Genomic DNA, 57,671 nt, shown 5'->3' with positions numbered 1-57,671 from the left:
TGCAATTCGGCGGCCAGCGCCTGCGCGACTTCCATGCCCTTGTCGCCGAGACTGGCCAGCGTGCCGGCCGCGCCGCCGAACTGCAGCGCCAGCACGCGCGGACGCAAGGCCTGCAGTCGTTCCTGATGGCGCAGCACCGCATCGAGCCAGCCTGCCGCCTTCAGGCCGAAGGTGACCGGCAAGGCATGCTGCATCCAGGTGCGGCCGATCATCACCGTGTCGGCATGGCGCTCCACGAGATCTGCAAGCGCATCTCCCAGCGCATCGAGGTCGGCATCGATCAGGTCCAGCGCGCGGCGCAGCTGCAGCACCATGCCGGTATCGATCGCATCCTGGCTGGTCGCGCCCCAGTGCACGTACTTGGACGCTTCCTTGTCTTGCCTGGCGACCGCGGCGGTCAACTGCTTGACCAGCGGAATGGCAAGATTGCCGGCGCCGGCCGCCGCTTCCGACAGCGCCTGCAGGTCGAGATGATCGCCGCTGCAGGCTTGCCGGATGGGCTCGACTGCTTCAGCCGGAATGATGCCGGCACGGGCTTCTGCCCGCGCCAGCGCCGCCTCGAAATCCAGCATGCCCTGCACGCAAGCCTGTGCGCTGAACACCTGCCGCATGGCGGCGGTGGAGAACATGGACCCGGTGAGGCTGGCGAGGGGTGAAAACGTCATGATGGCGAGCGGCGTGGTGTCGATAACGGCAGCATACGCTTGATCATGCTTACACGCGCTCGATCACCATCGCGATGCCCTGCCCCACGCCGATGCACATGGTGCACAGCGCATAACGGCCGCCGGTGCGGTGCAGCTGGTACATCGCGGTCGTCACCAGGCGCGCGCCGCTCATGCCGAGCGGATGGCCCAGCGCGATCGCGCCGCCGTTCGGGTTGACGCGCGGATCGTTGTCGGCTACGCCGAGCTGGCGCAAGACTGCAAGGCCCTGCGAAGCGAAGGCTTCATTGAGTTCGATCACATCCATCTGGTCTATCGTCATGCCGAGCTGCTTGAGCAGTTTCTGCGAAGCCGGCGCCGGGCCGATACCCATGATGCGCGGCGGCACGCCGGCGGTCGCCATGCCGACGATGCGGGCGCGAGGCGTCAGGCCGAAGCGGCCGGCGGTCGCCTCGTTGGCCAGCAGCAGCGCGCAGGCGCCGTCGTTGACCCCGGACGCATTGCCGGCGGTGACGCTGCCGTCGGGACGCACCACGCCCTTGAGCTTGGCCAGCGCTTCCATGCTGGTCGCGCGCGGATGCTCGTCATGTTCGACGACGATCGGGTCGCCCTTCTTCTGGGCGATGGTGACCGGCGTGATTTCCTGCGCGAGGGTACCGTTCTTCTGCGCGGCGGCAGCCTTGTTCTGGCTGGCCACGGCGAAGGCATCCTGGTCTTCGCGGCTGATCTTGTAATCGACCGCGACGTTCTCGGCGGTCTCGGGCATGGAGTCGACGCCGTACATTTCCTTCATCAGCTTGTTGACGAAGCGCCAGCCGATGGTGGTGTCGTAGATGGCGGCATTGCGCGAGAAGGCGCTGTCGCCCTTTCCCATGACGAAGGGCGCGCGCGTCATCGATTCCACGCCGCCTGCGATCATGAGGTTGGTCTCGCCCGCCTTGATCGAGCGCGCCGCGGTGCCGAGCGCATCCATGCCGGAGCCGCACAGGCGGTTGATGGTGGCGCCGGGCACGTCCTGCGGCAGGCCTGCCAGCAGCAGCGACATGCGGGCGACGTTGCGGTTGTCTTCGCCGGCCTGGTTGGCGCAGCCGTAGATCACGTCGTCCACGGCGGTCCAGTCGACCTGCTTGTTGCGCTCGATCAGCGCGCGCAGCGGCACCGCGCCGAGGTCGTCGGCGCGCACGTCCTTGAGCGCGCCGGCATAGCGTCCGATCGGGGTGCGGATTGCGTCACAGATAAAGGCCTGAGTCATGGGTGTCTCCGTCATGGAATGGGGTTGAGAGCAATCAATGTGTCATCACAGCGGCACATGCCTGAGCGGCACGCCGGTGATGCGCTGCAGCTCTTCGAAGCTGATATCGGAAATCATCTCGCGCACCGCCAGCCCTTCCGGCGTGACGTCGATGACCGCGAGGTCAGTATAAATGCGGTTGACGCAGCCGATGCCGGTGAGCGGATAGCTGCATTCGGCGACGATCTTGCTTTCGCCGGTCTTGGTCTGGTGTTCCATCATCACGAATACCTGCTTGGCGCCGACCGCCAGGTCCATCGCGCCGCCGACAGCGGGAATCGCGTCGGGAGCGCCAGTATGCCAGTTGGCAAGGTCGCCCGTTGCCGACACCTGGAAAGCGCCGAGCACGCAGATGTCGAGATGGCCGCCGCGCATCATTGCGAATGAATCGGCATGATGGAAATAGGAACCGCCGGTGAGCAGCGTCACCGGCTGCTTGCCGGCATTGATCAGGTCTTCATCCTCTTCGCCCGGCGCGGGTGCCGGCCCCATGCCGAGCACGCCGTTTTCGCTGTGCAGGAAAATCTCGCGCTCCTTCGGCAGGTGGTTGGCCACCATGGTGGGCAGTCCGATGCCGAGATTCACGTATGCCCCTTCCGGGATATCCTTGGCCACGCGCGCGGCGATCTGGTCTCGCGTCATTCGCTTCATGCCTGTTTTCCTTCCAATACCACGCGTTGAACGAAAATGCCCGGCGTCACGATCGCTTCCGGATCGAGTTCGCCGAGTTCGACCACTTCCACCACTTGGGCGATGGTGCACTTGGCGGCCATTGCCATCACCGGGCCGAAGTTGCGCGCGGTCTTGCGGTACACCAGGTTACCCCAGCGGTCGCCGCGCAGCGCCTTGATGAGCGCGAAATCGGCATGGATCGGCGTTTCGAACACGTAGTTGCGGCCGTCGATGACGCGGGTTTCCTTGCCTTCGGCCAGCAGCGTACCGTAGCCGGTCGGCGAAAAGAAACCGCCGATGCCGGCGCCGGCGGCGCGGATGCGTTCGGCGAGATTGCCCTGCGGCGTGAGTTCGAGTTCGATCTCGCCCGCGCGGTAGAGCGCATCGAAATGATGCGAATCGACCTGGCGCGGGAAGGAGCAGATGATCTTGCGCACCCGCTTGGCCTTGAGCAGCGCGGCCAGGCCGGTGTCGCCGTTGCCGGCATTGTTGTTGACGATGGTGAGTTCGCGTGCGCCTTGTTCAAGCAGCGCATCGATCAGCGCCGCCGGCATGCCGGCGTTGCCAAAGCCGCCGATCATGACAGTGGCACCGTCATGGATGTCTCTGACTGCGGCCTGCAGGGATTCGGAAATTTTATTGATCACGTTGGAGTCCTGAAAAGCGGTTGCCGGTGCTGGGCTGCCGGCAACGTTGCCCGATTGACTTTGTTCGATTAACGAACTAATGTCTGTTTATAGAACACTTTTGCAGTGTAGCTATCCCGTTTCCGGGGCGTCAAGACAGAGAAAACGAATGTGTTCGGTGGCCGAACACAACTGGTGACGCGATGCGGCAAGTTCTGGTTGCCCGGAATTTCGCCTGCTCTGGCACGATGCACAGCAATATTTAGGGAAAGAATCAGATGGAAACCGAAGTAAATACGAAGAAGACCGGCAAGGCAGCCTTGGCGGGTTCCAGCGGTCCGGCGGAAGAAAAACGGGCCTTGACCATTGCCGAAGAGATCGATGCGCTGACCGATCCCAGTTTCATGACCTCGCTTGCGCGCGGACTGGCGGTGATCCGCGCCTTCAGCGACCAGCGGCGCAGCCTGACGATCGCGCAGATCAGCCATCGCACCGGCATTCCTCGGGCGGCGGTACGGCGCTGCCTGTTCACGCTCAAGCAACTGGGCTATGTCGATTCCGAAGCCAACAACTTTTCCCTCAAGCCGAAAATTCTGACCCTCGGTTATTCGTATCTGTCATCGACGCCGCTGACGGTGTCCGCGCAGCCCACGCTCAATGCCATCAGCCGCGCGCTCGGCGAATCCTGCTCGCTCGCCGTGCTGGATGAAGGGGAAGTTCTCTATGTGTCGCGCTCGGCCGCCTCGCGCGTCATGTCGGTGGCGCTCAATACCGGCAGCCGCCTGCCCGCCTACTGCACCTCGCTCGGCAGAATCCTGCTGGCCCATCTGGACGAGGAAGCGCTGGCTTCCTACTTTTCGCAAATTGAACTGAAGGCCTTCACCGACAAGACCGTCGTTTCGGAAGCGCGCCTGCGCGAGATCCTGTCCAGGGTGCAGGTTGCCGGCTATGCGCTGGTGGAGGAAGAACTGGAAATCGGCCTGCGTTCGATTGCGGTGCCGGTGCGCGGCGCCTCGGGCAACGTGATCGCGGCACTCAACATCGGCGCGCAGGCCACTCGGGTCAGTGCAAGAAAAATGACCGAGGAATTCCTGCCGGCGCTTCTGAAAGGAGCGCAGGAATTGTCGGTGCTTTTGCCCTGACTCATGCAGAAAGGAAATTTCGCGCACACTGACGGAATCAAACCACGGCAAGCTTGTCGATCATCATGTCGACAAACCAACTTCACCATGCAAAGGCGCATGTACCCTCGATGACCAAGCAGTCCCTTGCCAACTTCGATTTTCTTGCAGGTAAAGGCATGATGCGCGCACTCATGCGCGAACAGGACTGGAGCAGTTCGCCGCTCGGACCGCCGCAAGAATGGTCGTCCGCGCTGCGAACGGTCGTGGGGCTGATGCTCGATTCGCAGTTTCCGATGTTCGTGGCCTGGGGACCCGAACTCGGTTTCCTTTACAACGACGCCTACATCGAGGTGCTAGGCGCCAAGCATCCGCAAGCGCTCGGCAGGCGCTTCCACGACATCTGGCAGGAGATCTGGCCGGTCATCAGTCCGCTGATCGACCGCGCACTGGCCGGCGAAGCCACTTTCCATGAAAACCTGCCGCTGCTCATGCAGCGCAAGGGGCACGACGAACAAACCTGGTTCACCTTTTCCTATTCGCCGGCGCGCGATGAAACCGGTCGGGTCGCCGGCATGTTCTGCGCCTGTACAGAAACCACCGGCCAGATCCTCGCCGAGCGCCGCCAGGCATTCGAGCTGCATCTCGCCGACCTGCTGCGCGGCATGGATGATCCGCTGCAAATCATCGAGGCCGGAGCCGAAGCGCTGGGCCGCCATCTCGGCGTGGCGCGCGTCGGCTACGGCGAGATCGACGCTTCGGGCAAGGAAGTCTCGGTGGCGCGCGACTGGACCAACGGCAGCGTGGCCAGCCTGGCGGGCGAAACCCGTCCGCTCGACAGCTTTGGACCCGACATCATCGCCGAACTCAAAGCCGGACGCATACTGCGCCTCGACGACATGAAGAACGATCCGCGTTCGGCGCCTTACGCGGAAGGCTATGCCAGCATCGGCGTGATGTCGCTGCTGGTGATTCCGCTGATCAAGGCGGGGCGATTGAAGGCGATTCTCTACCTCCACGAAGCGGCGCCCCGCCAATGGACCCGGGAAGACGAAACGCTTTCCGAACAGGTGGCCGAGCGCACCTGGGCCACCATCGAACGGGCGCGCGCGGAGGAACAGCGGCGACGTGCGGAGGAAGCGCTCTCCGCGCAGCTTGCCGCCGAAAGCGACCGCCTGCGCACGCTGTTCGAACAGGCGCCCGGCTTCATGGCCGTGCTGCGTGGCCCGCAGCATGTGTTCGAACTGGCCAATGCCGCCTACCTGCGCTTTACCGGCCGCCAGGACATCATCGGCAAGCCGGTGCGCGAAGCCCTGCCCGAGCTCGAGACGCAACCCTTCTTTGCGCAGCTCGACCGCGTCTATGCCACCGGAGAACCCTTCTTCGCACAGCAGGCGCCGGTCACCCTGGCGCAAACGGCGGGTTCGGCCGCCGCCGTGCGCTATATAGACTTCATCTACCAGCCGGTCAAGGACGCCGCCGGGGCGGTATCGGGCATTTTCGTCGAAGGCTACGACGTGACCGAACGCAAGCTCGCCGACGAAGCCCTGCGCGCCGCAGACCGCCGCAAGGATGAGTTCCTTGCCATGCTCGCGCATGAATTGCGCAACCCGCTGGCGCCGATCAGCAATGCTGCGCAGATTCTGCGGATCATCAGCACCGAACAGCCCAAGGTCAGGCACGCCAGCGACATCATTGCGCGCCAGGTGGAGCACATGACGGGGCTGGTTGACGACTTGCTGGATGTGTCAAGGGTCACGCGCGGGCTGATCACGCTCGACAGGGAGATGGCGGACCTGCACGACATCATCGCCGGCGCGGTCGAACAGGTGCGCACCCTGATCGACGCGCGCAGCCACCGGCTCAGGCTGGAAGTCCCGGACCATCCGCTGCCCGTTCTCGGCGACCATACCCGCCTGGTGCAGGTGCTCGCCAACCTGCTCAACAATGCCGCCAAATATACGCCCGACGGCGGCGTCATCGCCTTGCGCGTGGAGCAGGAACAGGAACCGGGCAGCGGCATGTACAGGATCTCGGTGCGCGACAACGGCGTAGGCATCGAACCGAAACTGATCGGCCACATCTTCGACCTGTTCACCCAGGCCGAACGCTCGCCCGACCGTTCCCAGGGAGGCCTGGGGCTGGGCCTGGCGCTGGTGCGCAGCCTGATCGATCTGCATGGAGGCAGCGTAGACGCCCGCAGCGACGGGCCCGGCAAGGGCAGCGAATTCATCATCCGCCTGCCTCGCCCGGAGGATGCGAGCATCGCGCAGCAGCCGCAGGAAGAGTCCGAAGCGGCCAAAGCAGCGCAGCAAGGCCTGCGTGTCATGGTGGTGGACGACAATGTCGATGCAGCCGAAAGCCTGGCATTGCTGCTGGAAACCGAAGGCCACCAGGTGATGGTCGGCCATGCGGCAGAAGATGCGCTGGCAGTGATGCGGCAGGATGCGCCGCAGGTCTTCCTGCTGGATATCGGCCTGCCCGACATGGATGGTTATGAACTTGCGCGGCGGCTGCGCATGCAGCCGGGATCGGCGAAGCTGCTGCTGGTTGCGCTCACCGGCTACGGCCAGGCGAAGGACCACGAGAAATCAAGGGACGCCGGCTTCGATCATCATCTGGTCAAGCCTGCGGACATCAGGCAGGTGCTGGCGATTCTGGCAGGCTACGCCGCGCAGCAACGTTGAATCCGCTGCGGGCAATGGCAAGTGTCAATGGCAATGCGCTGCCGCTCATCGATGTCGATGATTTCGAAGCGAGGAAAAGAGGGAAGAAAAAAGGGAGGGAAAAAGAAAGCGGCGAAGATGCAATAATCTTCGCCGCGGAAATCGTGCCGTTCTTCAGGCTGCTATCAGCCGTTGACGGCGTCCTTGAATGCCTTGCCAGCGGAGAACTTGACCGTCTTGGCGGAAGCAATCTTGATTTCCTCGCCGGTACGCGGGTTGCGTCCGGTGCGCTCGGCGCGGGTGCCGCTGCCGAAGCTGCCGAAACCGACCAGCTGCACGGTCTTGCCTTCGGCAACCGCTTTCACGATATTGTTGATGACCGAGTCCAGGGCGCGTTGAGCGGCTGTTTTCGACAGGTCGCACTCTGCCGCGATTGCGTCTACCAGTTCAGTTTTGTTCATCATGTTCCTTTCAGAAAAGGCCCTGATTCTAACAAAAGAAATGGCGTCTGGCTGCGGGTTTGCGCCGAAATTTACGCTTGGAAGCAAATAAAGCGGGCGATGTAGCGGCTTTGTCCGCGAGCTTTCCGGATACCGTCATTTTTCAAGCACGCTTTTCTTACGCCAGAATGACGGCGGCATGACGATGCAATGACATCGAATCGTCTCATGCACCCGCACTAACTCCGACATTCAAAGCGGCCACCAGGCCGCTCGCGACGCTGCCGCTGACCGTGGCCGTCTGGAGGCGGCCGTCTCCGCTGAACAGCCCGTCGTCGGCGATGTCACGCACCGTGCCGTTCTGTCCGCGCGGATAGGCGTCGGTTGCATACACCCTGCGCACCACGTCATCGGGAAAGGCCAGCTGGCTGGTTGCGGCAGCGCGGCCACCCTTGGCATCGCGCAGATACACCTGGAAATGGATATGCGTGATGCGGCCCGGATACCAGCCGGGAAAGATGGTGGTGAAGCTGACCTGCCCCTGCTCGTCGCTCATCTGTATCCCGCGCAGGAAAGTGCCGCCGCGATGGTCTCCGTTGCTGCCGTTGCTGTAGCCGGAATAGCCTCCATCGCGGTCGCAATGCCAGACATAGACGGCGGCGTTGCGAATCGGCGCGCAGCCCGCGTCGATGTTCTGCAGCCGGATATTCAGCGTCAGCGGTACGCCGGGCCGGGATTCGCGGATATCGCGGCGGACCGCCGCCCTGGTGCCGAGAAAGGCCAGCAGCGGAAACGGCCCTGCCGTCGCAGCGGGCATGAGGGCGCAGGCGGCAGGCGCCTGCGCGGCCGCATTGCCGCTTCCCAAGCCGGTGCCGAGCACCGCGCCCAGCCCGAGCGCATTCAGACGGAAGATGGCACGCCGGCGTCCGGCATGCACATAGGTTTTTCCGGCAGACATCATTCGACTCCTTTCCATCATTCAGCGACCGAAACGGCTTGCCATGCCGTCCGATCCGTCATGTCCATCGGCCGCGTGCATCGGACAACCGGCATCCAGCAGCATGCGCGGCACATTGCCAGCGTGTTTGATGCGCCGCATCGAATGCGCGGATTGCTTCGAATACGCAATCATCGGCGTCGAACGCGGCGCCTGAATTGCAATCACAAACTGTACAGGTACTTCACCGCGCCGGCGCTTCCTGCCCGCCGCGGAACCAACCACTGTCATCCATGATGCTGCGACTTTCCCTGGTATCGAATGAATTGCCGCCCTACCGCATACCCTTCTTCGAGGCGCTCGACGGGATGCCGGGCGTGACCCTGCAGGCGCTGTTCTGCACCCGGCGCGAACCGAACCGGCATTGGGAAATCCCCGCACTGCATTTCGGCCATCAGTTCCTGAGGGAACGCATCATCACCATCAAGGGCCGCTACATCCACAACAATCCGGGCGTGGTCGCGGCGCTGCATGGATTTTCACCCGACGTGATCATCACCGGCGGCTTCAATCCCACGCATTTGTATGCGTTCGCCTTCGCTGTGGCGCGCCGCATTCCGCATGTTGCGATGACCGACGGCACGGTCCGGTCGGAAAAGGGCCTGGGACGCTGGCACAAGGCGGTACGCCGCCTGGTCTATGCGCGTTCGTCGGCATTCGTCGCCGCCAGCAACGGCGGCATGCAGCTGCATCAGGGTTATGGCGTGGCCGGCGATGCCTGCTTCCGGTCCTGCCTGTGCGTGGACAACGACAAATTCGCCCCCTCGTTCGAAGTCAGGCGCGAAGTGGACTTTCTGTTCTGCGGCCGCATCGAAGCGGTCAAGAATCCGCTGTTCGCCTTTGAAGTGGCGCTGGCGACGGCACGCAGGCTCGGCCGCAGCACCAGCATCATGTTCGTCGGTGCGGGGCCGCAGGAAGCCGAACTGCGCGAGCTCGCGGCACGCCATGCCGGCCTGGTCGAGACCCGCTTCCACGGCTTCACGTCGCATCAGGAACTGCCGCGCATCTACCAGGCGGCCAAGCTGTTTCTCTTCCCGACCAGCTGGGATCCCTGGGGCGTGGTGGCCAACGAAGCCTGCGCCGCAGGCTTGCCGGTATTGGTCACGCCGGAAGCCGGCGTGGCGGGCGAGCTCGTCGTGCATGGACACAACGGCTATATCGAAGCGCTCGATGTCGAAGCCTGGAGCGCGAATGCGGCGCGCCTGCTGACGCAGGCGGAAGAATGGAATGCGCTCTCGCGCAACAGCACGGCGATGGCAAGCGAATACACCTATGCCCATGCGGCCGGCGGCGTGGTCGATGCCTGCCGTCACGCGGTCGCGCGGCAGCATCCGGCCGCTGCCGGCAACCGCCCGCGCGCATAACTGCGGCACTTACTGGCGGTAGATCCGATCATTCTCGATGCGCACCCGGCTGCCGACATACAGGTCGCCGACGCTGTCCTGCAGGACGGTGCGGTAGCTGCCGTTATCCAGGCGCACGCCGACCTGATAGGCGTTGTGCGCCTGGGTGTTGCGCTCCATCTGGTTGCCCACCATGGCGCCGCCGATCACGCCGGCCACCGTCGCCGCTTTCCTGCCGCTGCCGCCGCCGACCTGATTGCCCAGCAGACCGCCGACCACGCCGCCGACCACGGTGCCGACGCCGATGCCGTTGTTCTGCGCATTGCCCTGCACTGCCTGGATCGAGTCGATCACGCCGAACTGATAGCCGTAGCCCGGCTGGGTGGTAGTCTGCGCGGGATAGGTGGTCTGCGCAGGATAAGGATAAGGCCCAGGTGCCGGCGAGGCCGGATACGGATAGGACGACGATGAAGCCGGATACGGATAGTTGGGGCTTGCGCAGCCGGCGAGGACGGCGCCGGCAAGCAGGGCGGCAAAGATCTTGGATGCGTTGTTTTTCATGGGAAGCTCGCTATCGAAAAGATGACGGGAACAAAGTGGAATGCACTCATTAAACGCCACCCGAAGCACCGAAGCCAGTGTCGTTGCGTAAGGGTTGCAACAACTTGTATCGGCGCCGGCTCGCTTGCCGCAGCACGTCCTATTTCGTGTCGAAAGTCGTCACGCCATCCCAGTCCTGCCCCGGCGGATTGCTGCGGTAATAGGCCACCCGCTCCAGATAGAGCCGGTACAGGCCATCCTCCGGATGCTTCGCATGCAGCGTCTGCAATGCGGTCTCGGCATCATTCCAGAACTGCCGTCGCACCAGCTCCAGCGCCGCGTGCCACTGGATCAGTTCATCCTTCGCCTCGTCGCCGAGTTCTTCCTGCAGGCAAAGCGGCTCGAAGATCGGAACCGGTTCATTCTTGCCCTTGACCCTTACCCTGTCCAGTTCCCGGTAGGCAAATTCCGCTGCGGCAGCGCGCGTGGCAGGGCCGACCGCAATTCCTGCGCCATACACCTTGGTGATGCCTTCCAGCCGCGACGACAGGTTCACCGCATCGCCCATCACGGTATAGGCGCGGCGGATCTTCGAGCCCATGTCGCCGACCCGCATCTCGCCGGTGTTCAGGCCGATGCCGATCCTGAGCGGCGGCCAGCTGCGTGCAACGAAATCCTCGTTCAGCCTGCGCGCGGTCTGCTGCATTTTCAGGGCGGTGGCGACGGCACGCGAGGCGTGATCGGGCAGGTGCACCGGCGCGCCCCAGAAGGCCATCACCGCATCGCCGATATATTTGTCGAGTGTGCCGCGGTTGCCGCGGATGTCTTCCGACATGGCGGTGAGGTAGAGGTTGATGTATTCGCGCAGTGCATTCGGATCGAGTCCCTCGGAGATCGTGGTGAAGCCGCGCACGTCGCAGAACAGCACGGTCAGCTCCCGGCTCTCGCCCTCCATGCTGTAGCTGCGCGGATCGGCCGCCATTTCCGCGACCAGTTCAGGCGCCACGTATTCGCCGAACAGGTTCACCATGGCCCTGCCCCTGCGGTATTCGAACAGGTAGCCCCAGGCGAGATTGAAGACCGACAGCGCGATGATCAGCAGCATGGCGGCCGCCAGCGGCACGACCCAGCTGAAGACATGGTACATCGCGAGATTCCAGCCGATGATAGCGGCGGCGGCAAGCAGCGAGAGCAGGATGGACCAGACCGGTGTCAGCACCGGCAGCAGCAGGCCGAGAACGAGGCCGATGGCGGCGATCTGGAACAGTTCGATGGCGATGCTGAAATCCGGCTGCTGCTTGAAGTCGCCGTCGAGAATGGAGGCGATGACGTTGGCATGCAGCTCCACGCCCGGGTAATCGATGTTGACCGGCGTCGCCCGCAGATCCTTCAGCCCGGCCGAGGTGGTGCCGACGAGAACGATGGCATCGGCAAGCTGCTCCGTCGGCACGCTTCCGTTGAGCACGTCGACGGCGGACACGTAGCGAAAGTGCCCGCCCTGCGGTCCGCCGGGCCCGCGGAAGTTGACCAGCGCAGTCAGGTTGCGCTCCAGCGGCACCATGGTGGACTGCGGCTTGCTGTTCATGCGGATGGCTTTCAGCGCGCCGTAATCGCGGCTGAGCCCGGCCGAGAAAAGCGTTTCGTCGCTGGAAAAGAATACCGGCCGCACCACGCTTGCGCCGAGTCCGACACGGGCGGTGGCCAGCGCCAGCGACTCGTAATAATTGTCGCCGACGCGGGCCAGCAGCGGCAGGCGGCGGATTGCGCCGTCGGCATCCGGCGTGGGGTTCATGAAGCCGCCGGCCTTGGCCGCGCCTTGCAAGGCATCCAGATTGCCGCTGTAGGCGCGATAGACCGGCGACTCGATCTCCCTGCCCTTCAGATGGCTGACCGTGAACGCAGGCGGCGGCAGCCGGCCCTTGCTGACGGCACTGGTTTCATTGGAAAGGTAGTAGCCGAGAATGGTCGGCCGGTCGCGCAGCGAATCGGCCATGCGTCCGTCATAGTCGAAGCGCGGCTTGAGCGCGCGGATGCGCTCCCGGAAGCCGTCGACATCGCGCAATTCCCTCTTCGCCAGGGCTTCCAATGTTGTATAGCCCGAGCTGGTATCGGCCTCGGAAAAGATCACGTCGAAGGCGACGGTGCGCGCATGGTACTGCTCGCTGAGACGGTCGATCAGCCTGGCCACCGTATCGCGGCTCCATGGCCAGCGCCCGACGCCGGTGATGCTGCGCTCGTCGATGTCGACGATGACGATGCGCGGATCGAGCTCCGGCTTTTCCAGGCGCATGCGCATGTCATAGGCGAACACATCGATGCGCTCGAGCAGCGCCGCCGGCAGGTAATGCAGCACCGCCGCTGCGGCGGCCAGCGTGAAGATCATGCCGATCAGCCAGCGCAGGCCGTATTTGTGCAGGAGGCGCCGCATGTGTTCTCCTATTGTGTCATGCGGCTATGGCGTGTAGCCCGGTATCGCGTTCTCGTCCACATGGTCGATCTGCGCCGGGTCCATGAAGCGCCTGGCGTATTCGAGATAGACCTTCTGCCGGATGAAGACATCGAACAGGTCGGGATCGATATGGTTGCGCTCGCGGAAGCCGCCGAGGATGCGCAGCGACTCCGACAGGCTCTTGCCCTTCTTATAGGGGCGGTCCTTGGCGGTCAGCGCCTCGAAGATGTCGGCAATCGCCATCATGCGCGCCTGCACCGGCATCTGGTCGCCGCGCAGACCGCGCGGATAACCCTGCCCGTCCATGCGTTCATGATGTCCGCCGGCATATTCGGGCACGTTCTGCAGGTGCTTGGGCCACGGCAGCGACTCCAGCATGCGGATCGTGACCGAGATATGGTTGTTGATGATGTCGCGCTCCTGCGGATTGAGCGTGCCGGCGCGGATGTTGAGATTGCCCATCTCTTCGTCGTCCAGCAGGTCGCGCTCCATGCCGTCGGGGCCGATCCAGCGGTATTTCCGGGCAATGTCGATCACCCGCTTCTGGTCGTCGGCCGACATGCTTTCGCTGCCGACGTTGGCATGGCGCAGGAAGGCGCGGTCGTCATCCATGCGCGCAAGCTCGGCGGACAGGCGGCGGTTGATTTCCTCATGGTGGCGCGTGTCGCTGCCGCAGGCGAGCTTCTCCTTCAGCGCGCGGATCTCCGCGTCGCGCTTGAGCACTTCGAAGCGGGTGTCGACCAGGTGGACACGGTCGAAGATGGTTTCGAGCTTGGTCGCCTTTTCCACCACATGCACCGGCGTGGTGATCTTGCCGCAGTCATGCAGCAGGCCGGCGATCCAGAGCTGGCGCCGGTCGCGATCGGTCATTTCGAAGTCGGCGAACGGCCCGGTCTTCGTGTCATGCACCGCCTGGGCGAGCATCATGGTCAGTTCGGGCACCTGTTCGCAGTGGCGGCCGGTATGCGGCGACTTTTCATCGATGCCGATGTTGATGAGCTTGATGAAGGATTCGAACAGGTCTTCCAGCCGTGCGATCAGCTGCGAGTTGGTGATGGCGATCGCCGCCTGCGAAGCCAGCGCCTCGATGAAGCGCTGGTCGGTATCGGTGAACGGCTTCGGATTGCCCGTCTTGAGGTCCTTGGCATTGACCAGCTGGAGCACGCCGATCAGCTCATCCTCGTGGTTGCGCATCGGCACCGTCAGGAAGGATTGCGAGTGATAGCTGTACTGCTCGTCGAACTGGCGCATGCCGGAGAAGTTGAAGCCGTCGGCCTGGTAGACATCGGCGATATTGACCGAGGTGCCGGTATTGGCGGCATAGGCGGCCACCGAGCCGAGGTTCCTGCTGCCGTCGGCAAGGTAGAGCGGCAGGTCGGGAATATTGATCTTGTGCCCGCTGACGCCGCCCTGGTACATGCCGAGCGAATCGTTGATCGAGATGTGGAAGCTCAGGCTTCGGCCGTCCGGGCTGGTGCGGTAGAGCGTGCCGCCGTCGGAATGCGTCATGCTCTTGGCAGCTTTCAGGATGCGGTCCTGCAGCGACGCGATATCGCGGTTGGTGCTCAGCTCCAGGCTGAGTTCGGTCAGCTTTTCAAGCCTCTTGGCAATTTCCGTGTAGCTCTGATCGGTCATGGTCTGCGTGCCGCCGCTGCGTATTTTTGTCATGTGGCCTGTTGTGCCCGGTGCACCGGCGGCCGCGCCGTCATTCCTATAGATCCGAAACCGTCAGAATTCGAAAATATCTCCGCACTTGAGCGCCCGGAATGCACGCCCGCGTCCGCCGGTTTCCAGCTGCTGCATGATCAGTTCTTCCTGGCCCGGCTTCAGATGATAGATCAGGAACTCGATCGCATCCGGCACCGCGCCGATGTCCGCGATCAGCGAGCTCGGGCAGAAATGCATCGAGCGCGCGGCCAGCTCCATGTCCGCATCGGAAAACGAACAATCGACGATGATCTTGGACAGGCGCTTCTCTTCGCGCATCGCCTGCCACAGCTCCGGCGTGGAAGCCATGTCGCCGGTGAACAGAAAGCCCGATCGCTCGTTCTGCACCAGGTAAGCGGCCGAGCCGACCGTGTGATTGACCGCATGCGAAGTCAGGCTGCAGCCCTTGAACTGCACGGTGGCGCCGTGATTGACGACGTTCCACTGCATCGATGGACTGGCCTCGTCGGGGATCATCGCAAAATCGGGCCACAGCACCCAGTTGAACAGATGGCGCTGCAGCGCGGCGACGATTCTTTCGGTGGCATGCACGGTGACCGGCGTGGTCCGGCGGCCCTGTACCGCGTCCACCAGGAGCGCGAGGCCGGCAACGTGATCGAGATGGCTGTGCGTGATGAAGACATGATCGATCAGGGCCAGCTGTTCGACGTCGAGGCTGGTCAGGCCGGTGCCCGCGTCCAGCAGAATGGTGTCATCGACGAGCAGGCTGGTGGTCAGTCGTTCGCGACCGCCGATGCCGCCCGCGCATCCAAGTACTTGAAGCTTCATCACGCAATGCCCGGCATGCCCGGGCGAAATGGTATTGTGCGGCACATCCGCAGTACAGGCCGGCGCACCGGCACCCGGCGTCATGACGCCATCATCCGGAACTACCGCCCCCCTTTGCTTTTTTGAACGATTGTAGACCGAAACCGCTTGATTGCGGCTTTTTCGTCACCATATCGCCGGGCTCCGAAAAACTGCCCGAGCCGGTGATACATTTAAGCAACGTCATCCATTATGATGGCGGCTTGCATGATTGCCCGGCCCGCCCAGCGCATGTTGCAAAGCATGCAACGCAGCAGGGAGGCAAGACATGAGCCTTGTCAATTCTGAAACACAATGGAAGAGCAGGACCACATGAGCGCGGTTCTCGGTACACCTACAACCAGCGAAAACGTCGGCACCGGCGCGACGGACGATGCAAATGCCCGGCTCGGCCTTTTCAGGAAGCTGCAGTCCGTCACCAACAAGATCCACGCGACCAGCAATCTCGACGAGATCATGCTCGATCTGTCGCAGGATATCTGCGACCTGTTCGACAGCGACCGGCTCACGCTGTATGTGCTGAGCGAGGACAAGACCTGCATCGTGTCCAGGGTGAAGACCGGTCTCAATTCCTTCAGGGATTTCCAGCTGCCGGTCTCTTCGCAAAGCATCGCCGGTTATGCGGCCATGTCGCGGCGCGTGATCAACCTGCGCGACGTCTACGACGACAGCGAACTCAAGGCGCTCTCCCCCGACCTCCAGTTCCAGCGCGGGGTCGATCAGCAGACCGGCTACCGCACCCGGCAGATGCTGGTGGCGCCGCTGGTCGACCAGCAGAGCAACGCCCTGCTCGGCGCCATCCAGCTGATCAACAACCGCAGCGGCGGCGCGTTTTCGCAGGTGGCCGAGGAAGGCCTCAAGGAATTGTGCAAGACGCTGGCCATCGCCTATGCCCAGCGCCTCAGGCCGGCCCCGGTGATCCGTTCCAAGTATGGCGCGCTGGTGGCCGAAGCGGTGCTCGCCGCCGGCGAGCTCGAACTGGCGACGCGTTCGGCACGACGCAAGAACGACGATATCGAAGAAGTCCTGATCAGGGATTTCCAGGTCAGGCCGGCTGCGATCGGCCAGGCCCTGTCGAAATTCTTCGGCGTGCCCTATGAAGGTTTTCGCGGCGACCGGGTCAAGCCGGTCGACCTGCTGAAGCATCTGAAGCGGGAATTCGTCGAGCAGAACCAGTGGATACCGATCGAGGACGGCGCGGAAGGCATGGTCATCCTGGCCACCGATCCCGAGCATGCGCGCAATGCGCGCATCGTCAACAATGTCTTTCCCAAGGCCCGCCTCTCCTACCGCGTCACCACCCATCGGGAATTCAGGCAGACCATCGATCTTTTCTTCGGCAGCGAGGGGGATATTGCGTCGGTAGGCGATTTGCTGTCCGGCCTCGACGGCGGCGATGACGACGATGCCCAGGAACTGTCGGAAGCCGAGCTGTCGGCGGCGGCCGAGAATGAACTGGTCAAGCTGGTCAACAAGGTGATTGTCGATGCCTACCGCCAGGGCGCTTCCGACATCCACATTGAGCCGCGCCCCGGCAAGGAAAAGACGGTAATCCGTTTCCGCAAGGACGGCACGCTCGAACCCTACATCGAAATTCCCGGCAGCTATCGCAATGCGCTGGCCGCGCGCATCAAGATCATGTGCGACCTCGACATCTCCGAGCGCCGCAAGCCGCAAGACGGCAAGATCAAGTTCAAGAAATTCAGCCCGCTCGACATCGAGCTGCGCGTCGCTACCATTCCCTCGGCCGGCGGCGTCGAAGACATCGTCATGCGCATACTGGCGGCCGGCGAACCGATCCCGCTCGACAAGCTCGGCGTGCTGCCGCACAACCTCGAACGCCTGCGCGGCGCGGTCAGCAAGCCCTACGGCCTGTTCTTCGTCTGCGGCCCGACCGGCTCGGGCAAGACCACCACGCTGCATTCCGTGCTGCATCACCTCAATACGCCGGAGACCAAGATCTGGACTGCGGAAGATCCGGTCGAGATTACGCAGAAGGGCTTGCGCCAGGTGCAGGTCAACCGCAAGAGCGGCCTGGACTTCGCCACCGCCATGCGTGCCTTCCTGCGCGCCGATCCCGACGTCATCATGGTCGGCGAGATGCGCGACAAGGAAACCGTGGCGATGGGCATCGAGGCTTCGCTCACCGGCCACCTGGTCTTCTCCACGCTGCACACCAACAGCGCGCCGGAATCCATCGTGCGCCTGCTCGACATGGGCATGGATCCCTTCAACTTCGCCGACGCGCTGCTCGGCGTGCTGGCGCAGCGCCTCGCCAAGCGCCTGTGCTCGCACTGCAAAGAGGCCTATGAACCCAGCGAAGAGGAACTACAGCTGTTGCTCGCGGAATATTGCGAAGAGCTGCGCCATACCGAAGCGTTCAAGGACCCGCAGGCGGGCCGGCAATCGGTGCTGCAGCAGTGGAAGAAACACCATGCCGGCGCCGACGGCAAGTTCCGCCTCTTTCGCGCGGTCGGCTGCGACCAGTGCAGCGGCGGCTACAAGGGCCGCGTCGGCCTGCATGAGCTGATGCTCGGCACCGACAAGCTTAAGCGCCTGATCCAGGAGCACAGCCGGGTCGCGCTCATGCTTGCGGCGGCATTGGAAGACGGCATGCTGACGCTCAAGATGGACGGTATCGAAAAGATCCTGTCGGGCATAACCGACATCAAGCAGGTGCGGGCGGTGTGCATCAAGTAAAGCGGATTGCAGCTCCAGGCTGCAGGTCCTGCAAACTTCCTTCCTGAAAATTAATGCCGCGGCCGGACTGCGGCATTGTCGTCCACGCTCCAGTCAGACTCAACGCACTTCGCAATCCACGTCGTTGCCGTTGCCCGAAGCGGCATTGCCGCTGCCCTGCGGCGCGATGCTCGAATTGAATACCGGCGGCGGCGTGAACTGCATGCCGGGGTTGTTCGGCAGGATGACCGGCGGCACTGTCACGCTCGCCGAATAGCCGAACTGCCCGCTCAGGAAATCCTGGGAGCCGCCCTGATTGCTCAGGTTGATCATGCCATCCAGCACCTGCACGTACAGGCCGGGCGCGCGTCCGGGATTGAGGCCCGGTGATGGCTGCGGAGCGCCTGCCTGCGCGAGCTGCAGCAGCTCGCCGCGCGGCGGCAGCATCTCCAGCGGCGAAGCGCTCCACGGCGCGTCGCTCACCGTGAGCCCATTGGCATACGGCCGGCCGACGGCCGCCACGCTGGCGAATGCGTATGCGGCATGCTTCGAGCGATCGGACTGCCCTGTCTGCACCGGCTGTCCGGACTGCGGCGGAACGTATTCGGCAATGAAGATGGTGCCGCGGATGCCGATGGTGGCGGTTGGCGTATTCATGCCGAAGCGCTCCCTGCTGCGCTTGCCGAGCGCACCCGTCACTGCGCGCAGGCCGCCCTTGACGAGATTGAACGCCGCGCTGTCCTTCTCCGGCTTGTCTTCCTCGAAGTTGAAGCTGTCGATCTTCAGTTGCGTGCCGGGTTTCAGCGTAATTTCGCTGTTGTCGGTGAACCGGATGCGCGCATAGGTGTCCTTTTCGGCGATAAGCGTGTCGCCCTCCTCCACCGTCGACTTCACCGACAGCACCTTGACGGTGCCGTCCGCCTTCCTGGCAATCAGCGGTCCGCTCAGGTTGGCCACGGTGCCGGCGACCTGTGCTGCAAACGCCAGGGCGGTTCCGGAAAGCGCGCCGAGAAAGACCAGCGCTCTGGCTGCCTTGGCCGCCTTGGCTGCATCAGTTGCAGTAGAGCTTCTTTGCTGGTTCATTTTTCAGTACTCCGTTGTCTTCCGGGCCGGAAGTTGTCTTCCTGCTGCTCTTTGCCTCGCCCTTGTCACCGCTTCCGCTGCTGCCGCCGGAAACCGAAGTTCTTTCGGCCCGGGACTGGTTCGTCACGGTGGAAGATTCGCCGGCCGACGAGATCATGGTCAGTATCGTGTTCGATGTTGTAGCGACGGTTTCACTCAGAGTGCGGCGTCCCTGCGGCGTCACGCTGGGCAGCACCGTCGAGCACCCTTCGGCAGCCGGGTCGGCCGTGCACTTGTTGGCGATCGGCAGCACCGCGGAGCATCCCTCAAGAGACGGTGTAGCGGAGCACTGTGCTACCGTCGGCAGCACGACGGTACAGCCTGGCGCGGTCGGCGCACTGATGCAGGCCGCGAGTGTAGGCAATACCGCCGTACAGCCAGCGGTTGCCGGTGTGCCGGTGCACTGGCTGAGGGTTGGCAGCACTGCACTGCAGCCTGAAGTAGACGGGGCGCTCGTACAGGCGGTGATCGTAGGCAGAACCGCAGAACAACCGGCGGCGCTCGGCGTGCTGATGCACTGGTTCAGCGTCGGCAAGACCACGCTGCAACCTGCGGTTCCAGGTGCATTGGTACACGCAGCGAGGGTCGGCAAAACGGCGGAGCAGCCTGCTGCTGCCGGTGTGCTCGTGCATTGGTTCAGGCTCGGCAGAACCGCGCCGCAGCCTGCAGTCGCAGGTGCGCTTGTACAGGCTGCAATTGTCGGCAAAACAACCGAGCACCCAGCAGCTGACGGAGTGATGGTGCACTGGCCCAGCGTCGGCAGGACGACACTGCAGCCTTCGGCAGTCGGCGCACTCGTGCAGGCGGCAAGCGTCGGAAGGACCACGCTGCAGCCTGCCGCAGCCGGGGTAGCCGTGCAAGCCGCAAGTGTAGGCAGGACTGCCGAGCACCCGGCAGCCGACGGCGTGCTTGTGCATTGGCTCAGCGTAGGAAGCACGACGCTGCATCCCGCCGTCGTTGGGGCGGTCGTGCAAGCAGCAAGCGTAGGCAGCACCACGGAACAGCCTGCCGTGGCGGGCGCGTTCGTGCACTGTGCAATGTTCGGCAGTACGGCATTGCATCCGGACTGCGAAGGATTCGCAACGCATTCGCCAATGCTGGGAGCCGAGGGTGAAGGCGGTGTCGTCGACGGCGGAGGGTTGGTGGTCGACGGCACCGTGGTCAGCGCTCCGGCATTGCCGCCGTTGATGATCAGCGTCGTACCAAGCACCGCGGCATTTGCGCCCGATCCGGGTACGCCGCTGGAGAAAAAGCCGTTGCTTCCCGACGTGGTGGTTGTTGCCTGGGCAGCATTGAAACTGACCTTGCCGGTCGGATTGCTGAACGTGAGGCTGGTCGGCGCCGACGACAGGGACGCGACATACGCTTTGTTGCTGCCGCTGCTGTAGAAACCGATGTCGCCATTGACATCGAGATTGATGCTCGACCCGGCTTTCACGAACGAGTCCGCGGTCGACCCTGAGATCGTGAGATTGCCCGCGGAGGTCAGCTTGGCACTTCCGCTGCTTGCCACCTGGGCGCTGCCTACCGATATGCCGCCGCCTGTATTGGTGATTTCCAAGCCGCCCGCACCGGCCGACATGGAGCCCATGATATTCAGGTTCGACACGCCGGTCTTGATTTTCACGTAGCCGTCAGGACCCGACGACACCAGCGATCCCAGATTATTGATTGTATTCGCTCCCTGCAGATCGATGGATCCCGTGCTCGCCACCGCCAGCAGTCCACCCTTGATCGACGTCGCGGCATCCTGTCCTATCGAGCCGGCATAAATATTGGTATAGGCACCGCCGGCGCCGGGGCTGATGTAGTTTCCCTTGAAGGTTGCGGCGCCATTGTTGCTTTGAAAGACGATCGAGCCGGCATTGAAGCCTGTTGGATTGATCTTGCCGAGTATGGATTGCGTGATGCTCAGGGCGCCGGGCGTTGCCACGGCACCGGCAATTTCGAGTGCGCGTCCCGACGTCCTTGTAGAAAAGCTGACTTGGCTCGACGTACCGGAACCGCCGACCAGCACGCCTCCGACGTCGAGGTTGTCCGACACCAGATGAAGCGACGTTCCTGTCACCGTGCTGCCGGCAAGCTGGGTAATCCTTGCATCGTTGTTGCCGGCCGTCAGCGTGACGCTGCCGCCGTTGATGGCGGAGGCGGCGCCCAGGGTCAGATTGGGAGCGAAGATGGTGACATTGCCCGTTCCGGCATTCACGCTTCCGGCAACAGTCGTTTCTCCCGCATAGGACTGCAAGGCGATCGCCTTGTCCCTGGTCGTGATGGAAGTCACCTCCCAACCGCCGGACACTCCGTTCGTCAGGGAAAACGAGCCGGTTCCCGCTGCGCCCGGATTGAGCGCAGCACTGACTTTTTCAACACTGTTGGCCGCGTTGTCCAGCGATACCGGACCGGGTGTTTCGAGCTGCAGCACGCCGCCGGTAATGCGGCTGCTCTGGCTGATGCCGGCAGTTGCGTGGGTGGATACCAGTTCCACGTTTTTCCCGATGGGTACGCTAATGCCTTCGACATCATCTATGGCCTGCACGGAAATGCCATTAAGCGAACGGTATCTGAAGTCGCCGGTGCTGGCAAAGCCGGCGATGACGCCGGTTGAATTATTCTCGGTCAGGGTGACGCTGCTGCCGGTTGCCTGCACTTTCGATCCGCCGACGATGGTACTGCCGGCCGTCTGCGTAATGGCTCCGCCGGACTTCAGGCTCATGCCGGCGGTGACATGCTCAAGCGCTCCGCCGGTCCCGCCCAGCAGTTTTCCCTGGATCTGAATATTGCCGCTACTCGCATCACCGATCGTGAGAGTGCCGGCATTTATCTTGTTCAGTTCAGCCGCAGTCAGTCGCATGCCTGCCGGGACTTTGTCGGGATTGCTCGTGGCGACCTCAATGGCGGTACCCGAGGTCACCGGAGCCAGCGCAACTTTGGTCCCGGTAACGGTAGCATTCACAATAAGCTTGTCGGAGTTGATGGTTACGGTTCCCGTTGCGGAAACCGGAGCATCAATGCTGCTGAGCGAGTTGCTGCCGGCCTTGATCGTTACATTGCCGCTGCTGGTGGATACGCCAACTGGCACCAGTGGATCGTAAGCTGTGCCGGTCGGCAGCACGAAGGCCCCCGCGTCTGCGATTGAAACATCGCCACCCGCTTTTGCCATGACGTTTCCATCCAGCTTGCCAATTGAAATGCCGCCTTTCGAATACAGGGCAACATAAGGGCTGGCGATGAACACGCCGGATGCGCCTCCACCAATGCCGCTCGTCGAGATCCCTCCCGAGCCTGCCTTGTAGATGGCTGTAGCAGAGCTGCTAAGTGCACCTCCCGAACCGAAGCTGATGCTGCTTGCAGTACTGGAGCTGATTTGCGGGTTCGCATCCACTCCATCCCACCCGCCGATGACGGTCGTGTAGGCGCTTCCCGAGTCAACAGCTGAATTGATGTTCACATTGCCGCCGGCAAGCAGCTTGAAGGCAGTACCGGTGAACTTGATGTCGCTGCCTGAATTGAGCGTGACATTGCCGGCTGTCGATTTTGCAATGAAGTTCGCCGCGCCTGTGCCATTGGTGGAGGCCGCCAGATTGGTATTGAGGACCAAATCCCCCTGCGACGAAAGCGTCCTGCTTCCGCTTCCCGACCATGTGCTCATGCCATTGACTGTCAGCCTGGTACCGGACGACACGTTTGCCGCATCGTTGGCGCCCGCGGTGAGTCCCTGTACTGTCAGGTCGGCCGCGCCATTTTTGAAGTCGAGCGATGTTCCTGCGGCTCCTGTGAAAGTGCCGACCGCGTTGGAGCCAGCCATTGCGATACTGCCGTTCGTTGCAGTTACCGTAAGCTGGGACGCGGTGATGACGCTTGCCGAATCCTGGGTAATGCCGGAGGCGGCTTGCAGGGTCAGGTTTCCGCCATTGGTATTGATGCTGTTGTTGATCGCGACATTGCCGCCGGCCTGCATCGCCAGGCCCTGGTTAGGGGTTGCCCGTGAAATGGCACTCGTGACGGTAATGTTGCCGCTGGCCGTCAGCGTGACATTTCCTGTTGCAAGATTGATAGCCGACGCCAGCACTTCTCCAAGGTCATCGTTGGATAGTGCGTCGAAATCGGCCGCGATTGTATTGCCGACAGAAGCCAGCGTACTTACCACGTTGAGGTCGGTGGGATCGAGCAGCCAGCTTCCAGCGCTTCCCTTGGGCGCCGCCGTGGATATTCGGGCGCCGGCCACACTCAGCTTTGCGCCGGACGTTTCGACAAAGCCGCCATTCCCGGCCTGCGCACCGCCTTTCGCTGAAATGCTGCCGTACACGCCGGTTGCGCCATCGGACCAGACGATAACCTTGCCGCCGTGACCGCTCTCCGTAGCACTGGCGCTGATGACGGCATCATTGCCGACGAAGCTGCGCTTGGAATTGGCGATCGATGGATTTTTTCCGAGATAGTCGCCGCCGATGAGCACGCTTCCGCCGCCCTGCCTGCCATCGGCACTGACTTGCGCATCGCCGTTGACGGCGACCCGCTCGCCCTGCACGATCACTTCGCCGCCCTTCCCCGCGCCCCGCGCGCTGGTGCGGCTGCCCGCTTCCAGCAAGGCATCCCGGCTTGCCTTGAACACCACCTTGCCGTTCTCGCCGATCACCGCGCTGTCGGCATTGATGATGCCGCGCTGTTTCACCAGCGCGCCCAGCATTCCCGTCCTGCCGGCCTGGGCGATCACCTGTCCGAGATTGAGCGCTTCGTTCTCCGGCGCGCTCAGCACGACCTGCATGTTCGGGTCCAGCGAATCCACCAGCTGCACCGTATGTCCGGCGGCGAGCAGTACCTCGCCCTTCGGCGACGTGATGATGCCGCTGTTTTCCACGTTCGGTGCAATCAGGTAGACCTTGCCGCCTGACGGCGTGGTAATGGCGCCCTGGTTCTTCAGGCCGGCCGCCTTGTCGCCGGCCTTGAAGTTCAGTCGTCCGCTGATGAAGTCTTCATTGCTGATTGCCAGCGTGGAGGCGACGAGACCGTTGACGTCGATGCGTGCATCCTTGCCGAACAGGATGCCGTTCGGATTGACCAGGAAAACGCGTCCGTTCGATTGAAGCGCGCCGAGGATCTGTGAGGGATCCTGGCCGACGATGCGGTTGAGGACGCTGCTGTTCGGGTTTTGCTGGATGAAACGGGTGATCTCGCCGGGATTGATCGAGAAGGTCTGCCAGTTGATGATCGTGCCGGGCGTGCTGGTGATCGACAACACATTGCCCTGCTGGCTGAATGCCGCCTGTCCGTTCACGACCTGTGCGCCGAGCGGATTGCCTGTCGACAGGGACGGCAGGCAGCATCCCGCAATCAGCATGGGCAGCAGGCGGCGTTTCAAGCCGGGGACGGCGGAGGTGCGCTGCCCGCCGCCGGTTCTTGCTTGGCTTCTCATGTATTCCTCAGCTTCCTTCATCTCGTCAGTACATCAGCACATCAGTACGTCAGGCCGATCCGTACATGCACCCGGCTGTCGCCCCTGGCCTGCGTCACGCCTGCGTTGACCACGCGGCCGTAGTCGAGCTGCATGGTCATGTATCTGCTCACCGCCATGCGCATGCCGAGGCCGACGCTGGCGATCGATGCACTGTCCTGTTCGCCTGGAAGCGGGTCGTTGCGGCGCACCTGGGCGACGTCGTAGAAAGCCAGGGCCCTGCATTGCGCCGCGATCGATGTGAGGGCGCCGCACAGGTTGGAGGTGTACAGCTCGGCATTGATCAGCTGGCCGCGGTCGTTGGACAGCTCGCGCTCGTTGAATCCGCGCACCGTGTTCGCGCCGCCGGCGCCGAACTGCTCGCCCGGCACCAGGGCATCGGCGGTCTGCTGGCCGGTAAAGCCGAGCCGCATCTGCCAGTCGCCGGGCAGCGCCCGCACATAGTTCGCGTTGTAGCGCAGGATGTTGTAACCCGCGCGCGCGCCGGCCCGCACCCGGTTGAAATCGGCCTGTGCGCCGCGCTCGCCGCCGGGCAGGTTGTGCATGCCGGTGATGCTGAAATTGAATTCCGACTGTCCCGCCGTCCAGGTGCCGCCGTAAGTAATGCCGAGCGGATGCACCGTCACGTCATTGCCGAGCTGAGCGCCCTGCACCGTCACGTTGTTGCGGTATTCCCGGTAGTCGATGCCGTAGCTCAGGCGCGACTCATAGTCGCCCGTGCGGCGCAGGTTCTGGTTGTAGCGCGCGCCGAGGATGGTGCCGCGTCCGCTGACCTGCAAGTTGACGATGCCGGCCAGCACCGAGCCGGAGTCGACATCCGAATAGCTGGCGAACAGGTCCATCGAATCGCCGAGCGCATAAAAGGGAATGTGGTAGCCGATACCGTAGACGCTGACCTGGCTCGGTTTCTGCACCGTGGTGGTGTACTGCAGGCTGAGCACCTGGTCGGCATTGGCGACATTGGCATATTGCAGCTGCGTGGTGAGCTGGGTCTGGCCGGTGGTCCGGTTGCCGCTGTTGTCGATCAGGGCGGCAACGCGCCAGGATTTTTCGTCGCTGACCTTGAGCAGCGCATCGACTTCATCATCGCGCTCGCCGCTCTGCAGCTGCAGCGTGGTTTTCTTGGCGGGGTTTTCATTGGCCAGTTTCAGGCTGGAGGATACGCGCCCGAGATCGGGCGGCATGCCTTCACGCAGCCCCGGCACGCTGCGCCGGATATTGACATCATCGTGATGCAGGTTGCCCTCGACGCGGATCTTTCCGAGCCTGGTCTCGATCACCTGCAGCCTGACAACCCCCTGGTTCAGCTCCTGCTCCGGCAGCGCGACCTGGACGACGTGATAGCCGATCGCGTGATAGGCCGCTTCCAGCGCTTCGAGCGCCTGCTGCACATCGCCGAAATTGCGGCTTTTTCCGGTATAAGGCGCCAGGATGCGGTCGATGCGGGGCTGGGCCAGCAGCGTATTGCCGGCCACGTCGAAGCGGCTGATCTCGAAGCGCCCGATCGCATCCTCCTCCGCAGCATGACAGGTCACCGCACACGCGGTCAGGGCTGCGCCGGCGAGGAAGCGAAGAGTGGAAGTTGTCATGGTCCGCGTGTCTCGGTGGGTTCTGATGATGTAATGCCGGCAGGCGCCTGCACGCGAGACTGCACTTGGCAACCCGCGATATCGCGAGGCCAAGACTGGATTCCCGCCTTGTATTTCCGTAACGAAACTATAACGCAAGTATTTGATAAATCTCAAAGTAATTGCATTTTTTATATCGAGGAAAATAGCGTTGAGCTCACTCCCATGTTGCGTGGAAGCCGCCTGCCGCCGTCCTCGAACTCTTGCGAATGCACGTGGAAATCGGCTTGGGAGCGGCAGAAACCATTGTTTTGAAAAGGCGTCATAGACAAAATGGGCGGGCCGCCATGTTTGCGCCAATTCAACAAAATAAGAAACAAAGAATGGCATATTGATCAGGCCAGTCGTGTAGCGACACGCTCGACCTCCTCACCGCTTCTCCTACGGAAGGCCTGGGATGAACTTGTTCAGTATTCTGAAAAGTCATGCGAGCCGACAATCCTTGCCGGACCGTTGGGCAGGAAGCGTGTCCTACCTCTCCGCGTTTGTCCTGTTCACCTTCCTGTATTACCTGAGCTGCCGCCTGTCCTTCGGTTTCGGCATGCTGCCGGGCATGGTCAGCCCCTTGTGGCCGCCGGCGGCGCTGGCCGTTCTTGCAGTATTGAGGCTGGGCTACTGGATCGCCCCGGCCATCGTGATCGGCGCCATCCTCAGTACCTCGCTGTCGACCGGACTTCCGCTGATCTCGTCCGTGGCGATCGGGATCGGCAGCGCGCTGGAAGCCTGTGCGGTGGTCTACCTGATCGATCGCTTCTACCCCTCGCGCAAGGGTTTCATCCACCAGGGACCGATCTTTCGCTTCGTCGGCATCGCGGTGCTGTGCGCCATCGTCGGCGCCACATTCGGAGCGGCTGCGATCGCCCATGCCTATCCTGACCGGGCAGGTGCCCCGGCGCAGGCCGCCATGACATGGCTGACCTGGCTGCTGGGAGATGCAACCGGCATGATCGTCGGCGTGCCGTGGCTGATGGCTTTGAATATTTCAGGCGGCCGGCCCTGGTCCCGCGCGAAGCTCTTCGAGGCAGGTATGTTCCTCTTGCTGCTGTTGGCAGTCACCAAACTCGCATTCGCGGGCACTTTACCTTTCAAGCCTATCGTCTACCTGCCCATTCCCTTCCTGCTGTGGGCGGCGTTCCGCTTCAATTTTGCCGCCGTCAACTGGACCACGGCGACCATCTGCGCCATCGCGGCCTGGCATACCGCGCGCGGCAGCAGCCCCTTTGCGAGCGGAGATGTGTCGACCTCGCTCATGTTGCTGATGGTGTATATCTGCGTAATCGGCACCACCGGCCTGGCACTGGCCAGCCTGGTGTATCGCCATGCCGCCGTCGAACAGGCACTGCGTGCTGAGCGCGACAGTCTGGAACAGCGGGTGCGGGAACGTACCGATGCGCTGATGGAAGACATCGAGGCGCGCAAGCAGGTGGAGCGCGAGCTGGCGCAGAGCGAACGGCAATTGTCGGAGGCGCAGTCGCTGGCGCAGATCGGCAGCTGGAACTGGGACCTGCAAACGAACGAATTCACCTGGTCGGACGAACTGTACCGGCTTTACCAGGTCAAGAAGGACGAGTTCCCGCCGACGCTCGACAACGCCAGGCAGCTCATTCATCCGGATGACCGCGAGATGCTGGGCCGGGCCATCGGCGCCTGCCGCAATTTCGGCCAGCCCTTCCATCTCGAATACCGTATCGTTCCGCCGGGCGGCGGAGTGCGCCATGTCGCCGGGCGCGGGCAATTGCAGACGGATGAGCAGGGCCGGCCGGCCAAGATGTTCGGCACCGTGCAGGACATCAGCGATATCAAGGAAGCCGAAGCTTCCCTGCGAGAAGCCGAGGAACGCTACCGCACCGTCGTCGAGCTTTCGCCCGACGCCATCCTTGCGCAGCAGGACGGCCATTTCGTGCTGGCCAACCAGACCGCGGTCTGCCTGCTCGGCGCAACCCATCGCGACCAGATCATCGGCCGCTCGCTGTATGAGTTCCTGATGCCGCAGTTCTACGACACCGTGCGGCAGCGCATCGAGCAGGTGCGCGAAGGCGATGCGGTGGGGCCGGTGGAACTGGGCATCCGGCGTCTCGACGGCATCGTGCTGGACCTGGAGCTCAATTCCTCGGTCTTCATGTACCGCGGCCGGCGGGCTTCGCTCTTCATCGCCCGGGACATTACCGAACGCAAGCGCACCGCGCAGCAGATGGCTTACCTGGCGCACTACGATTCGCTGACCGGGCTGCCCAACCGCATCCTGTTCTACCAGCGGCTGGAGCATGCGCTGTCGATCGCGGAGCGGCCCGCGAGGTCGCTCGAGGTGCTGTTCCTCGACCTCGACCGTTTCAAGCTGATCAACGATACGCTGGGCCACGCCGTCGGCGACCTCGTCCTGAAGGAGGCGGCCACCCGCCTGCAGAAGATCCTGCGCGAATCCGACACTGTCGCGCGTCTGGGCGGCGATGAATTCGTCGTGCTGGTGGAAAATGTCGACGAACCGCATCGTGGCAATGTCATCGCGGAAAAGATACTTGCGGCCTTCCGCCCTCCTCTCGTTGTCGGCAGCGAGACGCTCGTCATCAGCACCAGCATCGGCATCAGCAGCTACCCCAGCGACGGCACCGACGTGGAAACGCTGCTCAAGCATGCCGATACCGCGATGTATCAGGCCAAGCAGGTGGGGCGCAACAACTACCGCTATTACTCCCCCGAGATGAACCGGCATGCGGAGGAAAGAATCGCGATGGAAACCGCGCTCAGCCGCGCCATCGAGAACAATGAGCTGTTCATCCTCTACCAGCCCAAGATGGATGTGCTGAGCAACCGCATCAGCGGCATGGAGGCGCTGCTGCGCTGGAACCATCCGATGTTCGGCTCGGTGCCGCCGCAGCGCTTCATCCGCCTCGCCGAGGAAGTGGGTCTGATCCATTCCATCGGCTACTGGGCGATCCGCAATGCCTGCAGGCAGAACCGGGAATGGCAGAAGGTCAATCCGGCGCGCATGAAAGTCGCGGTCAACCTGTCGGCGCGGCAGTTGAGCGATGACAGGCTGATCGACAACATCATGGACATTCTTGCCGACACCCGGCTGGAGGCCCGCTATCTGGAACTCGAGATCGCGGAGAGCGCGGTCATGGCCGATCCCGAGAAGGCCATTGCGGTGCTTGGGGCCTTGCGCGACATCGGCGTCAGCGTGGCCATCGACGATTTCGGCGCCGGCTATTCATCGCTGGCTTACCTGAAGCAGTTCCCGATCCGGGCGGTGAAGATAGACCAGTCGTTCGTGCAGGGCGTGCCCTTCAGCCGCAGCGATGCGGCAATCACCAAGGCCATCATCAACCTGGCGCACAGCCTCGAATGCAGCGTGATCGCGGAAGGCGCCGAGACCCAGCAGCAGTTCGATTTCCTGCGCGACAACGATTGCGACAGCGTACAGGGCTACTTCTTCAGCGAGCCGGTATCGGCGGAGCATTTCACGGATCTGCTCCGGGTGCAGGCGAACCTGCACATTCACTGATCTTCGGGCCGCCCGGGTCGCTCACCGCTTCCAGACAAGCAGCCGGTTGTTGGCCGGCATCGGATGATCAGCGGCCAGATTCAGCCCATGCCTGCCAGCCAGCGCGTTCATCGCTTCGAAGTCGCGGATGCCCATGTGCGCCGCCTGGGAGCGCAGCGAAGCATCGAAGGCGGCATTGCTTTCGCTGGTGAAGCGTCCGCCGTAATTGAACGGCCCGTAGATGCAGACGACGCCGCCCGGCTGCAGCACGCCTGCAATACCGGCGAACATGGCGACCACTTCCTCCCATGCCATGATGTGGCAGGTGTTGGCGCTGAACACCGCGTCGAAGAACTGCTGCGGCCAGGGGCCGGCCCCGGTATCGAGTGCGATCGGCGGCAGCACGTTCGGCGTGTCCGCGATCCACGCCCGTATGCTCGGATGATTCTGCGGCAGGTCGCTGGTCTGCCAGGTCAGGTGCGGCAGCGCGGCGCCGAAGTAAGCGGCGTGCTGGCCGGTCCCGCTGCCGATCTCCAGCACGCTGCGCGCATCGGCAAGCGTGATACGCAGCACGTCAAGGATGGGATCGCGGTTGCGCTCGCAGGCGGCGGAATAGAGCTTGTTCATGAACGGAAAGGAATTGGTTTATGCCCGGGCATTCTACTTCCTGTCGCCGTCCTCCTCCTGCACCGGCTCATCCTCTTCGCCTAGCATGCGGGCGACGCGCTGGCGCATCCTGGCCACGTGCGACCCTTCCCAGTACACCTGGGAACAGCCCGTGCATTCATAGAAGCGGTCATAAGCCTTGCGGCTGTGATCGGGAACGCGTTCCTGCACGTCGGACTTCGGCACGCTTTGCAGGAGGCCGTTGCAATTGAGACAGCGGCTGAAGGCATTGACCGCCTGCGCCAGCCGGAAGCGGCCCAGCACTTCCGCCATCTGCGCGTCGCAGGCGACCGCATGCAGGTAGCAGCCGCGTACGATTTCCTTGCGGATCAGCAGATCGCGGTCGCGCGTGAGCACGATCCTGCCTTCCTCCGCGGCAATCCGCGCCACTTCGGCATCGCTGTAATCGTTGCGGTAGAGCACGTCGAAACCGAGCATGCGCAGATTGCGGGCCAGCAGGCCCAGGTGCGCATCCGCGATGAACCTGTCGACACCCGATGATGCCGGACGCAGCTTCACCAGCGGAGTCACGTCGATGCTGTGAAAAACGGGATAGACGCTCACCCGCTCGCCGTCCTGCAGGCGATGCAAGAAATCCACCGAAATGCCGTCGACGAGGATGAGGTCGACTTCCGTATGCGGCACGCCGAGCGCCTCGATCATGTGCTTGACGCTCGCGTCGCGCGAGCAGGGATGGCTGAAGCATTGCTGGCGCTGCCATGGCGCAAGGAAATTGTTCAGCTCGGCATAGAAGCGGAAGTGGGCGGTGGTCACCGGCGGCCCATGCGCTGGATTGCGCTGCTGCAAGACGGCACGGCAAGAGTGCGCTGCAAGGGCTGGATGGACAGGCGCATGTCAACTCCATGGCGGCGGAATGCCTTCCATTCTACGGAGAGCGCTTCCGAAATCAAGCAGATAGCCGCAATGCGCTGCGACGCCGCGCTGCGAGTCATATCGCTTGATGCTTGTCAAAGCGGGCGGATTCGGCATGCGGTCTTTTGCGGTTTGGCGCTATGTTAAGCGACACGAAATGCAAGCCGCGCTGCGCCTTCACAGCGCCTCGGCAGAGAATCCCATGGCCTACAAAACCATCCTGGTGCATGTCGATGAATCCGCATCCGCCGGCGAGCGCATCAAGATCGCTGCCGCGGTCGCCATGGCGGAGCAGGCGCACCTGATCGGCACCGCAACCACCGGCGCTTCCCGTTACCTGGTGCAGGCACGCATGCTGGCGGAACTGGATCCCAACCTGCGCACGCACCTCGACTTCCTGCGCCACCGCGCCAGGCAGGGATTGGAGGACTTCGAAGCCGCCGCGCAGAAGCTGGGACTGCCTTCCTACGAAAAGCGCCTGGTCGATGATGAAGCCGGCGGAGGCATCTGCCTTCAGTCGCGCTATGCCGACCTGGTGGTGATCGGCCAGAACGATCCGAAGGAGTTGTCGCCGGTCGTCATGCCCGACTTCGCCCAGTTCGTGGTGCTCAATTCCGCGCGGCCGGTGCTGGTCGTGCCGTACGCCGGCCGCTTCGACAATATCGGCACGCGGGTCTTGATTGCCTGGGATGCCGGCATGGAAGCGGCGCGCGCCGTGGCCTGCGCCCTGCCCCTGCTGCGCCGCGCCCAGCATGTCGAAGTGGTCAGCTTCGATGCGCGCAGCCAGGCGATGTCGCCGGGCCGCGATCTTGCGCAGTATCTGGCGCGCCATCACGTGCACGCGGAAGTGCTGCAGCGCCAGTCTGACGGGCCGGTGGGCGATGCGCTGATGAGCCTTGCCGGCCTGCGCGGCGCCGACCTGCTGGTGATGGGCGCTTACGGCCACATGCGCTTCCGCGAACTGATGCTGGGTGCCGTCACGCGTGCAGTGCTGGAATCGATGCGCGTGCCGGTGCTGATGTCAGCCTGAGAAGCGTTCCATCTCTCGCGGAAGGCAAGGCTGGAATGGCATGCGCGTCGTCGCCGGAGAGTCGGAAAACGCTGACCACGCGCGCCAGGCCCACGGCCTGATCCTGCAGCGACCCCGCCGCCGCCGCGGCTTCCTCGACCAGCGCCGCATTCTGCTGGGTCACCTCGTCCATCTGGTTGATCGCCTGATTGACCTGCTGGATGCCGTCGGTCTGCTCCTTGCTCGCCACCGAGATCTCACCCATGATGTCGGTGACGCGGCGCACGCTTTCCACGATGTCCTGCATGGTGGCGCCGGCCTCGTCCACCAGCCTGGCGCCTGCATCCACCTTTTCCACCGAATCGTCGATCAGTGTCTTGATTTCCTTGGCAGCGGCGGCCGAGCGCTGGGCAAGCTGCCGGACTTCGGTGGCGACCACGGCGAAGCCCCTGCCCTGCTCGCCGGCGCGTGCGGCCTCCACGGCGGCATTGAGCGCCAGGATGTTGGTCTGGAAGGCGATGCTGTCGATCACGCCGATGATATCGACGATGCGCCTTGCCGAGGCGTTGATGGAGCCCATGGTGTCGACCACCTGGGAGACGACCGCTCCGCCCTTGAGCGCCACTTCGGAAGCCGACAAGGCAAGAAGGTTGGCCTGTTCGGCACTGTCGGCGTTTTGTTTCACCGTTGCAGTCAGCTGCTCCATCGAGGACGCGGTTTCCTCCAGCGAGCTGGCCTGGGTTTCGGTGCGTTCCGACAGGTCCTGGTTTCCGGAGGCGATGCGGCCTGAATCGGCGGCAATCGTCTCGGTGCCGTTCCTCACCTCCCGGACGATGCCCGCCAGGCTGGCATTCATGTCTTTCAGCGCCTGCAGCAGCTGGCCGGTTTCATCGTGTGCAGATACCTCGATCTCCCGGCTGAGGTCGCCCGCCGCCACCCGGCGCGCAACCTCGACCGCTTCGGCCAGGGGCCTTGCAATCGCATGCATCAGCCACACGCAGATCAGCATGCCGAGCAGCACCGAGAGAGCAATGCCGGCCGCACACGAAAACCTGACCCAGTCATGGATGCGCTGGTTGTATTCGTAATCCTTGCGTGCCGCTTCCAGATGATGCTGCATGAGCGCCGAGACCGCTTCCTCGACCGGCGCCGCAAGCGGCTCCAGACCGCCGTGGACGATGCGCGCCGCCGTTTCCGTATCGTTGGCGCGCAGCGCGGCCATGGCCGGACGCATGCCTTGTTCGATGAACCGGTTGCCGGCCGTTTTGAAACGGCCCATCATCGCCGCTTCATCCGCAGGCATGTGCTTGTCCGAACCGAACGCCGGATCCTTCCAGGCCGCATCGATCTCGCCGATGCGGCTTTCGATTGCATCGAGCTGCTTGCTGCGATACTCCGCATTGCCGCCGAGGGCGTCGGCAATTTCGATCCGGTTTTTCTCCATCAGACGGATGATGCGGTCGAGCTGACTCACCGGCAGCAGCCGATGCTTGTAATTGTCTTCGAGGCCGGCATTGGCCAAAGACAGGCTGCCCAGACCGATCACGCCTCCGGCAATGCACATGAGTGAAAGAAAGCCGACGACAAAAACGAGACGCGATCTGATGGTCAGATTGGATAGCACTGGAACCTCCCTCCATGACGGACAAGCGCTTCCGTCACAGCCGGAAGTCGCATCGCAGCATAGAGAGCGGACGCCGCAAAAACATTGATCTGAGTCAACTATTTACGGGGGTGCAAGGAACTGCGAATGGATGCAGGGACGCGTGAAGGAAGGAAGATGCCGCCGGTCCGAAGGACCGGCGTTTAAACGTCGCCGCGAGCCAGGGCGATAGAACGGATAAAACGGACTTGACGGACAATCACAGCGGAGCCGGGTCCCTCATGACGCTGCTGCCGCGCTTTGCATCAGCCTGCGGTCAGGCCACCGTGCAGATGCAAAGCTGGACCGATTCAATGCATGCTGGGCTGGTTCTGCTGCGGCTGGGCAGGCGCAGCTTCGGGCGCCGGCTTCGGTTTGCCCTGCGCATCGCTGAGGCGGTATTTGGTGCGGCGATCGCCCATCAGGTCGCGCAGTTCGCGGATGCTCATGCCGGTGGTTTCATGCATGCGGATCAGCAGCGATGCGCCGATCGGCAGGCGGCGATGGCGGATCTTGCTGATGACCGGCGGCGCGACTTCAAGCATGCGCGACAATGCCGCATCGTTCTTGAGATTCATTTTTTCAAGCAGGGTGTCCAGAAGGCGATTCGGATCGTAACTCTCTTGTCCTGCCAACGCGTGTTCAGTCATGATGATGTGCTCCTGTGGTGACGTTGTAACCGATCGTACTCGGGTGTAACAAATGACAACTTGACCCTGATTAAGTTTCCTTCCGCACCAGAATTTGTCGCCATTTTTTTCTCCGACTGCGGCAGCGCAATGAAACTTCAATTAGCATTTATGCACTACCTTCCCAAGGGGAAGACCGCAACAAATTGCGGCGAAACGTACCCCATAACAACATGGACAACGAGCAAGGGCTGCAAGTTCTGCCTGTATTGTTTTCAACCATACATGGAACATTTACACGAGCAAACTGCCAAATGAAGTAGAGCTTTCTCCAATCTTCCATCTCCTCACAGCCTTACCGATATCTACCGACAGCTTCGAGCATGCGATGAACCGAGCAGGCGATCCTTGTTCCGGAATGCAATGCACCTTTGAGAGGCATTGCCGGGAACGCCCGTGTCTCCAAGCCTTGTCGGGACCGCGCAGCCTGCGGCGAGCCGGCATGATGCCCGTACCCTTATCCGCAGCGTACAAAACGCTTGTTTCGATTTCACCCTTCGCAAGACCTCGTCGCAGGTTAGGCACAGGAATTGCACAAGCACTGTAGACGCAATTGGCCCGATGGGCTTTCCCACTATCAATGACATGGAGATTGTTATGAACTGGGATACGGTCACACAGAGCAGGTATCGGCATGCAGCGGCCCTATCCCGGCAAAGGCGCTTCCCGCATTGCGGCCTTGCACGCACGGGCAATGCCTGCGCCTTGTCCATCGAAACCCATTGAATTTCATCCGCACGTCATGCGCGGCATGCATTGTGTTCCGCAGCGCTCCCGGGCGGCACGAATGAACGCGACATGACGCGGTGTGCAGTATGCAATGTGCAATGCTACCGGCGACATCAACATCATGAATCAGACATCGATCATCAGCGAAGACATGCGACCCGGGCGTGCTGCCCGCACCAATCGCCGTTCCCGCAATACTGCGCCGGCTTTCGGCGCCGTCACCGGTCAGCAAGGAGAAATAGACGTGGTCATCGACACGCTTGAAACGAACGTCATCTGCATCTCGCCAGGCTTGCATGACACCTGGGACATTTCCGAGAAAGGTGGCGAACAGCCTATCGCTTCATTTGACGAAAAGGAGGATGCCTATGCATATGCCAGTTACCTGAGGACGATCCAGCCGGGAGTTACGGTCCTGGTAGAGGACGACGAAGGATTCTCGCCGCTTCCGGCCGAGGATGAACATCGGTACGGGCGGAATGGAGCAAGACGTTCCCTCCGCAGTATCAGCTGAACATTCGGAGCCGGAGCTTGCCGGGGGCAGATGAACATGAACGATGCATGCATTCACAACCACGCAGCGCGCCTTCAATGCATTCATCATCCGGCGATGGTTTGCATGCGAGATGCTTTCTGTGTTCGGGATGCGCTTCAAGGTGCAAGCGGCCGAAGCGGCCTGTCAGGACAAGGGGAAACGCGACATGCGTCAGCCGAATCCATGCGGTTTCGCAAGGCCGGAAGCCTTCCGCAGCATGAACCATTTCACATGCAGCCAGTCTATTCGTGTAGCCAGTCTATCAACATACATAGGAGGTAAAAATGAATTTTATTATCTGGATTATCGTAGGTGGTATTCTCGGCTGGCTCGCCAGCATCGTGATGCGTACAGATGCCAGCCAAGGCATGCTCCTGAACGTTATCGTGGGTATCGTAGGTGCACTGCTTGGCGGTTGGCTGCTCGCTCCGCTGTTTGGAACAGGTACCATCAACCAGAATGACTTCAGCATCTCCTCGCTGCTGGTATCGTTCCTGGGTGCTGTAATCCTGCTGGCGATCGTCAATCTGCTGCGCCGCGGCACGCCCCGCTAATCAGGGCGGCATAGGTCTCTACAAGTCTTTTCCGGTCCATTCAGTCCGGACCGGAATTGAGTGAATCACCCGGCTTGCACCCCGGCGCTGATTCGATGGAGCGGAATACCGGCATACGGTGTTCCGCTCCATTTGCTTTCAGGCCCTGCTTTTCCAAGCCTCCCTTTTCTCGTCCTCTTCATCGCCCTTTCCCCGCTGCGTCACCAGGCATTCCGTGTTCCAATGCGGCCAGCCTGAGAGCCACTAGCCTGCTGCGCCGGCATCCGAGCGCAGGCGCATCATGACGAGCGTTTGCGGGCTTCCTCGTCGTACAGCTCTTTTCTCGACAGCTTGCCGACCGGCGTCTTCGGCAATTCCTTGCGAATCTCCATCGACTGCACCATTTCATGCTTGCCCAGCCTGCGCTTGAGGAAGGTCTTGAGTTCGTCCAGAGTGAATGCCGGCGCATCCTTCTTCAATGCGATGAAGGCCTTCGGCGACTGTCCGCGGTAGGCATCGGGCACGCCGATCACGCTGACCTCGGCCACCGAAGGATGCTCGTAGATCGCCTCTTCGATCAGGCGCGGATAGACGTTGTAGCCGCCGCACAGGATCATGTCCTTGGTGCGGTCGACGATGAACACGAAGCCGTCCTCGTCCATCCATGCGACATCGCCGGTACGGAAGAAGCCGTCGGCCGTCATGGACGCCGCCGTCGCATCGGGCCGGCGCCAGTAGCCCTTCATGACGTTGGGCCCCTTGATGCACATCTCGCCGCGTTCTCCCTGGCTCACTTCCTTCAAGGGATCGTCGACGTCGACGAACTTGAGAACGACGCCCACGGTGGGCATGCCGCAGGAGCCGACCTTCTGCATGCCGTACACCGGCGTGAAGGTCCCGGTGGGCGAGGTTTCCGTCATGCCCCAGCCCTCGACGAGACAACAGCCCGTCAGGTGCTGGAAGCGCTGGTTCACCTCGACCGGCAGCGGCGCGCCGCCCGAGCCGCAGAATTTCAGCGCGCTCAGGTCATGCTTTTCAATGTCCGGATAGTTGATGATGGCGGTGTACATCGTCGGCACGCCGGGAAACACGGTAACGCGCTTGGCCGACAAGTCCTGCACCACCGCCTGCACATCGAAGCGCGTATGGAGAATCATCTCCGCTCCCATGTGCAGGCCGAACAGCATGTTGACCGTCAGCGCATAGATGTGAAAGAGCGGCAGGACCGCCAGCACGCGCTCCTTGCCAGGCTCGAGCACTGGCGGATCGCCGCTGACGACGGCGGCGATCTGGCTGCATGCCGTCGTCAGGTTGGCATGAGTCAGCATGGCGCCCTTGGGCATGCCCGTGGTGCCGCCAGTGTACTGAAGGACCGCGACGGCTTCCGACACGTCATCTACCGGGTAAGGCGTGAACATGCCGTCGTTGTCCAGGAGGTCGGCAAAATCGACATGATGGGTGTCCTGCACCGGCTTGGCGAGCAAGCCGCCCTTTTCCATCTGCGCCTGCACCGCCTCCGGCTGCGCGCTCATCTCTGCAATGCTGCCGACGACAAGCCGCTTCAGGCGCGTCCTGCCTATCATCTGCCGCATCTGCGGATACAGCGACGCCAAGTCCAGGGTGACGATGAGATCCGTCTCGCTGTCGCCGATCTTGTGTTCCAGCACCGTTTCGGCATCCAGCGGGGAATAATTGACGACCGTGCCGCCGGCATTGAGCACGCCGAAGAAGGCGATCACGTAATGCGGCGTGTTGGGAAGATACAGCCCGACATGCACGCCGGGTTTCACGCCGAGGGACTGAAAACCTTTCGCAGCGCGGCGGACCAGCTGCAGCAGCTCCCGGTACGTGGTTCGCCTGCCCATGAAATCGATCGCATGATGATCCGGCCAGGCTGCCGCTGCGTCCTCCAATAGCTGCGGCACCGGCATGGTTTGCAGCGGTGCATCCCAGCGCACGCCGGCGGGATAGGATTTGACCCATGGATACGGTCTGCTGCCTGCGCCTTCGGTTCCTGCTGCTGCCTCGACTTCCTCTGCCATGCGTGCTGTCTCCTTTGTATATATTGATCGGACGTCGATCCGATGCGGTTCAGATGGCGGTGAGTCCGCCGTCCACCGCGAGCTGGTGTCCGGTCACGAACGAGGCGCTGTCGGAACAGAGCCACAATGCCGCATTCGCGATTTCCTGCGCCTCGCCCAGGCGCCCGATCGGATGCACTTTCTCCACCGCCTTGCCGCGCCGCGGTTCGCGCTCGATTGCGCGGTCCATCATCGGTGTGCGGATGATGCCCGGGCAAACCGCATTGATGCGGATACCCGCACGCCCGTATTCCGCCGCCGCAGTCTTGGTCATGCCGACCACCGCATGCTTGCTCGCCGCATAGATGGGCTGGGTAGGTGCGCCCACCAGGCCGGCGACCGATGCCGTATTGACGATCACGCCCCCGCCCTGCGCAAGCATCTGGGCGATCTCGTATTTCATGCACAGCCATACGCCCTTGACATTGACGTTCATGATGCGGTCGAACGTGGCTTCATCGGCCTCGGCCAGCGGCCGGTGCTCGATCTCGATGCCGGCATTGTTGAATGCGCAGTCGAGCCGGCCGTAGCGCTCGACGACGGCGGCCACCAGCGACTGCACGTCGGCTGACTTCGAGACATCGGCCCGGATGAAGACGGCGTCACCTCCGGCTTGGCTGATCATCGCAACCGTTTCGTCGCCGCCCGCCGCATCCACATCCGACACGGCAACCCGCGCGCCTTCCCTGGCGAAGGACAGCGCCGCCGCCCGGCCGATTCCGCTGGCCGCGCCGGTCACCAGCACGGCCTTGCCATCGAATGCCAATGTACTCATCTCATTTCCTCGTCAGTGTTATTGATATCGCTTGAGCTCGAGCTTGCCGATCTGGTTGCGGTGGACCTCGTCCGGACCGTCCGCAAGCCGCAGCGTGCGTGCCTGGGCATAGGAATAGGCCAGCTTGAAATCGCTGGTCACGCCGCCGCCGCCGTGCGCCTGAATGGCCCAGTCGATTACCTGGCAAGCCATGTTGGGCGCGGCGACCTTGATCATCGCGATTTCCTTCGCAGCCACCTTGTTGCCGACGGTATCCATCATGTGGGCGGCGTTGAGCACGAGGAAGCGCGACTGGTCGATCATGATGCGCGCATTGGCGATGCGCTCGAGCGTCACGGTCTGTTCCGCCACCGGCTTGCCGAAGGCGACGCGCTTGAGCGTGCGCTTGCACATGTCTTCCAGCGCGCGCTCGGCCAGGCCGATCAGGCGCATGCAGTGATGGATGCGGCCCGGTCCGAGGCGGCCCTGGGCGATCTCGAAGCCCCTGCCTTCGCCGAGCAGGATGTTGGAGGCCGGCACGCGCACGTTCTCGAACACGATCTCGGCATGGCCGTGCGGCGCATCGTCATAGCCGAAGACCGGCAGATTGCGCAGCACGTTCACGCCGGGCGTGTCGCGCGGCACCACGATCATCGACTGCTGCAGGTGGCGGTTGGGATTCGACGGATCGGTCTTGCCCATGAAGATGAAGACCTTGCAGCGCGGATCGTTGGCGCCGGACGACCACCATTTGCGGCCGTTGATCACATAGTCGTCGCCGTCGCGCACGATGGAGGATTCGATGTTGGTGGCGTCCGAGGAAGCCACCGCCGGTTCCGTCATCGCGAAGCAGGAGCGGATCCTGCCTTCGAGCAGCGGCTGCAGCCATTGCTCCTTCAGTTCCTCGCTGGCATAGCGTTCCAGCGTTTCCATGTTGCCGGTGTCGGGCGCGGCGCAGTTGAAGACCTCTGCCGACCACAGCGCGCGGCCCATGATTTCGCACAGCGGCGCGTATTCGAGGTTGGTGAGGCCGGCGCCGCGATGCGATTCCGGCAGGAAGAGATTCCACAAGCCTTGCGCGCGCGCCTTGTCCTTGAGTTCCTCGATGACGACGGTGGGTACCCAGGGGTTGCCCTTCTTGCGGTTGGATTCGACCTCGGCGTAATAGCGGTCCTCGTTCGGGTAGACATGTTCGTCCATGAAGGCGATCAGGCGCTTCTGCAGTTCCTTGACCTTGGGGCTGTATTGAAAATCCATTTCTCTGCTCCGTCGTTGAATGCGCAGCCTGGGTTGCGCAGGGTGGTCGATGAGGCCGGTATGCCGACGCATGGAGGCAGGCCGTCCCGTGTTCTACTGACTACTGATTCTTGACTTCGATATTGCGCGCAGTGGCAAGCGCCGTCGCGCACAGCGTTTCCTTGCCCTCGCGCAACGCGAATACGTCGGCTGCGCAAACGCTGAGCAGCCTTCCCGCATCGACGACGCGGCCGCGTGCAAGCAGCGCTTCGCCGTCGGCGGGCCCGACGATCTTCAGCGTGCAGTCGATGCTGGCATTGATCCATCCGGACGGCAGCAGGGTGCTTGCTGCGGCGACGGCTGCAAACTCGGCCGGAGCGAAGATGGCGGTGGCCTGCAGCTGCCCGGGGCGAAAGCTCCATGCATCGCGGTAGGGAATGAACAGATCCACTTCGCCCGGCGCGACGCGCCTGAATTGCAGGCCCAGTTCGCGCGCCATCGGCATTGCCAGCACTGCCTTCTGCAGGACCTCGGCATAGGCCGGATTGGCGCGCTGTGCAGCGTGCTTGCTCATGGCCATCTCCTTTCAGGGACGTGCGAAAGCAACCCGGCGCCATCGAAGGCACCGTTGCATGTCATTATGGAAAACACGGGCCTGAAGGAAGTCGCAGCGGTCCGGCTTTGCAGGGCGGAAGTACTCCGCCCTGCCGCCGTTTTTATGGTGCTGCTTCGTCTCCACCTACTCTCGCTTCAAATGCCTATTGTTTGCTGCTTGCTGCCTTGTCAGCCGATCAGATAACCGCCGTCGACATTGAGGGCGGTACCGGTGGTATAGCTCGATGCGCCCGACGCCAGATAGAGCACCGCACCCGCCATTTCATCGGGATGCGCAACGCGGCGCATCGGCACATGCGGCATCATCCGGTTCAGCACTTCCGGGTTCTGCACCAGCGCGGCCGCAAACTTGGTGTCGGTCGCGCCGGGCAGCAGCGCATTGACGCGCACGCCGGATTTCGCGCACTCCTTGGCGAAGGCCTGCGTCATCGAGATCACCGCCGCCTTGGTGATCGAATAGATGCCCTGCATGTCGCCGGGAATGACGCCGTTGACGGATGCGACGTTGACGATGCTGCCGCCGCCGTTCTTCGCCATCAGCTTGGCGCCATGCACCGAGCTGTAGAAGTAGCCGCGGATGTTGACGTCGAGCGTCTTCTGGAACGAGGACAGATCGGTATCGACGATAGCCCCGAAATAGGGATTGGTCGCCGCATTGTTGACCAGTACGTCGAGACGGCCGTGCTTCTGCTCGATGGCGGCGAAGATGGCTTCGATCTGAGCCATTTCGCCGATATGGCAGGCGATTGCCTCGGCCGAGCCGCCGGCTTCGCGGATCTTGGCAACCACGGTTTCGCAAGCGTCCTGCTTGCGGCTCGATACGATCACATGCGCGCCGTAGGCGGCCAGCGTGGTGGCGATGGACTCGCCGATGCCGCGGCTGGCGCCGGTAACAAGCGCGACTTTGCCCGAAAGATCAAACAGGTTTGCGTTGCTCATGGTCTTCCTATCGGTAAGTGATGGTGTGAGGCTTGCCCAGCCACTCGAGGTGAGCATAGTTGTTCAGCGTGCTAAGGGTCACGCGGTCGCCCTGGAACAGCAGCTTGGTCACGGCGCAATTGACGAGCGACCAGTTCAATTCCGCGACCTGCTTGTTCTGCAGGTTGAGGACATGCTGGCAGATGGTGGAAATGGTGCCGCCGGAAGTGAAGACGAGGATGCTCTGCGACTTTTCCGCGCCCGCCATGACCCGGCGCAGCGCCTCCACGCAACGCCGCTGGAAGACTGGCCAAGGCTCGCGGTACTCGCTGTCGTAGAGACCGCTCATCCAGCGCGACATGGCCGCCTGGAAAATGTCCTGGAACGCATATTTCGCCTTCGGACTGGAAGCCAGGAAGCGCTTCACCTCTTCCGGATCGTCGAATTCCGGACGGTGCCTGACCATGATCTCGTGGTGATCGTATTCATTGAAGTCGGGATCGGTTTCCCAGTCGAGATCGACGCGGGAGGCCTTCGGCAGCGCAGCAATGCAGGCATCGGCGGTCTGCCGGTGCCGCTTCATGCCGCCGCAGACGACCCGGTGGAAGTTCTGGTGGGTGCTGACAAACCATTCGCCGAGCAGGCGGGCCTGCTCCTGACCCAGTTCCGACAGCTGGTCGTAATTGGCGCTGCCGAATGACGCTTGTCCGTGACGGACGAGGTAGATCTGTCCCATTGAATGCTTCCCTGTTTGCTGCAGTGCGGTGAGTTGTAGGAAGCTTATCGCCGGGGTTAGAATCGATCAAATGAATAGTTATTATCTGATCGCATAAATTTCATGCATATATCGCGAGTCGATCTCAATTTGTTCACAGTCTTCGAAGCCATCTATACCGAAGGCAGCGTCACGCGCGCCAGCCAGAAATTGAACCTGACGCAGCCGGCGATCAGCCATGCCCTGAACCGCCTGCGGCAGATGTTCGACGATCCGCTGTTCGTGCGGCAGGGACATGCGATGGTATCGACGCCGCTGGCGCGCAGCATCATCGATCCGATCCGCCGCTCGCTGCGCAGCCTGGAAGTGACCTTGAACGGCGTACATGCTTTCGATCCGGCAAGCACGCAGAAGCGTTTCAACCTTGCCTTGCGGGACGTACTGGAATCCACCATCCTGCCGCCGCTGATGCTGCGCATCCGAAAACATGCTCCGCAGGTGGATCTTGCCGCCAGTCATGTCGAGCGGCGCGAACTGGAAACCGAACTGGCGGCCGGCACCCTGGATGCGGCCATCGACGTGCTGCTGCCGCTGTCGAGCGACATCATGCATACCCGCATCTATCAGGATTCCACGGTGGTGGTGGCGCGCAGGGGCCATCCCGACATCGGCGGCAGCCTCGATCTCGACACTTACCTGAAGCAGGATCACATCCTTGCCAGTTCACGCCGGCGCGGCCTGGGGCTGGAGGATTTCGAGCTTAGCCGCTTCGGCGTCGAAAGGCGGGTCCAGCTGCGCTGCCAGCATTATTTCGCCGCCTGCCGGGTGGTGAGCCAGACCGACATGCTGCTGACCATGCCGGGACGCTATGCGCATGTGGCCAACGAGCAGTTCGGCAACCAGATCCTGCCCTTCCCGCTCGACGTGCCGGCCTTCGACGTGTTCCTCTACTGGCATGCGAACGTCGATGGCGACCCGGCCAATGTCTGGCTGCGCGAACAGATCATGCAGTCCGCGCAGGACTAAGGAAGACGCCTCAGCGCGGCGCCACCATCGCTTCCGGCCGGACCCAGCGGTCGAAGTCTTCCTCGCTGACATGTCCCAGCGCCAGCGCCGCCTGCTTGAGCGTGGTGCCGTCATGATGGGCGCGCTTGGCGATCTGCGCAGCCTTGTCGTAGCCGATGTGCGGCGCCAGTGCCGTCACCAGCATCAGAGAGCGCTCCATCAATTCGCCGATGCGCGCATGATCGGCTTCGATGCCCTGCGCGCAGTGCTCGTCGAAGCTGTGCATGCCGTCGGCCAGCAGGCGCACGCTCTGCAGGAAGTTGTGGGCGATGAGGGGCTTGAAGACATTGAGCTCGAAGTTGCCGGAGGCGCCGCCGATATTGAGGGCCACGTCGTTGCCGAACACCTGGCTGCACAGCATGGTCATCGCTTCGCACTGCGTGGGATTGACCTTGCCCGGCATGATGGAACTGCCGGGTTCGTTTTCCGGAATGGTGATTTCGCCGAGACCGGAACGCGGCCCGGAGGCCAGCCAGCGCACATCGTTGGCGATCTTCATCAGCGCCGCCGCCAGCGTCTTCAATGTGCCATGCGCGGCCACCAGCGCATCATGGCCGGCCAGTGCGGCGAACTTGTTGGGCGCGGTCCTGAACGGCAGGCCCAGGGCATTTTCCAGTTCGGCGGCGACGCGGGCGCCGAATTCGCGGTGCGTATTCAGGCCGGTGCCGACGGCGGTACCGCCTGCCGCCAGCTCTAGCAGCGCGGGCAGCGATGCCGATACGATGGCATGCGCATGCTCGAGCTGGGCCACATAGCCGGAGAATTCCTGTCCGAGCGTGAGAGGCGTCGCATCCTGCAGATGCGTGCGCCCGATCTTGACGATGTCGGCAAACGCCTCCGACTTGCGCGCCAGCGTCGTGCGCAGGGCATCAATGGCCGGCAGCAGCGATTTGGCGGTGCTGGTGGCTGCGGCGACATGCATGGCGGTGGGAAAGATGTCGTTCGACGACTGCCCCATGTTCACGTCGTCGTTCGGATGCACCAGCCTGCCCTCGCCGCGCCGCCCGCCCAGCAGTTCGGACGCGCGGTTGGCCAGCACTTCATTCATGTTCATGTTGCTTTGCGTGCCGGAGCCCGTCTGCCAGACCGACAGCGGAAATTCTTCATCGTGACGGCCTGCAATCACTTCATCTGCGGCGGCGATGATGGCATCGGCTTTCCTTGCATCGAGCTGCCCCAGCTCTCGGTTGACGCGGGCGCAGGCGCGCTTGACCTGGGCCAGCGCCAGCACCAGGCTGGCCGGCATGCGCTCGGTGGAAATATGGAAGTGATGCAGCGAGCGTTGCGTCTGGGCACCCCAGAGCCGGTCCGCCGGCACTTCGATGGGCCCAAAGGTATCGCGTTCTATCCGGGTGTTGGCCATGCCGTTTCTCCGTAGCTTCATTGCTGGTTGTTGTAGCGGTTCAGCGTTTCGATTCGGTATGCCGGTGCGCGTTCCCATGGCGGGAACGCTCGGCCTGCACGATATGCTACACCTGCGGGAGAAGTCGGGATGTGTCTTGCGGAAGGGAGCGCCGCTGGCGCAGCAGCTGTTCGAATTCCAGCGCGGGCAGCGGGCGGCTGAAATGATAGCCCTGCATGTAGTCGCAGCCGTGGCGCTTCAGGTAGGCAAGCTGGGCTTCGGTTTCCACGCCTTCGGCAATCACCTTCAGGCGCAGGCTGTGGGCCAGCGAAATGATCGACAGCACGATTGCCTCGTCATCAGGATCGATGCTGATGTCCCGCACGAAGGACTGGTCGATCTTGAGCAGGTCGATGGGGAAGCGCTTCAGATAAGACAGGCTGGAATAGCCGGTGCCGAAGTCGTCGATCGACAGGTGCACGCCTATCGTCTTCAGGTCGCGCAGGATGCAGACCGCATGTTCGATGTCGTTCATCATCATGCTTTCCGTCAGCTCCAGCTCGAGCAGCTGCGGCGCCAGGCCGGATTCGGCGAGCGCGTCCTTGACCGTCTGCGCCAAGTCTTCCCGATAGAACTGGAAGGGCGACAGGTTGACAGCGACCCGCAGCGGCCCCAGGCCGGCACGCTGCCAGGCAACGCATTGGTGGCAGGCGCTGCGCAATACCCAGGCGCCGATCGGCACGATCAATCCGGTTTCCTCGGCCAGTTCGATGAAGCGGCCCGGCGGCACCATGCCAAGTACCGGATGCTGCCACCGGATCAGCACTTCCATGCCGATCACCCTGCCGGTGGAGATATCGACCTGCGGCTGGTAGTGCAGGAAAAATTCCTCGCGCTCCAGCGCGCTGCGCAGGTCGTTTTCGATGCGCAGGCGCTCCATCGCATGCTCGTTCATCGCCGGCGTGAAGAACTGGAAGTTGTTCCGGCCCGTTTCCTTGGCACGGTACATCGCGATGCCCGCATGCTTGATCAGCGTATCGGCCTCGACGCCGTCGGAGGGGCAGACCGCGATGCCGATGCTCGACCCCATCACGAATTCATAACCTTCGATGACGATGGGCTCGGCCACCGTGTCCATGATGCGCTGCACGATAACGGGCGAAAGATGATCTTCGGTGCGTTCCGACAGCAGCAGCACGAATTCATCGGCGCTCATGCGCGCAATGGTATCGGTTTCGCGGACCGCGCCGCGCAGGCGGTTGGCCACGATCTTGAGAAGCTCGTCGCCCGCCCGGTGGCCCAGGGTATCGTTGACAAACTTGAAGCGGTCGAGGTTCAGGAACAGCAGCCATACCGAATGCCCGTAGCGTGTGGCATAGGCGCTCGCCTGGCGCAGGCGGTCCTGCAGCAGATTGCGGTTGGCCAGCCCTGTCAGCGTGTCGCGGTTGGCCTGGAATTCCAGTTCGGCCTGGTAGCGCTTGGTAGCGGTGATGTCATTGATCGCAACGACGAAATGATTGACGAAGCCGGTCTCGTCGCGCACCGGCGCGAGGTAGGCATCGCTCCAGAACATGCGGCCATCCTTGCCGTAGGTCCGCAGCGTGACACGCGTCTCCCGACTATCGCGCACGGCGGCAATGATTTCCTGGATCTCTGGCTGCGCCCGGTCATCCGCCCAGAGCAGGCTGCAGCTGCGGTTCATGACATCCTCCAGCGAATATCCGGTGATGCGCTCGAAGGCGGGATTGACGTACTGGATCGGATAGCTGGGCGCCGCGGCGCTGGTAATGATGATGGCGTTCGCGCTGGCTTCGATGGCCCTCTGGCGCAGCTGCAGGGCCTCTTCCGCGCGCCTGCGGGCCGCGATATCCTCGACCAGCCTTGCATTGGCCTGGCGAAGCTCGGCAGTGCGCTGCTCCACCAGGCGGTGCACCCGCAGCGAACGCAGCGACATCGCATGGAAAAAGCCGACGATCAGCAGGCTCATCAGTATGCCGCCTGCCAGCGTCGTTACCGATCCCGCATGGCGGGCCATGAAGAATTCCGGCTGGCGCGAGATGACGATCTTCCAAGGGCGGCCTGCGAGATCGAAGTCGTGCATCACCTGTTCCGGCTGATCGCGAAGCAGCCACTGGGGAATCGGCGCCTTCGCCTTGGCGGCAAGCTCGTCGCGAGACAGCGGACGATCTCCCCTGCGGAAGGCCAGGTTGCGGTCATCAGGCTCGGACCCGGCATAGACGCTGATGCTGAGCGAAGGGTCGTTCAGCATGCCGCTCTCGGCGAGTATCTTTTCGATCAGCACTTCGGCCTTAAAGACGGCGGCAGTGTCGCCGATGAAGGCCGCGCGGCGTTCCTCGACGCTGTCAAGCGGCATGCCTGGACGGTAAAGCGGCATCACGACAAGGAAGCCGGTTTTGCGCCCGTCGCCCTGCGCGAGCTTGAGCAGGGTCGTGGAGGTGGGCTGTCCGCTGTCGGTCGCCCAGCGCACGGCTTCCATCAGCTGGACATTGGGAGCGACATCCAGCCCCAATGCAGCCTCGTTGCCTCTCACCGGCTCGATATAGTCGACGATCAGATACTGCGATGCGGACTTCGCGGGTACCAGCCGGCCGTCTTCCAATCGGCGCATCACGTACCCCGGATGGATGCGCCGCATCTCCGCCTCATAGGCCTCGCGCTCCTCGGCATTGACGACACGATGGAAATTGAGCGCCTGAATATAGGCATGCCGATGCAGCAGCGGCTGGGAAAAATTTCGAAACTGTTCGCGGCTGACGTTCTGAAAGCTGACGAAGGTCTGGTTGAGCACCCGGAGCGTGTGTATGGTTTGGTCCAGCTGCTGCTGTATCGTCAGTATGCGGATGTTCGCCCGCTGCTGGAATTCAAGTTCTACCTTGTCGTGTTCCAGCCTTCGGATGCCGGCAAACAGCACGAAAGTGGCGATCAGGCTGACGATCAGCGCCAGCGCCGCCGCTGCGGAAGGGGAAAAAGGCTGGCGGCTCCTGGGCATTCCTTCTCCACTGAAATTGATGAGACTGCTGAGCGGCCGTGGCTATTGAAAGCTTGAGTCCTGCAAGGTTAGCCGATTCCTTTCCATAAGGAAAGCTGTGACTGAAAAGATGCAGAAATGATGCGGCAGAAACGAGATGTTGCGAGGGACGAAGTTGGCAACGGAGGGGGCTACGGCAAATTGTTCGGGGCTCGTGCCCGGAGGCCGGCAAGCGAATGGCTACTTGGTTTTCTGGTCGGGCATGAGGCAGGCGTCGACGATCTGCAGATCGTTATCCTTGGCGAAATTGACAACAAAATGATAGGCCAGCGGTTCGATATCGCGCAGGGCCTCGTTGACAACCACCGACTTTACGCCGCCAAGCACCGTGGGGCGCACATAAGGCGAATAGCCAAGATGTGCATTGCGTCCGCCGCTGCCTTCAGGACGAAAGCATGACATGACACCGCACAGGCGCTCCGCCCAGTCGCTCGGCCGGAACTGCCTGCCATCGCTCGTCAGACCCTGAATAAAGAATTCGCGTGCGACAGTCGTAGGTTTTTTGAATTCGGCCATGTATGCGGCTTGCCTTCCTGACATTGCTGTTCCGGCTTTGGCGGCGCGGGGATAGTTGCGCAACCTGACCGATGTTTCCGCCGCCAGTATGCGGCAGCAGTCCTTCAATATTCTTGCATATTATATCTTATAGAAGAGTTGGAGCGAAACAACATCCCGCATTATGAAAATGTCACCGGATGATTTTGCAGGTTCCTCTTCATGTCCGGGTCCGGTTTTACGACAGAAAGTATTGCCCTATGCATGCTGCAAGGTGGAACAATGTTCGTACGTGCAAGTGATGAGCATCCTGTCTCCCGACCTTCGGCGCAAGGAAAGGGTTTGCGGCCTGCGGGACACGGCCATGATGATGAAAGGGCTATGGAGCCTGGACGGGTCGGCAGGCGCGATTAGGCCGTAGACAAGCAAGGAAGGTGCAGGTTCGCGCCCTGCACCCTTGAATGCATGAAATTCGGAATATCAGGAAACGACTCAGCCCAGCCAGACGGCAATGGAGAGCAGCAGGAGCAGCAGCATCCAGAGCAGCAATGCACGCCAGACAAGACCGACCGTGCTCTGCAGCGCACGCGCATTGGCCTCTTCGCCGGGCGGCACATCAGGTTCGATGCTGATCGAATCCACGGTCGCCGCATCCGCCACGGGCAGGCTTGCCGCACTTTCGGTCGCCGTGCCCAGACGCAAGCCCATTGCACCGCCCCCGGCGGAGAGAATGATGCCGATGGCTTCATCCTTCCAGCGGTGGGCGAAGTTGCGCCATGCATAGATGGCATCTTCGAAGTTTCCGACGATCGCGAAGGCAATCGCGGTCAGGCGCGCCGGGACCCAGTCTATCCAGTAGAACGCTCTGGTGGCGAAGCGTCCGAATGCCTCGTTCTTCAAATGCTCGGGCTCGTTCCATGCACGCGCCAGATATTCAGCCACGCGATAAAGGATGGCCCCCGCCGGGCCGATCGGCATCGCAAACCAGAAGAAGACGCCGAATACATTGCGATGCGTGGTGATCAATGCCTGCTCGACGGCCACGCGCGAAATGTCGCTGACGCTCATTCCCGTCACATCCTGCTTGGTCCACTCAGCCAGCAGGCTGCGCGCGCCTGCCTCGTCGCCGCTGCCGAGCGCCATCTGTATCGATGTGAAATAGTGGCTGTAATGACGGAATCCCAATGTCAGGTACACGATCAGGATATTCCAGAGCAGCGCAAGAAAGGGGCTGATTTTGAGGCAGAGCCAGTACACGGCCATGGAGGGCACCAGCAACAGCAGCATCGCCACGACCCAGGCCATGCGGCCGTGCGCTTCCTGGCCGGCATTGAAGGTGGCTTCCATGCGGGCAGCAAGCTGCTTCACCGCCGCATAGATGGGATTGTCGGCCCGCAGCGGCTTGAGCTGCTCCAGAAGCAATGCAAAGAGGATGGAAAGAAAGGTCATTGGCCTGACTTGATATTCATATAGCCGCTACGATAACGCAGTGCAAGATCATAATCAAACCTGCATGATCCCTGTCTGTTGTCAGGCGCGCAGGAAATGGAAGAGATTGCGCAGCATGCCGGCCGTGGCGCCCCAGATGAAGAAGCGGTCATACGGCATCGTATAGAAACTCCGGCGCCCTCCCCCTTCGGGATAGTCGTAGCTGCGCAGCTCATGATTCATGCCGTTCATCAGGAAGTCGAGCGGGACTTCGAAAATCTCCGCAACTTCGAACGGGTCGGCACGCAGCTCGATCGGCGGATGTACAAGGCCGACCACCGGCGTGACCTTGAATCCAGTACCGGTGAAGTAATCCGGCAAGGTACCAAGAATCTCGATATGCCGGCGGTGCAAACCGACCTCTTCCTCGGTTTCACGCAATGCCGTGTCAATTGCCGAGGTGTCAACGGCGTCCACGCGACCGCCCGGCAGGCTGACCTGACCGGCATGGTCGTTCAGATGCGCGGTGCGCTGGGTGAGCAGCATGGTAAGTCCGTTTTCGCGCACGACGAGCGGCATCAACACCGCGGCCGGCGTAGGTTCACCGGCAAGCTTGCGCATGCGGCGCTCGCTGAATTCCTCGCGTATCCATTCAGGCGGGCGGGCAAAGCGCTCTCGCAACGCGAGGACGGTGAGACGCTCCGGATCCACTGCCGGCTCGCCCGCAATGGAATCGACTGGAAGCGCCTCCGGATCAAAGATAAGTTTTGACAAGGCTTGCATCCTCGGATGGGTAGCTCAACAAGATCATCGGTGCCGGGAAGGACAGACACCGTGTATCGGCATGCGGGGCTGTTACGAAATACGTGGCCATATGAGCCATATAGACTTTTGACCGGCATTCCCGCAGCATGACATTGCCGCCATGCCATGGCCTCCTGCCAAGCGCTCCGGGAATTCTAACGTGAATACCGGAGCCGGGTACCGGACACAGAACAAGGCGGCCTGCGCGGAAAAAGAAAAAGGCACCTTGCGGTGCCCTTTTGCCTGAGAACCTGCAGCTTATTCTGCTGCCTGTTCCGCTGCACGGCGATTCGGAAGCTTTTCCTTGATACGTGCGGACTTGCCGGAACGATCACGGAGATAGTACAGCTTCGCACGGCGCACGTCGCCGCGGCGCTTGACTTCGATCGATGCGATCAGCGGGGAATACAGCTGGAATGTACGCTCCACGCCTTCACCCGAGGAGATCTTGCGCACGATGAAGTTGGAATTGAGGCCGCGATTGCGACGCGAAATCACGACGCCTTCGTAAGCCTGAGCACGCTTGCGTGTGCCTTCAACGACGTTGACATTCACAACGACTGTATCGCCCGGTGCGAAATCGGGGATGTTCTTGCCCAGACGGGCGATTTCTTCCTGCTCGAGTGTTTGGATCAGATCCATTTTTAGCTCCTGTAGCCATCTTGCCGGCGCCTGCAACGCTTGAAATGCCCGGTAGAGGATGGGGTTTGACATGCGGACAAGTTGCATCCGCGCGATACTGCGACTTCAAAAACTGTGAGGCAAACTGCTCAAAAACTTTTCATCGGCGCGCGACAGCAAGCCCTCTTCGCGCGCCCTGGCGATCAGATCGGGCCGTTTTCTGGCCGTCACCATCAGCGATTGCTCGCGCCGCCATTTTTCTATTTCCGCATGATTCCCGCCCATCAGGACCGCAGGGACGGACACGCCGTCGTAGACGTCGGGACGGGTGTAGTGCGGGCAGTCCAGCAAGCCATTGACGAAGCTGTCCTCGACCGCAGACACATCGTCATTGAGCACGCCGGGCAGCTGACGGATCACGGCATCCATCAATGCCATTGCCGGCAATTCCCCTCCGGAGAGGACGAAATCGCCAAGACTGATTTCCTCGTCCACGCAGCGGTCGAGCAAGCGCTGGTCCACTGCTTCATAGCGCCCGCACAGCAACACCACGCCGCTTTCGGCGGTGAACTGCATGACCCGCCGATGCGTGAGCGGCTGGCCTTGCGGGGACAGATACACCACGCGGGGCACAGGCAATCCGAGCTGCACCTGGCGCGCCTTCGCCGCCTCGATCGCCGCCTCCAGCGGCTTGGCCAGCATTACCATGCCGGGGCCGCCGCCGTAGGGCCGGTCATCGATCGTACGATAGTTATCGGTCGTGAAATCACGCGGATTCCAGAGGGATAACGCGCATCGCTTCTGCTCGAACGCCCGCCGTGTGATACCGGACTGCGTTATTGCACTGAACATGTCGGGAAAGAGCGTGACGGCATCAAACTGCATCTTGACTCATCCTTGACATGCTGATTTTCCAATCAGCCGCGAAGCCGAAACCTAGAAATCCAGGCCCCAGTCGACAACGATTTTCCTTGCTGGCTGATCCACGATCTTGACGAACTGGTCGACAAACGGAATCAGCCATTCCTTCGGCTTCTGGTTCTCCGCTGCCGGCGCCGGAGCGACAACCCGAAGAATCGGATGCGCGCCGTTGTCCATCAAATCGGCAACCTCGCCCAGCACTTCTCCTTCGAGGTTTTCGACCGAGAGTCCTATCAGGTCAACCCAATAAAACTCGTCGTTGTCCAGCGGAGGAAAATGACTGCGCCGGATCTGCACGGAGGCTCCCTTCAGAGCCTCTGCGGCATTGCGGTCGGCCACGCCCATCAACTTGGCGACGACATCTTCGCCATGTATCTTGGCCTGCAGCATATCGACATCGCGCAGCGCCGGCTTGTCCAGCCACCAGGTCTTCGCATGCAGCAGCGCATCTGCGTCCAGCGAGTAAGGTCTGATCCTTACCCAGCCCTGAATGCCGTATGCGCCGGTGACATGGCCGACCAGCACCAGATCATCGGGGACAGCCATCCCCGAAACAGACTTTACCGACAATTAAGCGGCTGCTTTGCTGCCGGCTTCCTTCACCAGGCGGGCCACTGTCGGGGACAGCTGGGCGCCAACGCCTTGCCAGTAGGCCAGACGGTCCTGAGTGATGCGGAAGGACTCATCCTTGCCGGAAGCTACCGGGTTATAGAAACCGAGGCGCTCGATGAAGCGGCCGTCGCGGCGATTGCGCGAATCAGTTGCAACGATGTTGAAGAAAGGGCGCTTCTTGGCACCGGCACGGGATAAACGAATGACGACCATAATCTGCTTCCAAAAATTATTCTAGGGCGGAAAAAGCCGAGAATTATAGCCCGTTTTCAAGGAGACGGGCAAGCTTGAAAGAATTGCCGCCGGCATTGCTTTCCTTTTTGCTCTCATGCACACTACGCGGCGCCAAATGCCGGCAACCCTTGCCTCCCTGATTCGGGTCGCGGATATCATGCAGGGCAGACAATTCCCTCATTGCAAGCCATCTTCCATGAAGCCTCACAAGAACAAGACATTCGCCGCCCTGCTTGCCGCAATATTGGGCGGCATCGGCGCTCACCGATTTTATCTCTACGGCAAGACCGACCGCTGGGCGTGGCTGCATGTTCTGCTGTTCCCTCTTTCCATTTTCGCCGGCTTCATCGAAGCGCTGGTCATCGGCCTGACTCCCGACGACAAATGGGACGGACAGCACAATCAGGAATCGGGCAGGAAATCGAATTCCGGCTGGCTTCTGATTCTTCTGCTGGTCCTGACCTTCGGCGGCGGCGCAACTGCACTGATTGCAGCCATTGCAAGAACATTCGACCTGCTGTTCACCGGGGGAGCTTACGGCTGATCGGAGTCACATAGATCCGTGAATCCTCATGGACAAGCTGCGCGGCCGGAAAAAAATCCGTGCGGCCTCGAAATGAAAGTTGAAGGGGCTTGCAGAGCCGGAGTCAAGTGGAAACGCTCGTGGTTTCCAGCAACTGGCAGCCGTCTATCTTCCAGCTGCTGTCCTCTTCCTGCAGCATCCAGAATACGGCAAGCCAGACCTTGCTGCTGCCGTCGGTGACACGCACGATCTGCACGGCCTCGCCGCGGATGACTTCCGGCGCGGAGAAGATGAAGCCCAGCGAACGGTAGATCGGCGTGTACTCTTCCTTGATCAGGCGCAGGAAATTGTCGGGGCTGCCGAACAGCATGCGCTTCTGCATCGTGGCCTGGCTGAAGGCCCCATCGGCATCATCATTGGCCAGCGCATCAAGCTGCGACTGAACGGCTTCATGGATGGCGATTGCATCGGCCGTCGTGATGGCGTCGAGCGCCAATGCAGGAGTCCACCAGGGACCCGCCAGTCCAAGCAGCAGGGTTGCCGTAGCCAGCAGCCGTTTCATGATCACCTCCGGACCAGAAACCAGAATCGCAGAAAGAATGCCCTATAGCGAAGATTTCCAATTACCGTTGGAGTTCACGCTGAAATAAAAATAAAGGCAGCCGACGGCTGCCTTCTAGCGTTAGATCAACTTTCCTTGCCTGATCAGAACTGATCCTCCGCAAGCGCCATCACACCCTGGCCGCCGTCGATGATGGCAGTACGATAGGCGAGCGACTGCGGGAGGATATGGTCCGCATAAAAACGCGCGGTGGCGAGTTTGGCTTCATAGAAGCGGGTATCGCCCTCACCTGCCTTGAGCCTGTCCGCGGCGATCAGCGCGGCGCGCGCCATCTGCCAGCCGCCGAGCACGATGCCGGCCATTTTCAGATACGGCACGCTGCCCGCAAACACCCCCTTGATGTCGGTCTTCATATTGCCGACGACATGATTCACCACCTCTTCCAGCGCTGCGACTGAGGCCGCAAGCTGCTTTCCGATGGCTGCCAATTCCGGATTCGCATGCGCAGCCAGATCCTCCCGAGTACGGCGCGCGTGCGCAAGTATGGCTTTCGCAGTAGCGCCGCCGTCGCGCACCGTCTTGCGGCCGACGAGGTCGTTCGCCTGGATTGCCGTCGTGCCCTCATAGATCGGCAGAATGCGCGCGTCGCGGTAATATTGTGCGGCCCCGGTCTCTTCGATGAAACCCATGCCGCCGTGGACCTGCACGCCGCTGGAAGCGACATCGATCGACATCTCGGTCGACCAGCCCTTGACGATGGGCACCATGAATTCATAGAAGGCTTGGTTTTCCCTGCGCGTGGCGTCATCCGCATGATGATGCGCCACATCGTGTGCAGCCGCCGTTACATAAGCCAGCGCGCGTGCCGCTTCGGTCTGCGCGCGCATCGACATCAGCATGCGCCGCACGTCGGGATGGTGAATGATGGCGACAGGTCCGCTGGAGCCTGCGAGATCGCGCGACTGCACGCGGTCGCGGGCATACTGCACCGCCTTCTGGTAGGCGCGTTCGGCCACCGCGATGCCCTGCATGCCGACCGCGAAGCGGGCCGCATTCATCATGATGAACATGTATTCGAGGCCGCGGTTCTCCTCGCCCACCAGTGTGCCGATCGCTCCGCCATGGTCGCCGAACTGCAGCACGGCGGTCGGGCTGGCCTTGATGCCGAGCTTGTGCTCGATGGAGACGCAGTGCACGTCGTTGCGCTCGCCCGGGGAACCGTCGGCATTGACCAGGAATTTAGGAACGATGAACAGCGAAATGCCCTTGACGCCCTCAGGCGCATCCGGCGTGCGCGCCAGCACCAGATGGACGATGTTCTCGGCCATATCGTGCTCGCCGTAGGTGATGAAGATCTTGGTGCCGAAGAGCTTGTAAGTGCCGTCGCCCTGCGGCACCGCACGGGTGCGCACCAGCGCCAGATCCGATCCGGCCTGGGGCTCGGTCAGGTTCATCGTGCCCGTCCATTTGCCGGATACCAGGTTTTCGAGGTAGATCCGTTTCTGCTCGTCGCTGCCGGCCGTCATCAGCGCCTCGATGGCGCCGTCGGTGAGCAGCGGGCACAGGGCGAACGACAGATTGGCGGAATTCAGCATTTCGATACAGGGCGTAGCCACCAGCTTGGGCAAGCCCTGCCCGCCGAATTCGACCGGATGCTGCACACCTTGCCAGCCCGCCTCACCGAAGGCCTTGAAGGCCTCCTTGAAGCCCCTGGTCGTTGTGACTTTGCCGTCCTGCCAGGTACTGGGTTCCTTGTCCCCCGCCACGTTCAGCGGCGCGATGACCTCGCTGCAGAACTTGGCATTTTCTTCCAGTACCGCCTCAACCGTTTCGCGGCTTGCATCCTCGCAGCCGGGCAAGGCACTCACCTGGTCAAGGCCGGCGAGCTCGTTGATGACGAACTGCATGTCCTTCAGCGGGGCGACATAAGTCATTTTCAGTCTCCATAAGAACGGGCAGGATCGCGGGCCGTATGGCGAAGCCGCCGTCGGAATGGCCGGCATCGCGACAAACCCGGCAATCCTGCCCGGTAGCGTTCACTCTTTTTTCGATGGGCGTCGTGCGCCCATTCGGTATTTCTTGTCAGCGGCCCGAAATCAGCCCAGTTCCTTGGTCAGCTGCGGGACGAGCTCGAACAGGTCGCCGACGATGCCGTAATCCGCCACCGAGAAGATCGGCGCTTCCGGATCCTTGTTGATCGCCACGATCGTCTTCGAATCCTTCATGCCGGCCAGGTGCTGGATCGCGCCCGAAATACCCACCGCGATGTACAGCTGCGGCGCCACGATCTTGCCGGTCTGGCCCACCTGCCAGTCGTTCGGCACGAAGCCCGCATCCACCGCCGCGCGCGATGCGCCCATTGCGGCGCCCAGCTTGTCGGCCAGCGGCTCGAGGATCTTGAAGTTGTCGCCCGAGCCCATGCCGCGGCCGCCGGAGACGATCACCTTGGCGGCGGTCAGCTCGGGGCGGTCGGACTTGGCCACTTCGCGCGAGACAAACGCCGACTTGCCGGAATCGGCCGCCGCAGTGATGGTTTCCACTGCAGCGCTGCCGCCTGTGGCTGCGGCATCGAAGCCGGTGCCGCGCACGGTGATCACCTTGACCGGATCAGTGGACTGCACGGTGGCAATCGCATTGCCGGCGTAGATCGGACGCTCGAAGGTGTCGGGCGAGACTACCTTGGTGATTTCCGAGACCTGGCTCACGTCCAGCTTGGCGGCCACGCGCGGCAGGATGTTCTTGCCGTAGGCAGTGGCCGGAGCGAGGATGTGCGAGTAGGAGGAGGCGATGGCCAGCGCCTGCTCGGCCACGTTTTCGGCCAGGCCGTCGGCGAAGTGCGGCGCATCGGCGACCAGCACCTTGGAGACGCCGGCGATTTTCGACGCGGCTTCGGCGGCTGCGCCGCAGTTGGCGCCGGCGACGAGGACGTGGACGTCGCCGCCGCAGGCAGCCGCTGCGGTGACGGTATTGAGGGTGCTGCCCTTGAGGGAAGCATTGTCGTGTTCAGCAATGACGAGTGCGGTCATGATGGAATTCCTGTTTAAAATGCCTTGAAGGGCTCCCTTCTCCCGCAAGCGGGAGAAGGGTTGGGGATGAGGGGGATTACAAGACCTCTCGAGGTATTAATACCTCCCTCACCCCCAACCCCTCTCCCGCTTGCGGGAGAGGGGAGCAGGTCGTAAATGCCTTAGATAACCTTCGCTTCGTTCTTGAGCTTGGAAACCAGCTCTTCCACGCTCTTGACCACGATGCCGGCCGAGCGCTTCGGCGGCTCGGACACTTTCAGCGTCTTCAGGCGCGGCGCCACGTCCAC

At 62.1% G+C, this 57,671-nt stretch carries 45 protein-coding genes and 1 pseudogene (1 of these 46 running past the window's edge); 10 read left to right on the top strand and 36 right to left on the bottom strand.

Annotation, left to right across the window (positions count from 1 at the left end):
• The 4 genes in view from IGW03_RS14145 to IGW03_RS14130 are tightly spaced (at most 49 nt apart) and all read right to left on the bottom strand, a layout consistent with a single transcriptional unit that may run on beyond the window.
• Nucleotides 1-665 carry the start of a 3-carboxy-cis,cis-muconate cycloisomerase gene (locus tag IGW03_RS14145; protein WP_194723213.1) on the bottom strand. Its footprint begins 706 nt before the window's first position, so the window shows 665 of its 1,371 coding nt (coding positions 1-665); its start codon is at nt 663-665; its stop codon lies beyond the left edge, outside the window.
• Between the two features lie 49 nt (nt 666-714).
• Nucleotides 715-1,917 carry a 3-oxoadipyl-CoA thiolase gene (gene pcaF, locus IGW03_RS14140; protein WP_194723212.1) on the bottom strand — a complete coding sequence of 401 codons (1,203 nt, stop codon included), beginning with the start codon at nt 1,915-1,917 and terminating at the stop codon, nt 715-717.
• Between the two features lie 45 nt (nt 1,918-1,962).
• Complete coding sequence (locus IGW03_RS14135; protein ID WP_194723211.1) at nt 1,963-2,607, bottom strand: CoA transferase subunit B; 645 nt, start codon at nt 2,605-2,607, stop codon at nt 1,963-1,965.
• Nucleotides 2,604-3,275, bottom strand: a complete 672-nt coding sequence (locus IGW03_RS14130) for a 3-oxoacid CoA-transferase subunit A (RefSeq protein ID WP_194723210.1) — start codon at nt 3,273-3,275, stop codon at nt 2,604-2,606. Before IGW03_RS14130 ends, IGW03_RS14135 begins: the two co-directional genes overlap by 4 nt.
• 257 nt (nt 3,276-3,532) lie before the next feature.
• Between IGW03_RS14130 and IGW03_RS14125 the strand changes: the two genes are divergently transcribed.
• Both IGW03_RS14125 and IGW03_RS14120 read left to right on the top strand, forming a co-directional pair.
• Complete coding sequence (locus tag IGW03_RS14125; protein ID WP_194723209.1) at nt 3,533-4,396, top strand: IclR family transcriptional regulator domain-containing protein; 864 nt, start codon at nt 3,533-3,535, stop codon at nt 4,394-4,396.
• A gap of 110 nt (nt 4,397-4,506) precedes the next feature.
• Nucleotides 4,507-7,062 carry an ATP-binding protein gene (locus IGW03_RS14120; RefSeq protein ID WP_194723208.1) on the top strand — a complete coding sequence of 852 codons (2,556 nt, stop codon included), beginning with the start codon at nt 4,507-4,509 and terminating at the stop codon, nt 7,060-7,062.
• Nucleotides 7,063-7,226: 164 nt separating this feature from the next.
• Here IGW03_RS14120 and IGW03_RS14115 read toward each other — a convergent pair whose 3' ends face one another.
• Both IGW03_RS14115 and IGW03_RS14110 read right to left on the bottom strand, forming a co-directional pair.
• Nucleotides 7,227-7,502 carry an HU family DNA-binding protein gene (locus tag IGW03_RS14115; protein ID WP_151637074.1) on the bottom strand — a complete coding sequence of 92 codons (276 nt, stop codon included), beginning with the start codon at nt 7,500-7,502 and terminating at the stop codon, nt 7,227-7,229.
• A 205-nt stretch (nt 7,503-7,707) separates the two neighbouring features.
• Nucleotides 7,708-8,442, bottom strand: coding sequence for an intradiol ring-cleavage dioxygenase (locus IGW03_RS14110; protein ID WP_194723207.1), 735 nt, complete (start codon nt 8,440-8,442; stop codon nt 7,708-7,710).
• A 269-nt stretch (nt 8,443-8,711) separates the two neighbouring features.
• Here IGW03_RS14110 and IGW03_RS14105 point away from each other — a divergent pair, with 269 nt between their 5' ends.
• Nucleotides 8,712-9,842, top strand: coding sequence for a glycosyltransferase family 4 protein (locus tag IGW03_RS14105; protein WP_228535519.1), 1,131 nt, complete (start codon nt 8,712-8,714; stop codon nt 9,840-9,842).
• Nucleotides 9,843-9,851: 9 nt separating this feature from the next.
• Here the strand turns inward: IGW03_RS14105 and IGW03_RS14100 are convergent, their stop codons facing one another.
• From IGW03_RS14100 to IGW03_RS14085, 4 genes are all read right to left on the bottom strand, one after another.
• The gene (locus tag IGW03_RS14100; RefSeq protein WP_194723206.1) at nt 9,852-10,382 is read right to left on the bottom strand and encodes an outer membrane lipoprotein; all 531 of its coding nucleotides are present in this window, start codon (nt 10,380-10,382) and stop codon (nt 9,852-9,854) included.
• Nucleotides 10,383-10,521: 139 nt separating this feature from the next.
• Complete coding sequence (locus IGW03_RS14095; RefSeq protein ID WP_194723205.1) at nt 10,522-12,789, bottom strand: CHASE2 domain-containing protein; 2,268 nt, start codon at nt 12,787-12,789, stop codon at nt 10,522-10,524.
• A 24-nt stretch (nt 12,790-12,813) separates the two neighbouring features.
• A complete protein-coding gene (locus IGW03_RS14090) occupies nt 12,814-14,478 on the bottom strand; it encodes a GAF and HD-GYP domain-containing protein (protein WP_228535517.1) in 1,665 nt (554 codons plus the stop codon).
• A gap of 60 nt (nt 14,479-14,538) precedes the next feature.
• Nucleotides 14,539-15,390 carry a 3',5'-cyclic-nucleotide phosphodiesterase gene (locus IGW03_RS14085; RefSeq protein WP_194723204.1) on the bottom strand — a complete coding sequence of 284 codons (852 nt, stop codon included), beginning with the start codon at nt 15,388-15,390 and terminating at the stop codon, nt 14,539-14,541.
• Between the two features lie 267 nt (nt 15,391-15,657).
• Between IGW03_RS14085 and IGW03_RS14080 the strand changes: the two genes are divergently transcribed.
• Nucleotides 15,658-18,045: a GspE/PulE family protein gene (locus IGW03_RS14080; protein WP_194723203.1), complete on the top strand. Its 2,388-nt coding sequence runs from the start codon at nt 15,658-15,660 to the stop codon at nt 18,043-18,045.
• Nucleotides 18,046-18,144: 99 nt separating this feature from the next.
• Here IGW03_RS14080 and IGW03_RS38050 read toward each other — a convergent pair whose 3' ends face one another.
• Genes IGW03_RS38050 through IGW03_RS14065 form a run of 3 tightly spaced genes read right to left on the bottom strand, consistent with a single transcriptional unit; the run spans nt 18,145 to nt 26,187 of the window.
• Nucleotides 18,145-19,107, bottom strand: coding sequence for a FecR family protein (locus IGW03_RS38050; RefSeq protein ID WP_228535514.1), 963 nt, complete (start codon nt 19,105-19,107; stop codon nt 18,145-18,147).
• Nucleotides 19,076-24,559, bottom strand: a complete 5,484-nt coding sequence (locus IGW03_RS14070; RefSeq protein ID WP_194723202.1) for a two-partner secretion domain-containing protein — start codon at nt 24,557-24,559, stop codon at nt 19,076-19,078. Before IGW03_RS14070 ends, IGW03_RS38050 begins: the two co-directional genes overlap by 32 nt.
• A 41-nt stretch (nt 24,560-24,600) precedes the next feature.
• On the bottom strand, nt 24,601-26,187 hold the full coding sequence (locus tag IGW03_RS14065; RefSeq protein WP_194723201.1) for a ShlB/FhaC/HecB family hemolysin secretion/activation protein: 1,587 nt from the start codon (nt 26,185-26,187) through the stop codon (nt 24,601-24,603).
• A gap of 505 nt (nt 26,188-26,692) precedes the next feature.
• On the opposite strand from IGW03_RS14065, the gene IGW03_RS14060 reads away from it, so the two are divergent.
• Complete coding sequence (locus tag IGW03_RS14060) at nt 26,693-29,728, top strand: bifunctional diguanylate cyclase/phosphodiesterase (RefSeq protein ID WP_194723200.1); 3,036 nt, start codon at nt 26,693-26,695, stop codon at nt 29,726-29,728.
• A gap of 21 nt (nt 29,729-29,749) precedes the next feature.
• Here IGW03_RS14060 and IGW03_RS14055 read toward each other — a convergent pair whose 3' ends face one another.
• Together IGW03_RS14055 and IGW03_RS14050 are read right to left on the bottom strand one after the other, a co-directional pair.
• A complete protein-coding gene (locus tag IGW03_RS14055; RefSeq protein WP_194723199.1) occupies nt 29,750-30,334 on the bottom strand; it encodes a DUF938 domain-containing protein in 585 nt (194 codons plus the stop codon).
• Between the two features lie 33 nt (nt 30,335-30,367).
• Nucleotides 30,368-31,180 carry a Mut7-C RNAse domain-containing protein gene (locus IGW03_RS14050; RefSeq protein ID WP_228535510.1) on the bottom strand — a complete coding sequence of 271 codons (813 nt, stop codon included), beginning with the start codon at nt 31,178-31,180 and terminating at the stop codon, nt 30,368-30,370.
• Nucleotides 31,181-31,448: 268 nt separating this feature from the next.
• Here IGW03_RS14050 and IGW03_RS14045 point away from each other — a divergent pair, with 268 nt between their 5' ends.
• Complete coding sequence (locus IGW03_RS14045) at nt 31,449-32,276, top strand: universal stress protein (protein ID WP_194723198.1); 828 nt, start codon at nt 31,449-31,451, stop codon at nt 32,274-32,276.
• Here the strand turns inward: IGW03_RS14045 and IGW03_RS38895 are convergent.
• Nucleotides 32,224-33,879, bottom strand: a complete 1,656-nt coding sequence (locus IGW03_RS38895) for a methyl-accepting chemotaxis protein (protein WP_194723197.1) — start codon at nt 33,877-33,879, stop codon at nt 32,224-32,226. The two genes, IGW03_RS14045 and IGW03_RS38895, sit on opposite strands and share 53 nt — an antisense overlap.
• A 329-nt stretch (nt 33,880-34,208) precedes the next feature.
• A complete protein-coding gene (locus tag IGW03_RS14035; RefSeq protein ID WP_194723196.1) occupies nt 34,209-34,547 on the bottom strand; it encodes a hypothetical protein in 339 nt (112 codons plus the stop codon).
• An 859-nt stretch (nt 34,548-35,406) separates the two neighbouring features.
• Here IGW03_RS14035 and IGW03_RS14030 point away from each other — a divergent pair.
• The gene (locus IGW03_RS14030; RefSeq protein ID WP_194723195.1) at nt 35,407-35,829 is read left to right on the top strand and encodes a hypothetical protein; all 423 of its coding nucleotides are present in this window, start codon (nt 35,407-35,409) and stop codon (nt 35,827-35,829) included.
• Nucleotides 35,830-36,134: 305 nt separating this feature from the next.
• The gene (locus IGW03_RS14025; protein WP_194723194.1) at nt 36,135-36,404 is read left to right on the top strand and encodes a GlsB/YeaQ/YmgE family stress response membrane protein; all 270 of its coding nucleotides are present in this window, start codon (nt 36,135-36,137) and stop codon (nt 36,402-36,404) included.
• A 278-nt stretch (nt 36,405-36,682) separates the two neighbouring features.
• On the opposite strand, the gene IGW03_RS14020 is transcribed toward IGW03_RS14025, so the two are convergent.
• From IGW03_RS14020 to IGW03_RS13995, 6 genes are all read right to left on the bottom strand, one after another.
• Entirely contained in the window at nt 36,683-38,425 is a 1,743-nt protein-coding gene (locus tag IGW03_RS14020; protein ID WP_194723193.1) for a long-chain-fatty-acid--CoA ligase, read from the bottom strand.
• Between the two features lie 49 nt (nt 38,426-38,474).
• Nucleotides 38,475-39,239 (bottom strand): SDR family oxidoreductase, encoded by a 765-nt coding sequence (locus IGW03_RS14015; RefSeq protein WP_194723192.1) that lies wholly within the window; start codon nt 39,237-39,239, stop codon nt 38,475-38,477.
• 18 nt (nt 39,240-39,257) lie between these two features.
• Nucleotides 39,258-40,475 (bottom strand): acyl-CoA dehydrogenase family protein, encoded by a 1,218-nt coding sequence (locus IGW03_RS14010; protein ID WP_194723191.1) that lies wholly within the window; start codon nt 40,473-40,475, stop codon nt 39,258-39,260.
• Nucleotides 40,476-40,575: 100 nt separating this feature from the next.
• Nucleotides 40,576-41,028, bottom strand: a complete 453-nt coding sequence (locus IGW03_RS14005; RefSeq protein ID WP_194723190.1) for a PaaI family thioesterase — start codon at nt 41,026-41,028, stop codon at nt 40,576-40,578.
• 209 nt (nt 41,029-41,237) lie between these two features.
• Entirely contained in the window at nt 41,238-42,008 is a 771-nt protein-coding gene (locus tag IGW03_RS14000) for an SDR family oxidoreductase (protein ID WP_194723189.1), read from the bottom strand.
• A 7-nt stretch (nt 42,009-42,015) separates the two neighbouring features.
• A complete protein-coding gene (locus tag IGW03_RS13995) occupies nt 42,016-42,723 on the bottom strand; it encodes a histidine phosphatase family protein (protein WP_194723188.1) in 708 nt (235 codons plus the stop codon).
• Between the two features lie 102 nt (nt 42,724-42,825).
• Here IGW03_RS13995 and IGW03_RS13990 point away from each other — a divergent pair, with 102 nt between their 5' ends.
• Nucleotides 42,826-43,728 (top strand): LysR family transcriptional regulator, encoded by a 903-nt coding sequence (locus IGW03_RS13990; protein WP_194723187.1) that lies wholly within the window; start codon nt 42,826-42,828, stop codon nt 43,726-43,728.
• Between the two features lie 10 nt (nt 43,729-43,738).
• Here IGW03_RS13990 and fumC read toward each other — a convergent pair whose 3' ends face one another.
• The 9 genes from fumC to rpsP all read right to left on the bottom strand — a co-directional run bounded on the left by fumC (nt 43,739) and on the right by rpsP (nt 53,252).
• The gene (fumC, locus tag IGW03_RS13985) at nt 43,739-45,130 is read right to left on the bottom strand and encodes a class II fumarate hydratase (RefSeq protein WP_194723186.1); all 1,392 of its coding nucleotides are present in this window, start codon (nt 45,128-45,130) and stop codon (nt 43,739-43,741) included.
• Between the two features lie 106 nt (nt 45,131-45,236).
• A complete protein-coding gene (locus IGW03_RS13980) occupies nt 45,237-48,119 on the bottom strand; it encodes a bifunctional diguanylate cyclase/phosphodiesterase (RefSeq protein WP_194723185.1) in 2,883 nt (960 codons plus the stop codon).
• 219 nt (nt 48,120-48,338) lie between these two features.
• Nucleotides 48,339-48,674, bottom strand: coding sequence for a DUF3579 domain-containing protein (locus tag IGW03_RS13975; protein ID WP_194723184.1), 336 nt, complete (start codon nt 48,672-48,674; stop codon nt 48,339-48,341).
• Between the two features lie 471 nt (nt 48,675-49,145).
• A complete protein-coding gene (locus tag IGW03_RS13970) occupies nt 49,146-50,102 on the bottom strand; it encodes a CobD/CbiB family protein (protein ID WP_194723183.1) in 957 nt (318 codons plus the stop codon).
• 81 nt (nt 50,103-50,183) lie between these two features.
• The gene (locus tag IGW03_RS13965) at nt 50,184-50,864 is read right to left on the bottom strand and encodes a CoA pyrophosphatase (protein WP_194723182.1); all 681 of its coding nucleotides are present in this window, start codon (nt 50,862-50,864) and stop codon (nt 50,184-50,186) included.
• Between the two features lie 279 nt (nt 50,865-51,143).
• Nucleotides 51,144-51,527 (bottom strand): 50S ribosomal protein L19, encoded by a 384-nt coding sequence (rplS, locus tag IGW03_RS13960; protein WP_194723181.1) that lies wholly within the window; start codon nt 51,525-51,527, stop codon nt 51,144-51,146.
• Between the two features lie 105 nt (nt 51,528-51,632).
• A complete protein-coding gene (gene trmD, locus IGW03_RS13955) occupies nt 51,633-52,391 on the bottom strand; it encodes a tRNA (guanosine(37)-N1)-methyltransferase TrmD (protein ID WP_194723180.1) in 759 nt (252 codons plus the stop codon).
• A gap of 51 nt (nt 52,392-52,442) precedes the next feature.
• Nucleotides 52,443-52,973, bottom strand: coding sequence for a ribosome maturation factor RimM (gene rimM / locus IGW03_RS13950; RefSeq protein WP_194723179.1), 531 nt, complete (start codon nt 52,971-52,973; stop codon nt 52,443-52,445).
• Nucleotides 52,974-52,997: 24 nt separating this feature from the next.
• The gene (gene rpsP, locus IGW03_RS13945) at nt 52,998-53,252 is read right to left on the bottom strand and encodes a 30S ribosomal protein S16 (protein ID WP_151636918.1); all 255 of its coding nucleotides are present in this window, start codon (nt 53,250-53,252) and stop codon (nt 52,998-53,000) included.
• 217 nt (nt 53,253-53,469) lie between these two features.
• Here rpsP and IGW03_RS13940 point away from each other — a divergent pair, with 217 nt between their 5' ends.
• On the top strand, nt 53,470-53,817 hold the full coding sequence (locus IGW03_RS13940; protein WP_323744973.1) for a TM2 domain-containing protein: 348 nt from the start codon (nt 53,470-53,472) through the stop codon (nt 53,815-53,817).
• A gap of 103 nt (nt 53,818-53,920) precedes the next feature.
• Here the strand turns inward: IGW03_RS13940 and IGW03_RS13935 are convergent, their stop codons facing one another.
• From IGW03_RS13935 to IGW03_RS13920, 4 genes and pseudogenes are all read right to left on the bottom strand, one after another.
• Nucleotides 53,921-54,358 carry a DUF4864 domain-containing protein gene (locus tag IGW03_RS13935; protein WP_194723177.1) on the bottom strand — a complete coding sequence of 146 codons (438 nt, stop codon included), beginning with the start codon at nt 54,356-54,358 and terminating at the stop codon, nt 53,921-53,923.
• A 143-nt stretch (nt 54,359-54,501) separates the two neighbouring features.
• Nucleotides 54,502-56,292, bottom strand: a complete 1,791-nt coding sequence (locus tag IGW03_RS13930; protein WP_194723176.1) for an acyl-CoA dehydrogenase — start codon at nt 56,290-56,292, stop codon at nt 54,502-54,504.
• Between the two features lie 162 nt (nt 56,293-56,454).
• Nucleotides 56,455-57,384: an electron transfer flavoprotein subunit alpha/FixB family protein gene (locus IGW03_RS13925; protein ID WP_194723175.1), complete on the bottom strand. Its 930-nt coding sequence runs from the start codon at nt 57,382-57,384 to the stop codon at nt 56,455-56,457.
• Nucleotides 57,385-57,545: 161 nt separating this feature from the next.
• A pseudogene (locus IGW03_RS13920) lies at nt 57,546-57,671 on the bottom strand (electron transfer flavoprotein subunit beta/FixA family protein); the annotation flags it as partial.

Source organism: Noviherbaspirillum malthae (genome assembly GCF_015352985.1).
GTDB classification, from domain to species: Bacteria; Pseudomonadota; Gammaproteobacteria; order Burkholderiales; family Burkholderiaceae_D; genus Noviherbaspirillum; species Noviherbaspirillum malthae.
Note: the sequence above shows the minus strand (reverse complement) of the source record. Positions and strands in the feature narration are given on the sequence as shown.

Coding starts and splice junctions, on each gene's coding strand:
- pcaF (WP_194723212.1), bottom strand. CDS start 1,917: ATGACTCAGGCCTTTATCTGTGACGCAATCCGCACCCCGATCGGACGC.
- IGW03_RS14135 (WP_194723211.1), bottom strand. CDS start 2,607: ATGAAGCGAATGACGCGAGACCAGATCGCCGCGCGCGTGGCCAAGGAT.
- IGW03_RS14125 (WP_194723209.1), top strand. CDS start 3,533: ATGGAAACCGAAGTAAATACGAAGAAGACCGGCAAGGCAGCCTTGGCG.
- IGW03_RS14120 (WP_194723208.1), top strand. CDS start 4,507: ATGACCAAGCAGTCCCTTGCCAACTTCGATTTTCTTGCAGGTAAAGGC.
- IGW03_RS14115 (WP_151637074.1), bottom strand. CDS start 7,502: ATGAACAAAACTGAACTGGTAGACGCAATCGCGGCAGAGTGCGACCTG.
- IGW03_RS14110 (WP_194723207.1), bottom strand. CDS start 8,442: ATGATGTCTGCCGGAAAAACCTATGTGCATGCCGGACGCCGGCGTGCC.
- IGW03_RS14105 (WP_228535519.1), top strand. CDS start 8,712: ATGATGCTGCGACTTTCCCTGGTATCGAATGAATTGCCGCCCTACCGC.
- IGW03_RS14100 (WP_194723206.1), bottom strand. CDS start 10,382: ATGAAAAACAACGCATCCAAGATCTTTGCCGCCCTGCTTGCCGGCGCC.
- IGW03_RS14095 (WP_194723205.1), bottom strand. CDS start 12,789: ATGCGGCGCCTCCTGCACAAATACGGCCTGCGCTGGCTGATCGGCATG.
- IGW03_RS14090 (WP_228535517.1), bottom strand. CDS start 14,478: ATGACAAAAATACGCAGCGGCGGCACGCAGACCATGACCGATCAGAGC.
- IGW03_RS14085 (WP_194723204.1), bottom strand. CDS start 15,390: ATGACGCCGGGTGCCGGTGCGCCGGCCTGTACTGCGGATGTGCCGCAC.
- IGW03_RS14080 (WP_194723203.1), top strand. CDS start 15,658: ATGAGCGCGGTTCTCGGTACACCTACAACCAGCGAAAACGTCGGCACC.
- IGW03_RS38050 (WP_228535514.1), bottom strand. CDS start 19,107: ATGAACCAGCAAAGAAGCTCTACTGCAACTGATGCAGCCAAGGCGGCC.
- IGW03_RS14070 (WP_194723202.1), bottom strand. CDS start 24,559: ATGAGAAGCCAAGCAAGAACCGGCGGCGGGCAGCGCACCTCCGCCGTC.
- IGW03_RS14065 (WP_194723201.1), bottom strand. CDS start 26,187: ATGACAACTTCCACTCTTCGCTTCCTCGCCGGCGCAGCCCTGACCGCG.
- IGW03_RS14055 (WP_194723199.1), bottom strand. CDS start 30,334: ATGAACAAGCTCTATTCCGCCGCCTGCGAGCGCAACCGCGATCCCATC.
- IGW03_RS14045 (WP_194723198.1), top strand. CDS start 31,449: ATGGCCTACAAAACCATCCTGGTGCATGTCGATGAATCCGCATCCGCC.
- IGW03_RS14035 (WP_194723196.1), bottom strand. CDS start 34,547: ATGACTGAACACGCGTTGGCAGGACAAGAGAGTTACGATCCGAATCGC.
- IGW03_RS14030 (WP_194723195.1), top strand. CDS start 35,407: ATGTGCAATGCTACCGGCGACATCAACATCATGAATCAGACATCGATC.
- IGW03_RS14025 (WP_194723194.1), top strand. CDS start 36,135: ATGAATTTTATTATCTGGATTATCGTAGGTGGTATTCTCGGCTGGCTC.
- IGW03_RS14020 (WP_194723193.1), bottom strand. CDS start 38,425: ATGGCAGAGGAAGTCGAGGCAGCAGCAGGAACCGAAGGCGCAGGCAGC.
- IGW03_RS14015 (WP_194723192.1), bottom strand. CDS start 39,239: ATGAGTACATTGGCATTCGATGGCAAGGCCGTGCTGGTGACCGGCGCG.
- IGW03_RS14010 (WP_194723191.1), bottom strand. CDS start 40,475: ATGGATTTTCAATACAGCCCCAAGGTCAAGGAACTGCAGAAGCGCCTG.
- IGW03_RS14005 (WP_194723190.1), bottom strand. CDS start 41,028: ATGAGCAAGCACGCTGCACAGCGCGCCAATCCGGCCTATGCCGAGGTC.
- IGW03_RS14000 (WP_194723189.1), bottom strand. CDS start 42,008: ATGAGCAACGCAAACCTGTTTGATCTTTCGGGCAAAGTCGCGCTTGTT.
- IGW03_RS13995 (WP_194723188.1), bottom strand. CDS start 42,723: ATGGGACAGATCTACCTCGTCCGTCACGGACAAGCGTCATTCGGCAGC.
- IGW03_RS13990 (WP_194723187.1), top strand. CDS start 42,826: ATGCATATATCGCGAGTCGATCTCAATTTGTTCACAGTCTTCGAAGCC.
- fumC (WP_194723186.1), bottom strand. CDS start 45,130: ATGGCCAACACCCGGATAGAACGCGATACCTTTGGGCCCATCGAAGTG.
- IGW03_RS13980 (WP_194723185.1), bottom strand. CDS start 48,119: ATGCCCAGGAGCCGCCAGCCTTTTTCCCCTTCCGCAGCGGCGGCGCTG.
- IGW03_RS13975 (WP_194723184.1), bottom strand. CDS start 48,674: ATGGCCGAATTCAAAAAACCTACGACTGTCGCACGCGAATTCTTTATT.
- IGW03_RS13970 (WP_194723183.1), bottom strand. CDS start 50,102: ATGACCTTTCTTTCCATCCTCTTTGCATTGCTTCTGGAGCAGCTCAAG.
- IGW03_RS13965 (WP_194723182.1), bottom strand. CDS start 50,864: ATGCAAGCCTTGTCAAAACTTATCTTTGATCCGGAGGCGCTTCCAGTC.
- rplS (WP_194723181.1), bottom strand. CDS start 51,527: ATGGATCTGATCCAAACACTCGAGCAGGAAGAAATCGCCCGTCTGGGC.
- trmD (WP_194723180.1), bottom strand. CDS start 52,391: ATGCAGTTTGATGCCGTCACGCTCTTTCCCGACATGTTCAGTGCAATA.
- rimM (WP_194723179.1), bottom strand. CDS start 52,973: ATGGCTGTCCCCGATGATCTGGTGCTGGTCGGCCATGTCACCGGCGCA.
- rpsP (WP_151636918.1), bottom strand. CDS start 53,252: ATGGTCGTCATTCGTTTATCCCGTGCCGGTGCCAAGAAGCGCCCTTTC.
- IGW03_RS13940 (WP_323744973.1), top strand. CDS start 53,470: ATGAAGCCTCACAAGAACAAGACATTCGCCGCCCTGCTTGCCGCAATA.
- IGW03_RS13935 (WP_194723177.1), bottom strand. CDS start 54,358: ATGAAACGGCTGCTGGCTACGGCAACCCTGCTGCTTGGACTGGCGGGT.
- IGW03_RS13930 (WP_194723176.1), bottom strand. CDS start 56,292: ATGACTTATGTCGCCCCGCTGAAGGACATGCAGTTCGTCATCAACGAG.
- IGW03_RS13925 (WP_194723175.1), bottom strand. CDS start 57,384: ATGACCGCACTCGTCATTGCTGAACACGACAATGCTTCCCTCAAGGGC.